Raw genomic sequence first — 55973 nt, forward strand, 5'->3', positions numbered from 1 at the left:
TTGGCGCTGGACTAAACAAAGGCCCCCTTTTAGGGGGCTCACACAAAGCCACCTTCTTTAGAAGGTGGTAATTTACTAGTTATACCATCCATCAGCTAGCACTTCTGCTTGAACCAGAACCAGCTTAATCGCCTCTTCAGCCGCATCAGGTGGATATTTCCAGCGACGCAATAGACGACGTACAAGGTTGCGCACCCGAGCACGCACGCTTTCTCGTTTCTGCCAGTCTACCGTAGCGGATTGACGCAGTTGGTGGGTTAGCTCAATTGCGAGTTGGCGCAAGTTATCATCACCTAAGGTGCGAACTGACGCTTCATTAGCGATCAGAGCGCGGTAAAAAGCAATTTCATCTGGAGAGAGATTGAGTTTAGCCATCATGTCGGCATCGGCTTGCATTTCCTTCGCCCAGCGGATCAACTCTTCAATCACCTGTGCGGTTTCAATACTACGGTTATGGTATTTGCGCAGTGATTCCATGATGCGCTCTGAGTATTTTTTCTCTTGCACCACATCGTTTTTCATTCTTGCTTTCACTTCGTCGCGCAGCAGTTTTTCTAGCAGTTCTACGGCTAAATTCTTCTCTTTCATATTGGCAACATCTTCCAAAAACTCAGGAGAGAGCAAGCCAATATTGGGCTTATCTAAGCCAACGGTTTTGAAGATGTCATCGACTCCATCTGCCACAATTGCATTGTTTAGGATCTGGCGCAGAGCAGAATTACGCAATTCATCACTGCGCTTTTTATCAACTGTCGAGTGTTTTAAGAAGGCCGTCTTGATCGCTCCGTAAAAGGCGATTTCACTCTTATAACCATCAACTTCATCCAAGGTATTACACAATGAGAAGGCTTTCATCAACGCAGCCATGACATCAAGGAAGCGGCGTTTACCATCACGAACTGCTTCGCCTTTGCTGTTGCGGTGTGAGAGACCAGAGATATGGTTCACGGCTCCCGGAAGCAGTTGCAGCGGTTTGGTTTCAAAATCCGGACGATAGTTGAAGATGTCACCATCAACAGGCGTGGCAAACATACCGCGAATTACGTCGATTTTTTCCATAAAGACTGCGAAAGCTACAGCGGTATCAACGGTTGGCTTGCCTTTACCCTGACTGTTGGTATAGGTCTTCAGTGCGTGTTTAAGTTCATTGGCAATACCAATATAGTCAACAACCAAACCTCCGGGCTTATCCTTAAACACGCGGTTCACTCGCGCTATCGCCTGCATCAGGTTATGACCTTTCATTGGCTTGTCGATATACATGGTATGACAACAAGGCGCATCAAAACCTGTTAACCACATATCTCGCACAATCACCAGTTGCAATTCGTCATCGGTATCCTTGTAGCGTTTCTCGAACAGCTTCTTGGTCTTTTTATCATGGATATGAGGCTGCATTTTAGCTTTGTCTGCGGCACTGCCTGTCATGACGATTTTGATCGTGCCTTTGTTTGGATCTTCGTTATGCCATTCGGGTTTGATAGCTACGATGGCATCGTATAAATCCACACAAATCTCGCGACTCATGGCAACGATCATTGCCTTGCCCGGAAAGGTTTCACAACGAGTGGTAAAATGCTCGACCAGATCTTTTGCCACCTGCTGGATGCGTGGCTCGGCACCGACCAGTTTTTCTAGCGCCGACCAGTGTGATTTGATTTTCTCACGGCTGGCGGTTTCTTCGTCTTCACCAATTTCTTCTTCAACCTGATCGTTCAGCGCTTCAATTTCATCTTGATTGATATCGAGCTTGGCTAAGCGAGATTCGTAGTAAATTGGCACTGTCGCGCCATCATCGACCGCGTCTTGAATATCGTAGATAGAAACATAATCACCAAAGACACCGCGAGTGTCTTTATCGTCCATCGATATCGGTGTACCTGTAAAACCAATAAAAGCGGCATTCGGCAGCGCGTCACGCATGTATTTGGAGTAACCATAAACATAACGCTGATCAACCACGTTGCCATCTTCGTCTTTAACATCTACTAGGCGAGCTTTGTTGCCATACTGGCTACGGTGTGCCTCATCGGAAACCACCACGATATTCGAGCGTTCAGAAAGGATAGGATGTGCCATTTCTTCGTCGAGTAAAGCAAACTTCTGTACAGTAGTGAAGATGATGCCACCGGATTGACGATTGAGCAGTAAATCGCGCAATGAGTCACGGTCTTCTGCCTGCAGAGGAATCTGTTTTAGCGTTTCTTGCGCCATCGTAAAGGTGTTAAATAGCTGGCCATCTAGGTCATTACGGTCAGTCACCACTACTAAGGTTGGGTTATTCATTTCTGGTTGTTGCAGCAATTTACTTGCGTAACAGACCATCGAAATGCTTTTTCCACTTCCCTGAGTATGCCAAACCACGCCCGCTTTTTTACTTCCGGGCACCACGGTATTGGCGTAATTTGCCCGTGGCTCAGTAATTTGGTCAGACGTTGTGGCAGCCGTGACGGTTGCCTTAACAGCAGCTCGGACGGCATGGAATTGGTGATAACCTGCGATTTTTTTGATGATCTTGTCGCTATCATTTTCGAACAATACGAAGTAGCGAATGTAATCGAGCAGCAATTCTGGCTTAAAGAAGCCACGCACCATGGTTTCTAATTGGAATTCGAGTAATGGCTTGTCGTCTTCGTCCTCGATGGTTTTCCATGGCAAAAAGCGCTCTTTATTAGCCGTTAACGAGCCGACTCGCGCCGTCCATCCATCTGAAATGACCAGCGCTTCATTGAACACAAAGAGGTCAGCGATTTCTTCTTTATAAGTTTGGATTTGATTGTAAGCATTCCAAATATCGGCGTGATCATCGGCTGGATTTTTCAGCTCAATGACCGCCATTGGCAAGCCATTGATAAAGACAATCACATCTGGTCTACGATTGACTTTGGTGCCTGTGATGGTGAACTGATTAACCACTAAGAACTCGTTATTCTCGCGGTTCTCAAAATCAATTAATCGAACATGAGTATGCTTGGTCACCCATTGTTCTTGCTCCATTACCGAGTATTCAACAGGCACACCTTCGATTAAATATTGGTGAAAGAGTTTGTTGTTTTTAATCAGTACAGGCGTTTGCGGCGTGGCAACAGTTTTCGCCACTTCGATTAAGGTGTCACTGGGCACATTTGGGTTTAAGGTTTCCAAGGCAGAGACTAAACGCGCCTGTAGCGTGACTTGCTGATAGTTTTCACGTTCAGGCGTATCACCATCTGGTGCGATGTCATAGCCATTTTGGTATTGGTAACCTAGCTCTTTAAACCAATCGAGGCATTGTTGTTCTAGTTGGTCTTCAGTAATCATTAAGCCTTTATCCTTATTATTTATTCCATGCGCTCTTAATCAACCGTCCGGTTTGGTTATAAATGCCAACCTGCTCAATATAATGGTGGAAATCCCTATTTTCAGAGACGATTCGGTTCGCAGATTGCCAATCCACGTTGACTCTCTCTTGAGCTGGAATGAGTATTTGGCTATCAAACAAAGATTCAGTATCCAGAATCAGCACGCCAATCCCGTGCAAGCTCGACAACATTTGCAGCTCACCTTCAACGTCGCTATTTAAGCCTGTGGCAACAAGGTAGCCGAAATTGGCCCAACTCGAATTCGATACGGCTTGGAAAAAATATTTTCGTACATTGCCTTTGGTAAGATGCTTCTTCACTTCAAAAGACCAAAGTCGAACTGAGCTGTGATTCCCACTGCGCACACAGCTTCTCACAATTTCATCCCAACCTTGGTCGAGCGGCTCTAGCGCCACCACATCAGGATGTAACCAGTGATTGCCACCGTTGCCATGAGAGTTTTTAGATTTACGCTCGTCAATGCGCTGACAGTAAAGACCCAAATCCTTGCTGAGGTACTCAATCAACATTGGGTAGAGATCGTGCTCGCTTAAGCTTTGCGGCACGAGAGGCGTATCGATGTCTGATTCTTCTGCATCGCTAAGATCATCTTCCTGATGAGCATATGTAGGCTTCTGCTCCCAGTAATAAACCCGAGGTCTTGGTTTGTCACGAGTGGCGACATTAGGACAAACGATTTTCGCTCTTTCAGTGCGTTCCCCACCAATTTCTGCCGCGAGCTGGGCGATAAGCTTTTCTTCGGTGTTGTATCGCGGGTTTGCTTGCTTCTCAGCGATTTCTTCTGGATATCGAAGCACAAATTCTTTGGCTAAATCCCGAGCAGTAAACTTCTTGTCGGGGTTCGCCTTGAGCGTTTCGATAATCATTTCTACTCGGGTTGCCATTATTCGACCTCTGCTAATTCTTGAGCTTGTCCTAACTCGATTTCGCCGGAAAGCGACTTAGCATTCATTAAAATTTAGTTCCGTTAACTTAATAGCTTTCCAGTTGTGGCGAGCTTTAGATTTGTCCCAACTCATGATACGGAGTGCTCTGACTTTTGATTCATTTTTTAAATTACCTATAACAAAGGGAGGAACAAAAGTATCCTCGACAAATCCGAAGCCTTTGGGTGTTATTCGAAGCGTACCCTCTACATACGAAATATCAGCCATATCTACTTGCTTGGACGATGAGGATGCTACTACTTCTTTGTTTCCATCAACACTCGCTACGGATAGCTCAACATAGTCACCAGCCTGAGGTTTCTGCTTACCTTTATGAACCCCCATGCGAACTGATAGTGATGTTGACTTATTTACGAATACTTGAAAGCCTTTACCGGATTTATGGATATTCTCTACGATAGCAACAACCTTCTCCATCGGCCCATGCAAGTAATTTAAAGCGTCGTGAGAAATAGAGTTTAAAAAAGGACTTAGTTGCTTTTCATCGACACCAGAATCATACCAAGGCTGCATAGATAGCTGTTCTAACTCTTGCTTTAGCTTCCAACCATGAGTTTGATAAGCCGCAATAGCCGTTTTTAGGCACATTGAGGCTTCAGCTTGCTGTTGATTTGCAAGTAATAAAGGAATAATTCCCTGTAATAAACGCAAACTAAAAGTAACGTCATGTGCGGATACTATTCCCCTAGCAAAAAACTTCATTGCTAAACGCTGATCTTGTTTTGAATAGGTAGCCGCCAACGCTCCCCAAGCCCAAGACTCTTTTTGCTTCTTTCTTAAAATGGGTAGAATGAGTTCGCGAGCCTGATCGTATTGGCCCGCAACAACAAGGCACTTCGCTTGGTCGTAATCAAGCCACATCATATGTTTAGTGTCAGAGGCTTGCTCGCGTGTTTGGTTAATAAATGCCATCACTTGGTTAAGATCTAGATGCCAATACTCTCGTGCTCTAAGCCATGCACTCGCCACTTGGCGTGCTGTTGAGAGCATCAAACTTGGCACTTCACCTTTTTCAGCTTGAAAAGGTGTTTTAGCCTCATCATCAAATAGTACAGTTTGATGTCGAAGCACAAGGTGAATCAAGGTAGGAAACCATTCCAAACTCTTCTTAAACTGAACCAGCAGCATTTTGTACTCTAGGCCGCCAGTAGCAATATCTAAATTTACTATGGTTTGCAGCAAGTTCTCTATTTGCTCAAATTCAAAATCAGTAGGACGATAGTTGTTTGAAGAACTCGCTCGCTTATTTAGATTTTCAAGCTGGTGCTTAAGAAACTCATAACACACCCAAAATAAAGCACCTTTCAAGTAAGTATCTTGGGGAGCTGCCTGCAACGCTTGAAAACCAAACTCCCAAGCCCCTTGCAGGTCTCCGCTCTTTCTCAAATTATTTACTGTACGATTAGCTGGCTCATTCATAGAAGCACACCTATTTGACATATTATTTCGTCAATGAGCCTTGTGGAATTGCTAAGCTGAGGCATAGGTTGAACTTTAGTAAATTGGCTAGACTTGTTGTACCAAAACTCAATCACCGCCAACTCATTGCCTTTAACAAATGCATATCTTTCACAAAATGAACGAGATTCAATTTTGCTTATATCCGCTCCAACACTGTTGATTTGAACCAGTACATTTAGATAAAACTCTTCTAAGAATGGCTCTGAAAAATGGAACTGAGTATCCTTTGAAGGCTCAGGTACATCAAGAAAAGTACCTTCTAATTGACCAAGCAAAGCCATGAGTTCAACATCGAACCCATCTTGAGTAATGCTCTTTACGCCAGACACTTTCCAGTTCCCCTTGTAATTGAAACTCATCGAAGCCTGCTCATTCCCGCGCTGCAAGATGTAACGATCTTGATAGTTATAATGAAGGACATCCACTACAGCAATCCCTGTACCTTCAATACACGCATCAACAAGTTGGTATAGCTTTTTAAGTTGCGGGATGTCAGTCTGAAAATCAAACTTCGCTGTGGATACTGAGTTCGTTGCTTCGGTACTTGGTCGTACAACCTCAACGTCTTCAGGAACAGAATTGTCGAAGCTTACTGCTTTGGGTTGATACGCTCCTGCTATTTTCATTCCATCTCCTAAGCGCAACTGAGGTGGATTCATTACATACAGGGTATCAGAAGTTCTCGTTATAGCGGTGTATAACCAGCGGAAGTAATCTTTAGTTAAGGCTTTTTGGTGTGTTTGACACTGTAAAAAAACCGTTTTCCATTCGCTACCCTGTGCTTTGTGTCCAGTAATGGCATAACCAAACTTAATTTTAAAAGCATTGAAATAAGGGTCTTGCAATAATGCAATTTTAAGCTTTTGTTCATTACCTTTACGTCTCAGTTCTGGGTGTCGATTTAAAAAGTGAACATAGAGTGCTTTGTGCTCATCTGACGATAAGGTAGGCTGATCATTGTAAAGTAGGTTTTCTACAATTTTTGCTTCAAAGAAGAATGGTTCACCATAGTCGTTGCGAAAGCCTAGAATCACATCCCTAAAACTCAGATTTACTTTTCGCTTAACCATGTCACCAGTGTCACCTTTGACGCTAATGACAACACTAATCAACTCAGAATGAGGAGATAGTACTTCCTTGATCATGCCAAATTCACCGTTGGTAATACAAGCGTCTGCTCGATAGTGATTTGCTACCGAAATGACTTTATCTCCTGCGACCATTTGCTGTTGACCAGTAAAGAAGTACTCTCTAACTAAACGGTTATACTCAGCTACTTGTCGGTTTGAAGAAGCAATAATAATACTTTCTCCTGTACGACTAACTTTTCTATCACATGAGTCTAGATAAGTACTAAGTAGATTCTCCGAGGTCAAATTAAATACATCATGGTCATTGACTTCAAATTTCAATTTATTAAAGATATTTTGCTCTAAACCATCACGCAACATGGCTGCATTGTTCAAAACACCACTATCACCTTTTTGACGAAGAACTTCAGTCAAGTACCCTGAAGCCACAGCGACTTGATAATTTTCTTTAAGGTAACTGGCATCTAGCGCTGGTGACGTATTCATTCCTACAGGCGGCAACTGTGCATTATCACCAATAAAAATAACTTTCTTATTATGTTCGTTGTGGTCAATATTTATGTACTTGAGCAAGTCTTTTAATAGATATCCGCTTCCAAAACGAAAAAACTCACCATCGGAATATCTGTCAGAAACCATTGACGCTTCATCAATTATATAAACAGCTTCCGCGGTATCTACATTGACTTTAAGGTCAGCATAGCAACGATAAGTTTCAGACCCTTCCACACCGTCAACTTTGTACTCTTTCACGTTGTCGTAATTGTATATCACGCGGTGAATAGTGCTGGCAGGTTGCATTGTTTTGTCTGATATCACTTTCGCGGCTTTCCCCGTCGGGGCCATAATAGTGAATTCACGACCAATTTTTTCTAGATACTGAGTAATTCCTTTAGTTATAAATGTCTTACCTGTACCTGCATAACCATTAAGTAAAAATACATTTTGTTTAGTATCGGTGAGAAACTCATTTATTTGCTTAACTATTTGGTTTTGACCTTTAGTTAAACTGATGTCTTCAAAGCAATCAAATATATCAATATTTCGGCGCGTCACTTCCATATCAAGATCAATACTTGAAGCGGATGAAATACTAGCTTGTTTAAACTCTTCACGCGTCCTGTAATCAAAGAAGGCTTGTTGTGAAGCGACTAGATCTTTTTGTTTTTGTTCAAGTTCAATCTGTAATAGTGCTTGCTCTTTTTTTACATTGGAAAGTGTGTCGTTTTTTTTGTCTAGTTGAGCTATTAGTTTATTCGTCTGTTGCTGATATTTATCTTTATTATCAGTAAGTTGGGCCTTTAATTCAGCTTCTCGTTTATCTAGTTCTTGACGTTGACGCTCTAACTCTGCTTCTAAGCGAGATGTCTGATCGATAGGTTTTACCGGATCAACAAACTCTGGCGGAGTGATAGGCTGATTGAGAATGGCTTGAGCATACCAACGGGCGACTAAATAAGCTTCTTTGATTAACCAGAGTGTTTCATTGAGGGAAATGTCGTCTGAACCATTGCTAGAGTGGGCAGCCTTGTTACCTTTATGTCGCAATACATCTAACTTGGCCCAAATTCCCTTGTCACTGACAACATCCTTGAATTCGTAGCTGCGCAGTCGATTATATAAATCATCACGAACAGGTGGGGTTAGAGATAAACGTGAATAAATTTCCCCAACGACTAATTCAGTAAAACACCTAAGTTTCACTAATACCACCTGCTTATCATCATAGCAATACAGCTCTGCACTTTTACCAAATTGAGCTAATTCAGGGTTGATGTCTGTTAGAAAATTAAAATTACTCATAACTCTGAATTCCTCCAGATTAAACTATTGGGTTACTTAACTTCGTCGGAAAGCAATTTAGAGTTGAAGTCATCAACGCGAGCTTCAAAGAACTTGGTTTTGACCATTCCGTCCTTAAAGAATCCCTCTTGCGCGAGAGTCTTCAAATCAGGCTCACAAAAGACCAGTGCACAGAATAGACCCGTTATAGCTTCGATAACATTTCTATAATTGACATGTGATTTCTTTGCTAGACCGAAATCATGTTTGACTTTGTTATATGAAGTCCACCAAACTGGTGCCGTATAACCTGTAGGATAATACTTATCCTTATATTCTGGCCGATTATGCGTAAGCATGCCTTTAAACGAATCAAAAGGTCGGTAGGTTGTATGCCGTCCAGCGTCTCTATTTTGAAAATTGGCTGAGTGATAAAAAACTATATCTTTCTCATGAATATTAAATAGTTCAATGTTAACGCCAACAAATTTAGGGAAGTTACCAATACAGCGATTACCATTTTCATCAACCTTTAAAGCTGATGATTTGTTTTTCTTATCCCAAATTTTGGTCTTGATGTCACACTCCCAAAGTTTGGATTGTTTCGCACTGTACGAACTTGTCGCCACCTTCACCAAATACGACTCTATCACTGGGCAAGTCTGTAGCAATAACAATACCAATTTATGAGAGTAAATATTCTTGTGCTTATCTGAATAATCGACTACCGACAAAAACTTAGTGAGTTCTTCTTCAATACTCAGGAATAGTGAAAAATAGTCTTCATACTTCATTGAATTCAACCTCACCACTTAGTAGCTTAGGGAGAAGAGTGTCACGCAGAGCAGAAAGTTCGATATTCTGACGCACATTCGATTCTATTTTTTGTAAAAGAGGTGCAATCACATCATCAAACCTATTGGCAAGCTCTACACCTCCAAAGGCTAATGAGTATGTATCGAAAGTCTTAGTTGTAATCGTATCGAATACAGCTCCGTGAGTGTTCCGTTGAAGGGTACTTACCGCTTCCTTAAGGTTGAAGTAGTTGTAGTAATCACCAACCTCTTTACCTCGAATTCCGTAACATGATTGGTTCATGCACATGTCAGTACCAACAAGGGCTAACTTACCAACCGTCCCGCGAGCCGTGATAATTGTTGTTCCTTTCGGAAGTAACTTCGTCGATGATTTGTTTAGACCAAGCTCCGTAATCTTCTCGTCGGTATCAACAACAAATACATTGCTTCCTGATGGTACATCTTTAACTGAGAACCAAGGAATATCACCATTCCAATAGGTCTCTTCTGAACGTTTAGGCGTACCCCCACCAGTTAACTTAATCAACTCAGATAGTGAACTTACTTTCCAACCTTCAGGTATCAAACCCAGCTCAGACTCAACTAGCTTTTCAGGGAATAGCGAGGCAGTGGCAGCATCCATCCCCTCTGGCAGCTCGCCATTCATTTTGGCTTTAACTGGATCGAAATCGACAAACCACGATTTGAAGATAGCTTGTGCCATTTGTTCTAGGGTTTGGTTGGTTTGTGTATTTAGCGCCATTTTTGAGGCAATATCAGACAATGACTTCGCAACCATATCCTCATTGCCAATTCGAGGAATATTCAAGGCTTTTAATACAGGAATTCGAACATTACTAACTGTGGAACCTGTTCCTTCATTCCAAGCTATCTGCTGCTGGACGTAAGGAGATTGCAAAGCCCAAAATAGATATTGTCCATTTACATCAGATTTTGGACGTAATAATACCTGCCTCTGTCCTAAGCAGCACTTTAAGCCTTCTGGTATCATGCATACTTCACCCATCGGGGCTTCACGCGTAAATACGATATCACCTGCTTTTGGGGCTGCTCGTTTTATTCGTTTTTGATAATCTTCTTCGTTAGTAAAACTAGGAGCGGAAAGATCTAGAACACCATTTTTGATATTCTGATTTCGTAAGACAATAATCCCTTCATCAGTCCATTTTGGTGTTGAATGAGGACAGTCAACTACAAGTTCGCACAATGAATCTAGAGTCGCGGTTTCAAAGCTCATAACCCAACTCCACTAGGTTCTTCTTGATCTCAGCTTCTAGTGTTGCTGATTCTGCAAACTGTTCACTTAACTTACTGGTTAGAACAGTCATCTTTTCAGCAAATGGAACACCATCATCTAGTTCTTCAGCAGCACCAACGTATCGTCCCGGAGTGAGCACAAAATCGTGTTTCTTAATCTCTTCTAACGTTGCTGATTTACAGAAGCCTGCTTGGTCTTCGTAAGCGACACCATTTACTTCCGCACCCGTTTTCCATGCATGGTAAAGGTCAGCGACTTTCTGGATATCATCTTGGGTAAAATCTCGAAGCACACGGTCTTTCATATAGCCAAGGTTACGTGCATCAATAAACAACACTTCACCTTTACGATCACGTAGTTTTCGGCCTGATTTATCGGTACGGGCTTTCTTGTTTTTGGTTAAAAACCAGATACAAGCAGGGATCTGGGTGTTGGTAAACAGTTGTCCCGGAAGCGCAACCATACATTCAACCAAATCGTTCTCGACTAAGGCCGCACGAATTTCACCTTCGTTGTTGGTGGTTGAACTCATCGAGCCATTGGCAAGTAACAAGGCTTGAGAACCATCAGGAGCTAGGTGGTAAAGCATATGCTGCATCCACGCAAAGTTTGCGTTACCCGACGGTGGTGTGCCGTATACCCAGCGCGGATCATTATCATCGACACCCGTATTCCACTCTTTCATGTTGAAAGGAGGGTTAGCCATGATGAAGTCAGCACGCAAATCAGGATGTTGGTCATTGGTGTAGGTACTGGCAGGTTCCTTACCAAAATCATAATCCAACCCACGGATTGCCATGTTCATCGCAGCAAGCTGCCATGTGGTGTAGTTGTATTCCTGACCGTAAATAGAGATTCTTTGTTTTTGCGTGAGTGGGTCAATCTCTTTTTGGTTAGCGCGGCGCTCAATAAACTTCTCTGATTGCACAAAGAAACCGCCCGAACCCATTGCAGGGTCATACACACGGCCTTCAAACGGCTCAATCATCTCAACAATCAGCGAAACGATTGATGCAGGCGTGTAGAACTGACCGCCTTTCTTACCTTCAGCAAGAGCAAATTGGCCTAGGAAGTATTCGTAAATATGACCAAGAATATCTTTGCTGTTAAGCGACTTATGATTGAATGGGATGGTCGCGATGAGGTTAATCAGCTCATTAAGTTTTGACTGATCAATTTTTAGAGCGGCGTAGTGCTTGTTGAGTACACCTTTTAGCTTCTGGTTGTCGCGCTCAATCCCCTCCAATGCATTATCAATCAGGTGACCAACAGACGTGATTTTCTTCGTTTTACCATCAATAACCAAATCGGCACCACCAATAACCATCGGGCCATTGTCTTGCAGGAACTTCCAACGAGATTCTGTAGGCAACCAAAACACGTTTTTCTCTTTGTAGTAATCGCGCTGTTCCAGCTCAATCGCGATTTCTTGTTCAAGTTCTTCAGCCGTGTAACCTTCAGGATCGAGGAAGTACTCGTGATCAGGATTAGCAAAGTCTTGTTTTAGCTCTTCTTGGCGCAACATGAAGGCGTCAGACACGTATTTAACGAAAATTAAGCCAAGCACCGCATGTTTGTATTGAGAGGCATCGAGTGACGCACGGAGTTTGTCTGCGGCTGTCCAGAGCTTACTTTCCAGCTCTTTGAGGAATAGTTGTTCTTGTTCGTTCATTGCTGATTTCTTGAATTCGAAAAATTTACCTTATGATACCAGTAACTAAGCAAACTTCCTTGAGTTCTGCCTTACTTAACAGTGATTTTTATGAAGTAAGGAGCACATTATGGCTGCTTGGAATAAAGGAAAAAGAGTTGGACAGAAGAAAGCGTTCAAATTGGAAGACATTTGGCGCATTCGAATTCGATTGGAGCTTGAGGAACGGTTATTTGAATTGGCGTTGTTTAACCTTGCCATCGATAGCAAACTCAGAGCATGTGACTTGCGTAACCTAAAGGTACAAGACGTTAGCCGCAGTGGTTGTGTGATGTCACGAGCTATTGTGAAGCAACAGAAAACCCATCAAGAAGTGCACTTCGAGATCACGCCTAAGACCCAACAAACCTTATCTCAATGGATTATTAAGAATTGTCTGACGCCAACCGACTACGTGTTCCCAAGCCCACGTCGTCAAGGTCAACCAATCTCTTACCATTACTACACGACTATGGTTAACAGATGGGTAACGGATATCGGTTTAGATAAATCTCAGTACGGCACACATTCGCTACGTCGCACCAAGGCTTCTTTGATCTACGCCAAAACCAAGAACTTACGTGCTATCCAGTTACTTCTTGGACATGCTAAGTTAGAAAGTACGATTGAATACCTTGGTGTTGAGATTGAAGATGCGCTAAGGATTTCGGAGAGTTGCGAGACGTAAGATTCAATGCCAACGGCTTAAGTTGTAAACATTAATGGCAGTTGTTTGTGTCCCCAACACTATATCTTTCATACAAATATAAGAAGTGTATTTATGACTACTCAGCACATTAAAGTTGGCAGTGTTCCCGATATTATTGAGCTAATGCCAAACCCCAATGAGCAAAGTGATTCTTATCCTTTTACCCTCTCAACGAATAGTACATGGGGAGAACAAGGTTCCGAAGTATCGATAGAGAAATTGCGTCAAAATATCGAGCCTTGGTTAACAGCTCTTTTTCAATCCGAACATTTAAATCTATTGATCGGTGCAGGTTTGAGTACGTCTATTCAAATGTCGGCAACAGGTGCGCCTCCTGCTGGAATGGGGTGGATCAGTGATCTAGCCGTCTGTCAAAGCGAAATAAATGCATTCGCTACAAAAGCTGCCACAGCGGCTGGTCGCGATAAAGGAAATATAGAAGATCAAATAAGAGCTATTAATGAACTTATCAAAGGGCTTGAAATTCTAACAGTGTTAAATAACCCACAACCTGAAAACCCTCCAGCTCCTTTTGTAGCCTATAGAGACCTAAAAGCTGATTTAGATGCAATTAAGGGGGAGTTGTCTCGATGTCTAGGTGAGTTTTCAAAATCTGTCAGTAACGGAGAACACTTAATTAAAAGTGCTGAACCAAAACGAAAAGAGGAAACTTTCAACTATCTTGTGAGCTTCTTAATGAGCTTTGCAAGTAGAACCGCTACACGCGATAGATTGCATATTTTTACAACGAACTACGACCGAATTATCGAGGTTGGTGCTGAACTTGCAGGTTTAAGACTCATAGATCGTTTTGTTGGAAGTATCGCTCCCGTTTTTAGATCCTCAAGATTAGAAGTTGATTATCACTATAACCCTCCGGGAATACGTGGTGAACCAAGATATTTGGAAGGAGTGGCTCGTTTTACCAAGCTTCACGGTTCTCTTGATTGGCACGAACAAGATGGTGCGATTAGGCGCTTTGGTTTACCTTTTGGAGCACGCTCTGTTGAACCGTTTTTAGAAGCAGAAGGTCACGAAAGCAATAGCTATGAACAACTAATGATTTACCCTAATTCAGTCAAAGACAGAGAAACCGCAGAGTACCCCTATGTAGAGCTATTTAGAGACTTAGCAGCAGCGACTAGCCGTCCAAACAGTACATTAGTCACGTATGGCTATAGCTTTGGTGATGAGCATATAAACCGAGTAATTGAAGATATGCTTACCGTTCCATCTACCCATCTCGTCATCATTGCTTTCGGTGACCCGCTCGGAAGAATTATGAACTTCATTAGTAAAAGTGGAAGAAAAGCTCAAATCACTTTACTAATGGGTGACCATTTAGGTGACCTCAAAACTTTGGTTGATAACTATCTACCTAAACCAGCCATAGATAAAGCATCAATAAAGATGGCCGAACTACTAAAGCAGCGAGGCTTTATCCAGTCAGAACACTCAGGTAATGCAACTACCACCGAGGTAACACTATGAGTTACTTGCCTATAGAAAGACTAGAGCAGCTACGAATCGGAACCGTTGGTTTTGTATCGCCTAGTGAAATTAGAGTTTCCTTAGAAATTGATTCTCCAGACTCAGTGTCTCTTCAAGGAGGTTCTCCTCGCAACTTTCCCCGGATAAATAGCTATGTACTGATAAACAGTGATGATGGGTTTCTCGTTGGTCAAGTTGAGTGGATCGCAGTAGAACACTCGCCATATCCAAAGAGAAGAGGCTTGCAAGATTTTGGCTTGATAGATCTACCTTTTCCACTAAAAAAGCTCAGTATCAACCCCGTTGGGACATTGAGAAGCGATAGAAAAAACGATGGCTTCAGATTCACTAGAGGAACAGATGCATTTCCTTCGGTTGGTGATTCAGTACTCCTACCTACTGATAAACAATTAAACTCAATAATCGAATCAGGTGAAAACAGAAGGGTTAAAATAGGAGATAGTCCTCTAGCTAACAATGCAGAAATAAAAATCGATCCCGATAGGCTTTTTGGGCGACATATAGCTGTTTTGGGCAATACGGGTAGTGGTAAGTCTTGTTCTGTGGCGGGGCTAATTCAATGGTCTTTGGACGCAGTTTTACAACAGGGAAAGACCCCAAATGCTCGATTCATAATACTTGATCCTAATGGGGAGTACAGCCGAGCATTTGGCCCAAAGTCAAAATACAAGGGTAAGTTATTACGCGTAGAAGCTAACTCTGATGATGGTGAGCTAGATCTTAAAGTACCATCATGGCTATGGAATAGTTCTGAGTGGGGAGCGTTCACTCAAGCAAGTTCAAAAGTTCAACTCCCATTGCTACGACGAGCTTTGAGGGCGATGAGAAATGATGTGTTGTCAGAAGATGACGTAACAATTCAAGCAAAACATTTTTGCGGAATACTTCTCGTTTCAATAAGGCAACTAGCAAGTCAAGGGCAGATATATGTGAATGCTGGCCCTGCCAAAGGCTTAGTTGAAAGTTTAACGTCATGGGAAAGTAGCCTTTTAACACTAAACGAAAAAATCGACAACCAACCTTTCGATAACCTAATAAGTACGATAAATGCGTATCTATCCTCCAGAAGAGGAATACAGTGGCCTGCTAAGCCTGATGTCGGTGATACAGACAGGTTGATTGCTGACTTAAAACAAGCTCATGTTGCACTTGGCGGCGATGAACAAGAACTTCTCCCGAAAAGTGAAGATACGCCTATTCGTTTTGAAGGTGATGACTTCGTAGCATATCTCGAAGCTTTAGCACAAGAAACAGGAACAGAGCAATTCGTGGAATTTCTTTTGACTCGAATTCGCACAATGTTAGGTGACACCCGAATTAGTGCCGTCACTAAAGATTCGGAGGAACCTATCAGTTTAACTAATTGGTTAGATACTTTTCTTGGGAAGGACACTCATGGTGCTATCACAGTTATCGACCTTTCACTCGTTCCAAATGAAATTATCCATCTTGTAACAGCAGTAATCTCTAGAGTGACTTTTGAAGCTCTTCAACGATACAGGAAAATGAATGGAAAACCATTACCGACAGTAATGGTTGCAGAGGAAGCCCATACATTTATCAAACGATACAAAGAAGAAAGTGAGAGTCAGTCAGTCTCTGATGTGTGCTGCAAAGTCTTTGAAAAGATCGCTCGCGAAGGGCGGAAATTTGGTTTAGGTCTAGTAGTATCATCCCAACGACCTTCTGAGCTATCTCCCACTGTTCTGTCTCAATGTAATACTTTTTTATTGCACAGAATTAGCAATGATAGAGACCAAGAACAAGTCCATAGGCTTGTTCCCGATAACATGAGGGGATTATTAAGAGAGCTACCATCACTACCATCACGACATGCAATTTTACTCGGATGGGCTTCTGAACTCCCCGTTTTAGTTCGAATGAAAGAACTTACTGAAGAACAAAGACCACAATCTGATGATCCAGACTTTTGGAACGTATGGTCTAACTCCACAACTGAGCCACGTGAAGTAAACTGGCAGCCAATCGTTGAAGAGTGGCAAAACCGAGATTAATTTATCTGTTAAAATAGCGCCAAAGATATGCCTTACAACACGAATTAAGGTTAACTAATCTAAGGCGCTTTTGTCCCCGAGCGGACGGTAACCCGGTGTCATAACTAAAATCTGGACAGGACAGAAATGTTTTAGCAGTTTTACTCTTCAAACAGAATAACTAAGTAAACTTCGTTGAGTTACATATGCATCAATGATAATTTTATAGCATAAATAAAAAACAACTAGTTGATTATGCCATGAGTTACATTATCGCAATTTTTATGATCCTAGCAGGACTTGGGATGTGGGGAGTTATTATTTCCCTTTTACTCTCTTGGTGGGCGTTGTGCTTTGGTACAGTAATAATTGGTTTAGTAATGCTCTTTTTGGCACCGCACCTATTATTGCTTCCGTTGCTACTTTCACCTATTGCGAATGGTTTCCTTATGGGTGGTTTTCTCTATTGGAACAACACAAAAGAAAAGATTGAGAAAGAAAAAAATCTTGAATATTTGGAGCCAACTATTTTTGATGAGCCAGAAATTATTGATTGTATTAGCACCGTAAACCAACAAGAACTGGAATCTCAACTATTACTATCTATACATAGTGAAGACTACAACAATACTCATAAGCTAATAGCTAACGGATTTACAATTCGGACTCAAGAGTTTGCAGATAAATGCAAATACCTTATGAAAAAATGTCAAAACCAAGACCTTATCAAATTGATTTCATTTCTTCTAAGAAGAGACAACTACTAGATCTTAAAGAGTACTGATCCGCACCAGCAACTTTAGACACCAAGTTAAGTGAGCCTAAGGCGCTTCTGTCCCAAATCGTAGCTTAAACATCACTTATAGAAAACAAAGGACGCACCATCTAGCAACGTGCCTCCAATTCTTAGCAAGTGGGTCTCGCCATGCCTCTCAAGGGCTATGAGGTTCTGCTCCAAAAATAGCTTGTCCAAAGAGGTTCGTTTCAATAGTTCCATAATATCGAGGGAAATAGATAACGTTTTTTCTGCCTGTTTTCCAATAATGGTGATTTGGCTCGAATTGTCAGCTCGCTCTATTTTTTTAACTTCTACATAGCCCAGATGCTTGATGATTAGCGATGAGGCACTGACTTCTTCTCTGCCATGTGGTTTGAAGGATTGTGACTTTTGATAGTTTATTGATGTGTTGACAATGGTTATGTAGTAATTTTTTGAACTTTTAGCAATTCTATACCAAGCAGAGGTAGTATCCTGTTCAGCCTTGCATAATTTATTAACAAGCTTGGCACTATCTTCGATGAGTTTATATTCTTGACCATCAATATTCATGGTGAATATCCATCGGCTTTCTTCTTTTTGGGTGGAAAAACTTATATTCTTGTTTTTTTGGCTTATTAGACGTTGTATTGGCTCTTTTACATCTAACTCTCGAGGTGCTGGCTTAATGTATTGCTGGCGAGTATCCCGCTTCACTCTACCGAACATTATCCAGTCAAATAGACCACATGTAATTGCTATTTCTGCTTTGCTCTCCCCTACAGGGCGGCCATACAACAATAAAGATTCTATACTTTTGCGTTTAAACTGTTTTTGCCTCATCAACGCTGGCTTAATATCAATTTCAAATGTATCACGGCTATCATCAGCTTCAGCCAGTACTGTATATCCTTCTTGAACATCAGAGCTTACTATGTTTTTGATGAGAAGAGGTTTCCAGCCGCCATTCTCTAATATCGGTTTTGTATTTTTCTTTGACTGTAGAGATGTCATCGAAACCGTGCATGGATGTTTCGGCCAAGGTGGCCCTAGAGAGTCAAAAAACACTCGTGCACCATTTGGGTGTTCGTAGTAGTAGACGCTAGCACCGCACTTTGGACAATTCGCGTTAGGTATAGTAAATGCTTTAGATGCACCGTAATAAGCATTAGTAGAAACAAAGCCTTTAGGCCGTTTGGGTTTAACTACGTTGGCTTTGTTAACATCAATTTGCTTTCCATTCTTAATCGGCACTATACGACCATCAATTGTTCTGAATACAGTGGACATTGTTATCTTAAGCCTATGACATTCTAGTAAAAACAGAGTAACTAAGATTCCGCTAGCAATTTTTATCTTAAATCACAGTTAATAAAAAAATCTTTGAAGGGGCACTTGCTACCTTTCCGACAGTCTGAACTAGTGATTTAAAACTTTAAGACTAACTCGCTTCTGTCCCTGAGGAACGATAGAAATCCCTATAGGCCACTTCTAAGTCTTGATTATGGACTGTTGACATCCCCCATTCGAAGAGTACTCTTGTAATAGGGCGTCCGCCTTACTTGCGTATGAGTAAAAACAGACATTTCAATAAATGATTATCTATTAATGAATTAATTTAATGACCTTTGGCTGATTAATATCGACTCAAAAGGTTTAAACGTGCGCCCGGAGTCGATCTAAAAGTCGGAGCATTAATCATGTTAGATAAGCAACTCGTACATGCCTTTCATCAATCATTAAAAAATTACTTACCGGATCTTAAATTAGGTCAATCCAGAGAAGTGGTTGCATCTTTTTATGGATTTAAATCTGCGGCTAGCTTGATTAAGGTTGGTTTCGTGCTATCTGAGTATGACCTTGATAGCCGACAAGCAGATTTTTATGACGATGAATTTAACCAACACAATGAAACACCATTATTATTAACCAACGAAAAAAACGTTCGACATCGCCTTAGAAGGCTATCTAAAGCTGTACTAGCAGATGCAAGATTAGAAGAGCAAGTCCTTCTACATATACGTAATAACCTGTTTCTAAAGAACTGTAAGTTCTACAGTTGGAATGAGATCGAACCATGGATGGTAGATAGTTTAGGTGAGGAACTAGTTGAAAAATTGAGCCATGAAGGTAATGCAGCCGCTGCGTATTCATATGCTGTTCATCACTTCGATGGGATTGAAATAGACGATAATGCAGGCCCGCACGAGGACTACTGGTATAAGAAGTACATTTCTGGCGAAGTCTTGGAAGGGGGCGCTCTCCGCTTTGCAAAAGAATACGAAGAAAAACTATCTGTTCAATCCGAGTATCTATCACTACTAAAAAGAGCGGCTGAACTAGGAAGTAAAGAAGCAATGATGCAACTCGCTGAAAACACTGATGACGTAGAGGTAATTCGAGAGTTGGCTAAACAAGGTTACTACCCAGCAATTGAGTTTGCTTATGAAGTCTATAGTGACACTCAATATGAGGAATTGCTTGCATTTAGCGGAAATACAGCAGCTATTCTTAATCTCATGGAAAAATACGAACATTCCTCAAAAGAAAGTGAACAATATAAACTCATTTTTTTGAACGAGCTAGCCAACCTTTATGGTTATTACCCGACCCAATCGATTGCTGATAATGATGAAGATTATGGGCCAGTATTCATCCTTTATGAAGGTATATCTCTGCCTAAAGTAAGCAAAGAATTGGAGCTGAAAGCGAAGGCAGAAGCTCAAAAGGTTTTCAACCAACATAACTACTAATTAATAGCAAAAGCAGCTTTCGAACTTTGCACGGGGCTGCTTTATCGTCTAAGGTTGCACATTCGAAATATAAACATTTAGGTTACAGACTCTAAGGCGCTTCTGTCCCAGAGTAATGACAAAGTACAAGTGGTTATTCCTCCGAGCAGGGCTGGTCAGGGTGTAATACAAAGGCACGTTGTACTAGCTTGGGTTAGTGCTGACATTTCTATTTTTAAATTAGACTAGAAATGGTTGATATTTTGTTCACTATATTGTTCGCCCCACTTAACAACTTTGCCTTCCCGTAAGGTAATTTGATATGTACGTGGCCAAGATGAAATTGCATGCTTCATTTTTTTGTAAATGAGATACTCCTCTCTTAAGTCGCCATCTGCACTAACAGATACAGGTGGCCCTAAACGCTCGATAACTTGAGATTTAGTTAACCCTAACTCTAGATTATTTAGCTCAGAAGCTGTCCCGTAGACAGCAGCTTGGCAACCAGTAAGTATAAGTGTCACTACGAGAAGAATTCTTTTTAACATAAGTTACCTATTTGTATTATTTCCAACCAGAATTTAGGGCGCTTGCTAGATCAGGAAACACGTCTCCAGATAAAACTGAGCATGAATCAGTTCAAACTAACACCTTAATATCTTTAAAGCTTAGATGTGCTTGTGCATTGGTCGTTATTTATACCATAACCTGAACAACCCCAGAACTCACCAAACTTTCCTTGACGTTTCTTCATCGGACGTCCGCATTTACTACAGATTTTTAACCTATTATTACAAGCTGGATTATTACAAATACTCGCATCCCTTGTGTCGATAGATGGTGCTCTACATTTACTGCATACTCGGGCTTTACCAACGTTACAACCAAGGCCAGAGCTACACGAGTAAAACTCGCCATATTGTCCTTGAACTAACCTTAAGTATCCATCTTCACAATTTGGACATTTGAAAATCCTTCTGTACTGCTCTTGAAAAGCTGAAGAGGCAATGTTTAGTTCATATTTTGGGGCTAGCAGCTCTGTTATAAAATCTGATGGGGCTGATGGATTAGCAATGATATAGCATTTTTTCTTAGCACGGGTAATGCCTACATAGAGTAACCTGCGTTCCTCTGAATGGGGGTAGGAATCTAAAGATGGTAGCAGGGCTTCAATTATTGCATCATCTCTATTTTCGTTGGGAAATCCGCTCTTGCCCTGAAAGAAGCCAATCAGAATACAATAATCAGCTTCAAGCCCTTTAGATTTGTGGAAACTCCAAAAATTGATATTGTCAGTTAACCTTTCTTTTGAAAGGACTGACCTTGTATCGGTAAGAAGGTAGTTATATCGTGCGATTACGGCGATGCTACCATCAGCATCATAGACTCTAATTTTATCTACTACCTCTTTTACTCGTTCATAGACACCATCCTGCATTCCTACCTTGTCATCGAGCAAGAAGACTTGCGATTCATCAACAGTCGTATGCGTTTCAATATGTTTTTCATATTGTTCAGGGTTCGCCATGATGAATTGACCTGCGGTATTAGCGATGCTGTTGTTGTATCGGAATGTCTTTTGGAGTTTTGTGAGTGAGTAGAGGCCAATCATCTCACCAAAACGAGTCGTCAGCTCTAGCTTACCTCCTGAAAAGCGATAAATAGATTGCCAATCATCTCCGACAACTGTGAGTGAGGGTTTTGGGCCTTTAGAGATAATTGACTTAATAAACTCCATTCGAGCCGCTGAGATGTCCTGAAACTCGTCGACAAGTACATATTTCCACTTAGGCTGATATTCACCATCGTTTACCACTTGAATAGCGCGAATGATCATATCATCAAAATCTATAGCATTTTGATGTTGCAACTCCTTGACGTATCCTTGGTGTAGAGCGTCTAATAAAGCCGAATATTTCTTAGGTTGTTGAATTTTAGACTTCTTAAACCTAGCAAGAATCTCTGCCTGTTCAAGTCTCTCAACCCTGATTGCACCGAGCGCTTTTGTCATGAGGTCGCTCCAAGATGAGAGTGCTTTTTGGTCGTTTAACTTCTTGAAAATGTCATTTGGGTGCATTGGATTGCATACAATACCTAGCTCAGTTAATTTTTCCTTCAAGCCTGATAATAGTGTGCCCTCACACCATTCATAATGAAATGTCTCTATTAATGTTGTTCCGCATTCAATATGAAGCTCTCGTTTTTTCTCTATCCCGTTGTTATAAGCGATTTTATCAATGTCAACACGAGTGTTCCCATTTCTATCAATTCCGAAGTGCTCTAGATAAATATCAGCTTCGGAGAGGTAGAAGTCTGGCTTGTAGTCAAAGCCTATATCAATCCGTCTTTTACTAACGTATGGAGCTTCATATTTGTAAGGGATCTGGTTTACATACAAAAAGTTGGCGATTAATAGTTCTTGGTAACCCCTGACCTTCTCATTGTTGAGGGTTCTGAAATCGTTATCCCTTACATACCTTTCATATTCTGCTTTCGACTTGAAATCGAATGGGTTAATGGGTGGGTTGGATAACTCAATAAGGTCAAAAATACGGCTAGGATCTTCGCTGATATATGAATGTATCCAGCTTGTGACCCATTGCTTTAATGCAAAATCATCTTCTGTGAAGATGCTCATGTTTGTAGGTATACCAGCCTCACGGAGTAGATGTCGTCCAAGGGCGTGGAATGTTGAAATATGAGGAGATGAGTCTAAAGAGATATTACCTTTACTTGCTTTGTCTGAGAGTCGATCTTTAAGCTCATCTGCCGCAGCTCGGTTATATGCTAAGACAAGTATTTCAGATGGTCTTGCTAAGCCTCTATCAATAAGGTCTAGAGCTTTTGCAACCATTACCGATGTTTTGCCTGTGCCAGCCGCTGCCAACACCATGTTGCGATCGTTTGAGCGCAGAACACCAAGACGTTGCTCTTTTGTTAATGGATTAGACTCAACAACATCGAAAAACTCTTCACGTTGAGATAGCTGATAGGTCTCATGATATTTTCTGATTTTACTCGCATCAACTGGATGAAAACTAGTTATCTCTTCGACTCTTTCCATATGTTCTCTGGATAGGTATCGCTTCCATTCATTAGGCTGTGCCTGATAGCTATCATTCAAGTTTTGACATAATTCAGCAATTTGCTCCATCCAAGAGTCTCTAGGATAATGTTTAATAACATTAGTACTGAACTCCGAGAACATAGGTGTAATATAATCAGTAACTTGATCGGAAATAATGTTGTTTATCTGGTCGAGAAACTCTTCAGACCCTTTTTTTGCTAGGTATTTGATTCTAATTGGGCGTCCATCAACTTTCAGATTTATCCTTGATCCAAAGAATGAACTTTCAAGCAAGGCAAAAGAGTTGGTGTTGCTCAATGAGTACTCAGAGCGGCCATTTTTCCCATTTCTGTAGATTGTGTTGTTCTCGATTGAAAACGACTCGACACCTAGTAACCTTCCTATAAAATTAGTCTTTAATATCATGTAATTATGAGAATGTTTTAGCTTTAGCATAACTTCATTGCATCAGTTAGATTTGACATCCACTAACCCGTTGTTCACTTTTTGTAATTATCAACCTTATAGCTAGTATATTGCATTAATAGCTACTGGTGACGTCTGCCGTTACTTTATCCTATGTACTAGGATATCATTTAGCCAAACCTCTTTTCCCATTTCTCAGTATTAGAAATGCTTGTTCGAATGAATGCTAGGACTAGTGAGTTCTTCGAAAGTGCTGACGCAGTTTGGAGTACAAACATTTTAGGGTAATTAAACTAAGGCGCTTTTGTCCCAAACAAAGGTAAGGTTTCTCTATGTTCGAACGCCGCATTAGTTCAAATTTCAACTAAACCACAGATAAACAGTGCGAATGAAACAGATAAAAGATATCGTTATTAGTGTGGGAAGTTCCATTGTTAATGGTGAGCCAGCGGGGGTGGCTCTTTAGCAAGGCCTAAACCTAACGTTATAGGACGTAGTCCTCGAGGAACACTAGTAGTAGCAATAGATAAATCTCCCCACTTGCTACGAGTGCGATCTTACACTAAATGTGGTTAGATTTCATTAGCGAATGGTACGTTTCGAGCTTAATTACAGAGCTGTTCTCTCTTTCTTCCTGCTCGAGTAGTGCCAGTGAGGTAGGCTCTAGAATCTGCGCAGCCGTAAATCGAGCGTAATCGCTATACCCATTCTTCTGAACCAGCTTTTTACTGTAAGTGAGTAGATTAGAAAAATGTGAATATACCTTCGTGACGTGCGAGAAGGTGCTACTTTTGTAGTGCATGACCATTGGTTTAGTTAAAAGAAAAGGCTTGGTATTACCTCTGTGGTTTAATCCAGAATTACTAAATTTTACGACCTTGCCTTTGTCGAACAGGAAATATCGGCCAACATCAAACCAGTAGCCACTATCGGCAATGGCTTCTACTTTCAATTTACCTAATTCACCACCAACTAGGTGCTGAGTTTTCTCCCAAAAATCTTTCTCTGAATCTTTTGGAAACGAAACATGTACACAATCAGTATTTATGTAGCACAACTCTATCTTGTCTATTCTTAATAATTCTTCTAATAGAGTAAGCATTTTAAGTCTAACCTTAGCCATAACTTGTGATGACAAACTATAGGCGGAAACTTTGGAATAAATGTCCACATAGCGAAGTGTGAAACCTTTAGAGTTTCGATTAAGGGAGAAATGACTACGTTTGAAAAAATTCTTTACGGATGCTTCTTTCGAGAAATCTAAGTCTATACCAAACTCTTTTCTTAGGAAGGTAGAAACCTCATTTAGGTTTCTAAACTCACGGCTTTTAAAGCTTTTGGAATTAGTGATACTGTGAAGCATAGCGAGTTCGAGTTTATACTTTTTTTCTAATGTTTTTTTGCCTAGATTTTTGGAGCGTAATCGTTTTTTATACAGGTCGGTACTTTTCTTGTATAGTGGATGCCCGATGGTGGTTTTTGAGATATAACCACTATCAATCCAAATAGTTGAAAAATGTTTGTGATAATACTCTATTTCTTCTTTGTGAAGTGTAGCTTCAATCTCGTTGATGCCGGAAAGAGAAAAAGCATATTTTTTAAAATCTTTTGTAAGCCTAAAAAGATGATAACTTCTAATGAAAGATGATTTAGGGTTCCTTAAAGCTACTTTATAGATTCCTTCGGAGAGTTCATTTCCATCATAAGCAGCTTTAATTGATACAAACTCTAAATGTTTAGGATCAATAAAATCCCCCTTTAAGCAAGAAGCAAACATCGAGTTGAAGTCTAAAGCGACGATAGTCCTGTTTTTTCTAGCTTCAAGGAACCTGAAAACCTCTTGGTAAGGTTCACTGTAAGCAAAATAGAACTTGCTATCAAACTCATTCTTCATGTAGAGCTTGTTTACCAGAGTATTCCTAAAACCTTGAGTTACTACTTTTGAGAACGAATGGTTTTGTAACCCCAAAGATTTAGCATAATGAAGAGAATTGATTAGGTTATCTAAGTTTATTTCTAAGTCGTTACTGTACTTGATATAACTAAAGAACGGATAATAGGATTCGATGCTGCAAACCCTAACATTATATCTAACAGCAAACTCCTTAATGTTTAGCAGCTCACGGTCAGTAAGCACCATATGCAAGCACTCACTGTCTTTGTTGTTGTACATGAACTCTTCACTAGGAATGCAATATTGACCATTGTAAATAACATGGCCATTACTGGATATTGCAATAATCTTCCTATCAATACGTTTATTCTTTTTCTTCCTTAAAAAAATGAAAGATGGCTCTTCGCGAGGGGCGTCAAACACATCAGGTGAGGTTACTAAACTTACTTTTCTCATTTATATTTCTTAAAAATAACTCTCTGTACTGCCACCTTGTCGAATGGCTGCTTTAGATTGATCAGCTCTTTCAAAGTCCATCTTTCAGCTTCAGGACAGAAATGAAGCAAGCTTCTAAGGTGCCTTTTCTTCCAATGTTGAATATATTTTCTATTCAACATCTTTACATAAGGAACTGATGAATTATGTTTTGAATCGAGATTATTTTGGATTAACTCGCCCTTAATCAGATCTATGTTCTTTTTCCTGACATCTGATATTGCAATATGCAACCTACACAGTGAAAGCAACTTTCTCATCACTTCTCTGTCTAAGTGATCGATTTGCTTACCTTCATCTAGAGAGCATTGATGTATAAAACGCTGTAATGTACCTACACGATTATAGACACTATTACGATTTTTATTGTTGTAGGCGTCTAGAACAATCTCATCAAGCTTTTTAATGTGGTTAAGAGTGAGATTTATACCTAAATCAGTAGCATGCACAAAGATAATATCCTTAAGGACATCCTTCTGCATAGCTACTTCCGCATAGTCTTTAGATAAACTTTCGTATTGACAATATCTATTTGCAATGTATGACATATTAGAAATCAATACGTTAAAAAAATGATACGACCTATATGCTTCACTGGAACTAAAACTTTTCGAAAAGGCTTCTTCAGCCATTTGTATTTCATATTTAGAAGCGAGGTCATCTGCCTTTGAGAGTTCTACATCTTCCCTTGAGATTTCGACATCTTGCAATTCATCATCTTGCACCCGATCCCAATTCCAATAGATCCCATCTCCAAGGTAATAATACATTGGGTTCATCGTACCAGATAAGCTCATAAGTATTCCTAATCGAAATTTGGTATTAATGTGGGCAGGTTATCAAAGATTTAGGTAGTGTGCTACGACGCACACGCTTGTACGGTGGTGTGAGATTGAAATCAACCAATCGCTAGATAACTCTGGTTCTGACGATTTGATAGATAGAGTTAGCTCACACTCTTTTTCACCAAGGCTGGCATTTACTACATGAAACAAGTTCATTCTGTCTTCAGAGTTTAGCTTATCAATATACCGAACAAATTCCTCCACTTTAGGCTCCTTCTTAGAATTCAGTAACGATGGATTAAAACAGAGATTTCTTTAAATCCAAACTGATTTGTTTCCAAACTACCTTTAGAAGGTAGGCTTTGGTGTGTGTAATGGTGTGTGTAATGGTGCGTATGATGGTGGCTTTGATGTGATGGTCGCACCTCCCTTCTAACATTGCTGTACCACACTACAGGTACAGCCATTAACGGGCAATGAGCGAATTTTAGAGCGGGTGTTCTATGGCGCTTTTGTCCCGTAGCGAAAGACCGCGGACGAACCAACACTATTTCAACGAAAAAAGAAAACCACTGCTAGTTCTTCAACATCAGGTGTGAATGAAATTGAGTAATTCACCTCTAAAATGATCGCTTACAGGGCAAAAAACTTTGCCCTTACATTGAAAACTATGACTGTATGGGCATAGCATAGGCAAGTTCATGAACTAATTGTCTAAACAACGATTCTTTGCCCTCTGGGATAATTAACTGGTCTTTTCCTACGCGTTGGCACAATTTCTGTAATTTAGGTGCTGACGCTATGTTCTTTGCTATCGACTCGGTATCGCATTTCAAAAGTAAAAAACGCCCCTCTAATCGTACTGCATTCTTATTGCTCTCTAACGTTTTGAAGAGGTGCTCAATTTGAGTCGGGAAATATGGTTGTTCATCTCTTTCAGATAGGAAAGATTGTATTTCTTCTAAGTCACCACCATTTTCGAGGTGTGAGAGTATCTTGCTTGTGCATAGCTGCCAGACTTGGTCGGTAGCTTCATCCGCATAATTAGTAAGAAATACTCGCTCACTTGTAGTGGGTGGCTGCATAAACTGAACACGATACTTCGGCAATAATGCGATCGATGTTTTCGTTGATTCGGATACATCGATGTAGGTATCAACCACTCCAAGCACATAGGCTCCGAGCTTTGTAAGCCTGATATATTTTAAACCATCATAAATGGACAAATAATCTAGGTCATATTGCCCCCAACGGTCATAGTAATTATCTTGAGCGCCCTCCGGCGTTACGTAAGCTATGTCGACGATCCCTAGAGTCGCGAAATACTCCATAATTAAACAGCGAGAGTAAGCATTAGTAAGAAAGGTACCGTCATGAATGCGGCCATACGTGGAATCACCAATATACAAGCTATAGGGTTCAAACGTAATATTAAAGAATTGCCCCTCAACCGCCATTAATCTCAGATAGTCATCAAAAGAGACCCATTCTTCAGGTGGGCAAGATCGCAATGTTTCTATACAAGCATCCCTGCGGCTCAGAACATTGGTAAAATATTTCTGACCTTTTCCTTTTTGCCCTTTAATCTGATTGATACGTGAGAACTCGTCAAATTTGCTTCGATCTTTCCAGTCCAAGAAAAGCTGTTTAATGACGTCACAATGTCGTTGTTGAAGAGCGGCTTTTTTTAGGTTGATTTGCAATTCGCCCTTTGTCTCTTTGAACCATAGAGCAGCTCTTAGAATTTGAATCCAACCAAAAGCCTTTATACTTTTCGCTGATTCGTCATCAAGTGATGTTACCTTTTGATACGGTTCATTGAGTTGGTTGCACAGTTGGTTGAGCAATGTTTTAGAAGGCAGCCCAGTTTTCGGACTGACTTTTAACTTCTTAACCTTAATAGTGTTAAGAAGAACGTTAAGCTCCGCTTCCGTGTATTGTGGGGTTTCTGACGTTTCAATCTCGTCACCATCGACAATTGCCGTTGGCACAGAGAAATGTGGTGGCAATGGAACATGAGGTTTCAAAAAAGCTAATAGGTCATTAGGTATTCTGCGTGAAGATCCGTAACGGCGGTCAGGATAAAAGAACGGAGATAAAGCTTTGTCACCGTTATCTTTATCTCGACTTCGATACAACGACCAGTCTTCTGTACTAGGTGGTTCTTTTTGATATTTTGACCAGAATACGAAACCGTCCATATAACCTGCTTGATTGTGAACGGCCTCTTGCAAAGCAAGCTTCTGAACCTCTGAGAGGTGGTTCCAAATTAGCTGTAGGTTGTCTGGGTTCATCAATGCATTAAAGAGTACACTTGCAACTTCTGCTTTGCGACTGGGGATAGCACAAGAAAAGGGTAATGACTTGATACGAAACTTCAGGTCATCGACGGTGCTGTAATCAATAAGGTTTTGAAAATTATCCATGCTGTTATTAGCTCTCTTGATATCTTCAGGAGATTTTATACTACCCCCCTTAGCTCTTCTTCCTTATTTTCGAAAAAGCGTACTTTGCATGGCTTAAATAAATGCAAATTCAATGGAAAGTGTGATTTTGCTAAGGCACTTTTGTCCCATAGCTGGGTTGTTAGATGCTAATCCTGAGTTGGAAGGGACTAGCTAATGCTAATTCCGATCTGGGATGATGACCTAAATGCTAATTCTGATCTTAGGTTCTTGAGTTGTTGGCTACTTATTGGTTTCTGCCCCAAAGATAGGAGTCGTGTAGATCAGTGTCTAAAAATAAATATTTTGCGCGATTAAGCTCAATGTAGTGGCGTAGTGAATTTGGCCACCCTATTTGAGTTTAAGAGTACGGCCACCTTTAGCCACTTTATCCAAACATTCTTAACAAAAAAATAACAGCTTTTGACCTGAACACCGTTTCTCATCATTTGATGAATTGTCTTCTTGAACATTTAGATTATTGTGCTCTAGACTAAAGCAGTGTGATACATCAGTGGCCTCATGTGCGTGATAACAAGCATGAGGCTGTTGATTTTGTTTTCCCAATGCTCTAATTGCATTAACCTTCTTGAGCTTCTGCTACTAGCTTCAGTAACTTAGCAGCCAGATACGCAGAGTTGTCCTGCTTGTATACCGTAATGCTGTCGCAATACTGGACTACAACATTGCCATTTTTTCCCATAACCACAGAGGCTAGCGCCTTCTCCTGTAGGATTGTTTGCATAAATCTGATGGAGCCTTCTTCAAATTCTTCTTGTTGTTTATCATCATTCATAACTTTACCTGTTCGATAGCTCGGATTTGACGCAATAGTTGTGGTGTTACCCCCTTATTCGATGGGCTTTTTAAATGCAGGTGTTGCAGATGATTCAGTTCCCAGTAATACAAATCCCCACAACTGCGCCACTCACTGACACGAGCTATCTCAACGTGTTTTCGTATGCGTGCAATATGGTTATCACTCCCCATTCTTAATTTTCCAGTCCAGTCGATATCAGGAGCAAGGGATGAGCGCCTAAAAATGTTTCTATCACTAATTAATTTCCATGCACCTTTAGGTTCTACTGGATAAATTAACATTCCTGCTAATTTGGCAGCCTGCTCTAGAAGCCTTGCAGACAGGGGATCGTGTGGTATTGACTCCATCACCTCTGAGCTTTTTTTATAATGACCTGATCGGTATGCATCGCGTATAGACTCAATACTGTTGATAAAGCGTCCTGAGTATAGGAGCGAGAACGCGTTGATATATAGAACCCTCATAAATTACCTCCTATTCGATAATATAGTCCTACTGCGTAAATAAATTTACTTCGTTTTTTTTATTCATAATCGTATGCACTAATATAAATAAAAGTATTATTTTTACCCTATAAAACAATATGTTGTCATTTTTATCTGATTCTGTATACTCATATTTGCCACTCATGGCAATGGTGCGTCTGCTGTAAAAATGAGGGTACCTATTTGGTAATAATGAATCCATGGCTGGGGTATGCCGTATCAACAAAATCAGACGCGTTCGGTAAATTAGCCAGCTATAAGGTGAGTTATGTTAACCAATGCATTTGCTTCTTTCTCTGAGGTATCGACCAAGATTCTATCTGATATTTTTAAGACGGAATTTCGTACTATCCCACTAGAAAATAGGCGATGTTCTCTAAATCAAGGATTTCAGCAACTTGCTAGAAACGCTGGATTCAATTGTTATCAGTCCATGCAAAAACAAGAGTCGGCACTGATCAGGACTGAAGAGCTAATTGAGGCGCTCAAATTTGCAGGACTAAGTGATGAGTTAGCAAGCAACGCGCGTTATTCTAGACTCCTAAAATGTGATGTATTCTGTGGCTCTGACCAGCAGTTAAGTGCTGCCGTTGATCCTGATGGCATAGTATTAAATACTCCATTCCTATCAAAATCATCACCATATATTCCAGATTTTGAGTTTTATGCTCTTAATGTTCATGGTACAGGTGGCATATGGATGACCTTGGATGAATGGGATAATTTTGTTGAAGATCTGGAAGATAATTTAGATTTTAATGGTGACCTCGAATATCAGATTGAGGAAATCTGGAACAAAAACACTCCTGACAGTTGTGGAGAGTTGTTTCTGAGTTCCAATCCAGATTGGGATGAGTTAGCCGATTGCACAGAAGGGATACTGCGCGCGAGAGTGTTAGAACATGCGGGACATACGCCACTTGATTTATTGTATGACTATTTCAGTTCCGAACGTCGTGCATAGCTGATGTGATGTTTAAGGAGAGTGACTTACCTGACTCACTCTCTGTCACAGAATGCGTTTATTATAATAGTGACCTATTCCAACCTGACTGGGCACTTCATCAAGCGACATGTTGCTTGATGAAGTGAACTGGGCTTAAATAACTAAGCGCACTGAGCCTACTCGTAAGAATAAAATCAACCTCAATGAACTCGAAGACCGTTTGGCGCATCTCATCTTTGGTCATGATCGGCTCGTATTGGATCTCTTTAACTTTCACACAATGGAAAAAGCTCTCAATACAGCCAGTCTCCCAGCAGTTTCCTTTTCTAACCACGTGCTACTTTAAATTGTAATTCGTTATTCAGCCTCGATAGTCTTTTGAGTTATATGGGTTATTTCGAGCACTATGAACAAGCCGACTCAGGGGAGCCTCGACGGAACTGGGCCATAGATAGTACATCACAGGCTAGCGTAGCCATCATCCACGTACCCATAGACCAACCGATCACTTGTCGTGAGTAAAGATCAAAGATGATAGTCAAGTACAGCTAACCTTCGCTTGTGGCAAAATATCTGATATCACCCACCCATTTTTGATCCGGAGCCGTGCGGTAACGACCAGAGACAACTGGTGCTAAGCGACGGACATTTTATGTTTGCTGCAATAGTTTTGCATTAAGGCTATTACCATTATCTGCCAATTCTTTACGGATGCACCTTTAACTATCTCGGCCTTTGCTGTTGTTGAAAGCTTTTCCGTCCTTTGTATCCGTTTCCTCGCACTGGAAGGCTATTCTGATGAATAGCACTTTTAGAGTTTATCTTGGTTTTTATGACACTATCGACATGAATATGTATAGTACTCAATGATACAATTTGTGATCTTTCCCGAAGAAAGTTGATTGTTTTTAGTTTGATAAAAAGGGCTGGCCAAGCGGCGAGCTAGGGGATTTGCTCAAGCTATGTTTAGCGCTCAAAATTGAAGGCTTAGATAGTGTCGTGAAGCCTTTGAAGCGTATGTAACTAGCCACAGAAACTCCCACTCTTAATGAAAAGACTTATTATGAATTTTGATATCGATGCACTGAAACATCACCAATTGGTCGAAGATGGTAAACTAGAGGGATGTTACATTCATCAGCCAGCTCAAGGTAGCCAACACAATGACAAAGCTGTTTTGGCAGAGCGCCAAGCGTTGGAAAAGTTGGGATATAAGGTAATACAGGTTAAAGCTAAAGGCGGGACAACAACGTTTGCCGAGGCGATGCAAAAGCTTGCGAAGGAAATTGGTCACCTGCCTAAGGAGTAAGTGAGTGTAATCTGCCACAGCCTCCCTAGTTATTCCACGATACCATGTGTTTTCATTCAAAAGAGCCAGACCGTTAGGCTAACTCTTTATTGCCCAAAAAAGAACTGGAATAAATACTCTACAAAATTTGGTTCGTACGTTTTACCCTACGAAAAGTTATCCGATTGAATGTAACTCAACACTATTGAGCCTTCATTGTGCTTGTTTGATTAGTCAAACTGCCTATTTAATTGGTTAAATCATCATGCAATCTTGTTGGGGATGATAAATCACTGAAAATATTGTTATTATCCTTTTTATTTATCAGTAAAACCGACTCCCATGAGATATGAATCCTCTCCTGTAGCCCCAGAAGAAAGACAAGAAACCACTAGAGAACGAGCAGCACGTCAACGCTGAGAACGTCAGGAAGAGCTGAGATCTACCGCGAGCGATGAGAAACGATGGGCTGAAAATAGAGAGCGCGTTCTTGCTGAACGCAAAGCGGTCCAACAAGCTTACGACCTAACAGAAAAAGAATGGAACGATGATTTACAAAAGCAAGCTAAAGAATATCAGTGGGACACCTCTCAACAAGAGAACGTGAGTATTGCGGTACTGACTGTTGAAGAAGGTAACGAGTATTTAGACTTGCTCATCAAAGACTCGCATGGACAACTTTCGAACGGCAAGGACTACACTGGCGTAGGCATGGGGCTTAAAGGCGCTTATGAGGTCGCTAAAGAGCTTGGCGGTTGGGGGCAACCGCTAAAGCTGTCAATATCAATGGTGTAATGAATATTGTGGTTGAGAACTACAAGCCTAAATATTTAGACCTAGGTATCCGTTGGCAAGAAGCAACACCACAAATGCTTAAAATTGGTCATGCTCTAAATACTGTTCAAGGCAATGTCAGTTTCTTGAAAGGCAACATCTATGTTGAACTTGTGTTTAGTGGTGCGGTTAATGCGGTTGACTACATTCTACATGATGAAAAAACGCTAGGTGAAGTGGTCGGCCAATTTACAGCGGATATATCTAAGGGCATTGCCGCAGGAGTTATCGCTCAAGGAATAACTATTCTGGGAGTCGCAACATTAAGTACGGTACTTGTTGTGCCAACCGCTCTAACACTTGGTATTTTCGCTGTTACTGCGTTTATTGTAGGAAAGGAAATATCTAAACTAGATGACCAATTTAAATTCACGGAACCGATGAAGAATCAAGTAGAGAAAACTATTAATGATTTCTAATGAAAAATTTAACCGAAGACTAAAGATAAAGCGTTGGCTTAAAGTGATGGCTAGTTGGCCTCTTATGGTTTTTATGGTGTGGTTGAGCTACAGCTCAATTAATGAGTTAATTAGCATTAACAACTCAATCGGTATCATTCCTAAAGTAAAACTAGCAGGTTTAGTGAACAATGTTGCTTCTTTTGTAGGCCTTCTAATATTTGGTTTTATAGCGATCATTCCCATAGCTATGCTACACAGGTCAACAGAACTATTACTAAAAGTACCATTTTCGACAAAAACAGGGCTATATTCTGTAGCGATAATAGTATTAAGTTCTATTGCCTCTGCCATATGGTTAGATAACAACACGAGAGAAAAAATAAAGCAATATGACTATATTGAATGTACTTCTGAACAAGAACTTACATTAAAATCCTCAAGTCGGACGTATGTTTTAGACCCTAGTTCGTGCGATTAAATTATCTTTCAAGCTCTTGGCACAAGCACCCTGCTAGCGTATGTACATGTCATTCGCTAGCTCTCAATACTTGAAGTTATCCATTAGTTGCTAATATTCTATTTGTCGTAACGCATTTTTCGCCAATTATAAGCTATAGGGTTTTCTCAAGCTGTATTTTGCTTTACAGGAGTCAGAATGCCTGGCTCCTTTTCCCTTTGCTTGTCGCGAACGCTACCATCTTGGTCGTAGAGTATTGGTTATCGAAACCATTAACTCATGTTAGTGAAAGGAAGTTCCTGAACCCTATAGTGCTTCTTTCACCAATCTTCTGTTTGGGCCATTATCTCTAACATCCAGACGCGAAATAGCATAAGATACACGGCCTTTACTAGCACTGAGCCACTCATTGTAATGACAGATAAAACACAGCAAGCGACATTTGCCGATCTTGGCCTGATTCCAACATTAGTCGAGCGACTAGAAGCGTTGGAATACAGCCAACCGACGCCCATTCAATCCCGTTCTATTCCTGATATCCTTGAAGGGAAAGATATTATTGGTGGTGCCAATACGGGGTCTGGTAAAACCGCTGCTTTTTCGCTGCCAATCTTGCAAAAAATTGTTCAGCAAGACGAATCAAACAATCGCCGTGGCAACTTCGTTTCCCACCTGATTTTAGTACCAACTCGTGAGTTGGCATCACAGGTGGCATATAACGTCAAATCTTACTCATACCATCTCAGAGATAAGATCAAAACGGTTGCCGTATTTGGTGGTGTATCGGTGAACCCACAAATGCTGGCGCTTCGTGGTGGCTGTGACATCATTGTTGCAACGCCGGGTCGATTACTTGATCTGGTATCCAGTAACGCGATTAAGTTGGACCAAGTAAAAACGCTTGTTCTTGACGAAGCCGACCGTATGTTGAGCCTCGGATTTACCGAAGAACTGAATAAGATTCTTGCGTTACTCCCAGAGAAGAAACAGACGCTGTTATTTTCTGCAACTTTCCCTGATAAAGTGACGACGTTGGCTCAGCAGTTGCTCCGCGACCCTGTTGAAGTTCAGTTGCAGAGCGCAGAAGCCAGCACTTTGGTGCAGCGCGTGTTTAGTGTAAATAAAGGTGAGAAGACGGCGGTACTCGCGCACTTAATCAAACAGCATCAGTGGCGACAGACTTTGATTTTTGTGAACGCTAAGAATGCCTGTAACCATTTAGCTCAAAAGTTGTCAAAACGCGGTATTACCGCTGAAGTTTTCCATGGTGATAAAGGGCAGGGCGCTCGTACTCGTGTCCTTGACGGTTTTAAGTCTGGCGAGATTCAAGTTCTTATTGCCACTGATATCGCAGCACGCGGCCTTGATATTGAAAAACTTCCAGTGGTGATTAACTTCGATCTTCCGCGTAGCCCTGCTGATTATATGCATCGAATCGGTCGTAGTGGTCGTGCTGGTGAAGTAGGTTTAGGATTATCTCTTATCGATTACGACGACTACCACCATTTCAAAGTGATAGAAAAGAAAAATAAGTTCCAACTTGAACGCGAGCAGGTAGTCGGTTTTGAAGTGGAAGACGATCAGAGTGAAGCCTACTTTTTACCAATGAAGCCGCGAGCGAAGCCGGCAGGTACGGGTAAAAAGAAGAAAAAGCGTAATCAATAGAAAACGTAAACTACATGTGAGTTTACTTACGGGAGTTGTTAGAGAAAAGGAATGCTCACTAGCTTGAGTCTTCGCTTCTAGCCATTCCTTTAAAGAACAATAGAGCCCTGCTGGAGCTACCAGTAGGGCTCTATTGCTTTTCAAGATAGTGTTATTGGCGACGAGCAGGGCGTCCGCGAGGTGAACGCTTTTTAAATGCAGACGCTGCTTTGGCTTGTGACTTAAGAATAGAGTCAACGGTTAGCGGCATTGGCTCTTTAGGTTCAAGGCCATGAGGGAAGGTACGAGCTCTTGGTGGTAAGTTGTATTCTTCTTCGCTCGCGCGTGGCATGCGCTTAAAGCGATAAAGGTAAAAGTTTTCTAATTTTTCTCTCGCCCATTCGGTTTTCTTTAAATACTTCACGCTACTTGCAATCGAAGGCTTAGTGTTAAAGCAATTAAAACGCATTGCTGTATCTAGAATGTCCCAGCCGTAAAAATCCACTAACTCTTGCAACATAGTCTCTAGCTTTAATCCGTGCAGTGGATTGTTCTGTTGCAGCTCGATTCTCTCTTCGTCAGTCATCATTTTTAAGGGCCTTACTCATTAAAGGGCGGAGTTTAACAAAGTATACAATGTAGAGATACCTATAGTTACTTTGCGATGGATGCGAGCACAGTGCTCTCTACCTTGAAAGTATAAATCGGAATTGGCCGCTCTACTTGGCTCTCTGCTCAAAAATGACTCTTAAAAGTTCAAGCGTCCCAGTTCGATGTTAAATTATTGTGTAATAAGTGAGATTTTTGTTGTTCTTTTACTAATGTCTAATATTCCTACCCATAGCAACACATGCTTAATAAGCTCAAAATCAAAATTGGTTCATGCCGCTTTCTTAGTATGGCCTAGAAGTTTGATGTGGGTGTTGTCTCGTATTGGTCGAAGGCCTGTCTACCAAGCGAAACTCTAGTTGACGTAGTTCAACGTTGAAACATAAAAGGATGACTCAATGTCTGACAAAAGTAAGACTTTTTACAGGGATGTGCGCAAAAAACCGCATGAATTTGAAAGCCGAGAAGACTTTCTAAATCATGATTTAACCGTCATGAGTTTCCGTCGCTGGGGAATTCATTTGCCTTCACGTGATTACAGTATTGAAATCGAAGACTGGGTACCGGCATTAGCAGCAACCATTGGTAAAGTGGTTATGGTCACTGCCATGGTTTCCGCTTTTGCTGCTCAGTTTGGTTTATCTCCGGAATTCATTGCAGAAAACGTGCGTTACGAATTACTTATCGCTGGAGCCCTGTTCGTCATACTGTTTTCTGCCATCCTAAACCCGAATGCAAACTTAGCGGGAACCCATGGCCCAATGATACCGCTGATTCCTATGATTGCAGCTGCAGGAGGGCACCCTCTCGCGCTAGGTTTGATGGTGTGTGTTTTTGGGTTAATTCTCGCCTTAACCAAAGGTGGCTCTAAACTCATGACTCTTACTGGTATCGGGGTTCGAGGAGGGTTGTTGATCTACCTTGGTGCCGTTGGGTTGCTCGGGCAAATTAATAAGACGGAAGCGTGGGCTGCAAGTACGGACCAAGGTTACATTTCGTTTGTGGTCATAGGCCTAACCGTTATGGTTTACGCTTACTTAGCCAAGATCAATAAACGTTGGCTCGCTATCCCATTGTGCTCTGCACTCGCGGGTATTGTTGCTTATTTGATGGGCGCTGAGTTTGCTTTTACCACAGAACCGGGCCTACCTAATTTCAGTCCATTCTACTGGTGGGGTGAAGATACAGGCTGGCAGCTAGGCTGGCCAACCCTAGAGCACTTTATTGCCGTGACTCCATTTGCTCTACTGGCAGTCGCTATGTGGTCCCCTGATTATCTCGGCCATCGTGTGTTTCAAGAACTTAACTACCCAAAAGAAGCGAAAGGTGTACTCATGGATGTCGACGACACGATGGTCGGAGCATCTGTTCGTCAGGGGGTTGGTTCACTCTTAGGGGGCGGAAACCTAGCTTCTTCTTGGGGAACGTACATGATTCCTGCCGCAATTGCCAAGCGTCCTATTCCAGGTGGCGCTCTGTTGACGGGTTTCATGTGTATTGCGGCGGCGGTAATTGGCTACCCAATGGATCTAGCAATGTGGGAACCTGTTCTGCGCGTTGCTTTGATTGTGGGTGTATTCTTACCACTCCTTGAAGCGGGTATGCAGATGATCCATAAGCATAAAGATTCACTCAGTGCAGGTATCTGTATTTTTGCCTGTGCATTCGTTAATCCAGTCTTCGGTTGGGCAATCACGATGCTGTTGGATAACCTCGGGCTTATCGGCGACCATGAGCGTGCTAACGAACTATCGCGCAAAGATAAATATCTGATTCCTGGCACTGCGTTTATCGTATGTGCAGGCTCCCTTGCTATTGTTGGTCAGCTTCCAGGCATTCCAGCTCTTATCGGTTAATCGAATTATGCTCTAAAGGTATAGTGAGAGCAGTGAGTAAAGGGACTTGCTTCTTAAAATAGTAGACAAAAACAAAAAGCTACCTAGTACCAGGTAGCTTTTTGCATGTAGGGTTAGGCTACGGAGTTAGGCTATATGAGTGATTCAATGCCGTATTTTGCGCCGTAGTGTTCAACGACAAAATCAATGTCTTTGTCACCACGGCCTGATAAGTTGATCAAAATCGAGCCGGTTTCTCCTTGCTGTGCGAGTTTAATTGCGTAAGCGACAGCGTGTGAGGATTCAATAGCAGGGATTATTCCCTCTTCACGAGACAGCTCAAAGAAGGCATCAATCGCTTCGTCATCACTGATTGAGCCGTAATTGACACGGCCAATGTCTTTTAAGTAACTATGCTGAGGCCCAACCGATGGGTAATCCAAGCCACTTGCTACAGAGTACACTTCCTGAGGTTCGCCTTGCGCATCTTTAAGCATGTAAGACTTAAATCCGTGCATGATACCTGGCTCACCGAGTGTGAGTGTTGCAGCATGCTCGCCAACCTTTTGCAAAGAGCGGCCCGCAGGTTCAACGCCGTGAATGGCGACTTGTTCATCCTCTAAGAAAGCAGTAAATAGCCCCATCGCGTTAGAACCACCTCCAACGCATGCGACGAGATTATTGGGTAACTTGCCGGTCATTTCTTTGAATTGAACTCGTGCTTCGTTACCGATAATTGATTGGAAATCTCTCACCATTTTAGGGAATGGGTGAGGGCCAACGACAGAGCCTATCGCATAAAGTTGTGTATCAGGATCTTTCAGATAAGCTTCGAATGCAGAATCTACCGCTTCTTTGAGGGTTTTGCGCCCATGAGTGGCAGGAATGACATTAGCACCAAGGATTCTCATGCGGACGACATTCGGATGCTCTTTGGCGATATCAACTTCACCCATGTAAATGTCGCATTTCAAGCCAACCAATGCCGCGGCTGTAGCAAGCGCAACACCGTGTTGCCCTGCGCCAGTTTCTGCAATTAGTTTCTTCTTACCCATCTTTTTAGCGAGAATGGCTTCCCCTAAGCAGTGGTTAATTTTATGTGCGCCTGTATGGTTTAAGTCTTCGCGCTTTAGGTAGATGTCTGCTCCGTATTTTTTAGACAAGTTTTCCGCATGGAAGATTGGGCTAGGTCGTCCAACAAAGTGCTTATACAGGCGAGCGAGTTCCGCTTTAAATTCAGGATCTTTGCTGCATTCCTCATAAGCTGCGTTGATGTCATGCATGATTTGTTCAAGCTCAGGTGGAACAAAGCTACCACCGTATTCACCAAAGTATCCTTCTTCGTTGGGCATAGTGAGATCAAACGAGTTTTTCATTATTTACATCCTAGTTAACGAAAGTATTGATACTTTTATACCCAAAATTTAGAAGTGGTTGTGTGATCAGTTGCTTAAATCAGAGTTCGCGATCTAGTGCACTAGTTAAAAAGTACAACTTGTGTAGGGGATAATAGTTGTGATGTAGAATCAGGTGGTTTGAATAGATGCAAAAAAGCCTCGAGAGATCCTAGGCTGTCATAAGAACCTCTCGAGGCAAACAGAATGCTGGAAATACACTCTGCGATGGTGTCTGGAAACAAAAATTAGATTCGTTTCCTTTGTCAGATATTAGGGTTTTAGAATGAGTCGATGTCAGCGAAATGTCACAAGTTAATTGCGGTATTAAAAGCTTATTTTTTATTTTTGATTAATGGATTAGAAAGTAACCTAAAACAGGCTAACCTACCGCGTGTTCCGCGTCTTTTAAGTTGGACATGATCTTTCTTTGTCTCGAATCGGCGTCTTTAACCAACACGTGCACTTTAGCTCCTAAAGTAAACGTGGCGCTCTGGCTGGAAATTTTTTGTTTGACTGCATCAAATTCGAACTCACCATTTTGGAAACTTGATAAAGGAATGAGACCTTCGGTTCGGTTCCTCTAACTCAACAAATACCCCGAAGTGTGTGACTCCACACGCTGTCCCTATGAAGTGTTGTCCGATAAATGGCTTCATGTAATGACATTTCAGTGCTGACTCAACCTCTCAGCTAGGGATTATGTGCTCGTAGTTATTAGAATTTATTGATTGAGCAGATATATTTAATTTCATTTTTTCTCTTATATTCGCCAATCGCTTTTATTTTATAAACTTTATTTTTATGAGCAAAGCATGAGGCGAAGTGATTCAGATATGAATGAGATTAATTTAATTCCAAACTGGAATTGCAAGGTAGGTTGTGTGATTACCTAAAGATGTATACCAAAGTGACTTTATTGAAAGTGATTAATGATGGTGTGGGAGAGGTAAGTGATTTGGGTATATAAACTTAGATAGAGAATAGTAAGGGCAGTAATAAGTGGAAGGGGATTGTGGCACCAACAACATTGATGCCACACAAAGAATTACAGAGCAGTTACTTCAGCTGCTTGTAAACCTTTGTTACCTTGTTCAACAACGAACGATACTTTTTGGCCTTCAGTAAGAGTTTTGAAGCCTTCAGAAACAATAGAACGGAAGTGAACGAATACGTCATCACCGCCATTGTCTTGAGAAATAAAACCAAAACCTTTAGTTTCGTTGAACCATTTTACTGAACCAGTTAATTTATTAGACATAGATACCTCTATATTTGATTGTTTTAAATATTGAATTTTTAGCTAATATCAAGTGCTACTATATGATTTTAGAGATAACTATTTTGTCGCAGGAACGTAAACGAGGAATTCGATGTGGAACTGAGAGAAACTTTGATCTTTAATTACATTAATAGCTCTTTCCGTAAGAGCTGATGTGCAGTATACCGACAAAATTAATAAAGGCTAGCCTTTTCTTTTTTATTTTTTGAGTACACCAAGCGCATTGCTTTCAAAGCATACGCTTGGTGTATAAGACGGCGTGATGTTATAGGTGGCGTCGAGCGCTTAGTGTTTTCTGGTTGGGCCGTTACGAACGATGTCTTTACCATTGTCATATACGTGCTGCGAAACCCAGCGACCGAGGAGCAATTGGTGCTTTTCTCCTAATACGGCAACAAATGGACGACCATCGGTATTAGAGGTGGCTAGCGCAACGCCAGTGACACCTTCAAGGCCAAGAGCGCCGCTTTCTACTAAATGCAGAAATGCCTCTAACTCTTCAATCGTTTCGATTACATGGTTATCAATATTCATTGTATTCAATCTCTTCGAATTGCATTGCGGTCGCGTACTCTACCTAAGTTAAGCGTGGAAACCAAGCTTCTACGTGCGTCATGTAATGAGAGAACCTTGCCCTGCCACTAATCATCAATAAGTTAGTCTCGATAGTCCGGAACTTGCCTAGATTCAATGAGTCAGAAAACACTCTCTGGTTAGACATGAGTCACATAATGTTGTCTGGTTTATCTCATCAATACTTTTGCTATTGGATGGGGTAAAGGGGAGTGCAATAATTTGTAAAACTCTTTTCCTAAAGGCTGTTATGAAGAAAGTCCTGATTACCGGTTTTGAACCTTTTGGTGGTGACGCCATTAACCCCGCCTTAGAAGCGGTCAAGCAATTAGAGGCTGCGGCCATAAAAGGCGGTGTGATAGTTACTTGCCCAGTCCCCGTAGTTCGATATGACTCGGTGAAAGTCGTTATTGAAGCAATAGAAGCGCACCAGCCAGACTGTGTGATTACTGTAGGGCAAGCGGCCGGGCGTAGCGCGATAACCCCAGAGCGTGTCGCAATTAATGTCGATGATTTTCGTATTCCAGATAACGCTGGTCATCAGCCGATTGATGAACCCGTGGTGGCCGATGGTCCTGATGCTTACTTCTCGACGCTGCCGATAAAGCGTGTTGTTCAAACGCTGCAAAAGCAGGGGATACCTAGCCAGATTTCCAACAGTGCCGGAACATTTGTATGTAACCACCTTTTTTATGGCATCCAACATTATCTAAAAGACAAACCTATTCGTCATGGGTTTGTTCATATCCCATTATTGCCAGAACAAGCAGTAGATGGCAGTCAGCCTTCTATGTCTTTGGACATGATAGTCGAAGGGCTAAGGCTGGTGGCGCAAGTTTGTATTGCCAATGATAGCGATATCCTGGTAAGCGGTGGAACGATTTGCTAGTAAGTGTTTTAAAATCCAGTAAGTGTCTGAAAGATAATAATAAGCTCGTCGTTTGATGTTGTAGTAAATGTTAGCTTTGTCAAATTTCACAAGTAGCGAAAGGAGTAGCATTGAATAGTCAGGTTGGATGTTGTTCCAAACTGGCATTCCTCTAGTACAGGAGGTGTTAGGGGCTAACTTTACGAAAGGCGAGTTATTATGAAAAGCAACAAAAGTAAGTCAATCGCACTTATCTCTGTCGTTGTTTTCGCGTTGGCTATTGCTGCGCTTAAATTCGAAAACACGCTCGGAGTTCTTCCCATCGTAGTCGCTGTTATCGCGTTTTTTACTTGCGTTATTTATACCAGTAGATACCTGTCTGATATGAAGCGTTCAGAGTTGATAAGTCAACCCAAACAAGCTCGAAAAATGTGTGCCAACGCATCACGCAATGAGCTTGATGAGTGCGATAAAAAGCGTTGAAGCGAGTCACATTCTCCGTATACTTTGCTGGAGCATTAATGCACTAACGTGTCGGAGATAAGCATGTCAAATCGAGTACCAACCAACATACTGACCGGATTTTTGGGTGTCGGTAAAACGACCACGATTTTAAATCTACTGAAGAACAAACCGGAAAAAGAAAACTGGGCGGTTTTGGTCAATGAATTTGGTGAGATTGGCATCGACGGTGCATTGATGACCGACCAAGGCGCGCTGATTAAAGAAGTGCCGGGTGGTTGTATGTGCTGCACTGCGGGTGTGCCGATGTCGGTAGGTATCACAGCATTATTGCGTCAAAAACCGGACCGTTTATTGATTGAGCCGACAGGCCTTGGTCATCCAAAACAGGTTATCGCGACGCTTACCTCACAGCAGTATGAACCTTACGTTGATCTTAAAGCGACGATTGCCTTGGTTGATCCGCGTAACTTAAGTGATGAAAAGTATCTTTCTAACCAAAACTTCGTGGACCAGTTAGACAGTGCAGATGTGGTTATTGGTAGTAAGGTTGACCTATGTTCCAGCCACGACCTTGATGTGTTTAATGACTGGGTGACGGACCAATCCCCTTCAAAAGTATTCAGTAAGCTTATTCATGACGGTGAGTTGCCGATAGAAGTCTTGGATATTGAGCGGGTTTACGGCAGCGCTTCTTCCCATATCGAGTCACATCATCATGACCACGCTCATCAAGAGCCTCAATTCCAATTGGCGCCTGGTGAAGCCTTTGTGCGCAAAGAGAACAAAGGGCAGGGTTATTTTAGTTGTGGGTGGTTGTTTGGGGCAGAGTATAAGTTTGATTTTGAAAAGCTTTTCTCTATGCTTTCGGACTTGACCGCAGAGCGTGTTAAAGCAGTGGTCAATACGGATCAAGGTTGTTACGCGTTTAATGTTGCCAACCGAGTCGTGTCGGTGAATGAAATCAGCTTAGAAGGCTTTGAATCACGATTAGAAGTGATAGATTCTCAGCTGTTGCCATGGGATGAGCTTGAGCGAATTCTCCTTCAGTTATCTGGCATCAAACATTAAATCGCGCAAAGGTTAAACGAAAACGGTGAACCACTAATATATCTGTGCTCACCGGTTTTTCTTTTGTAGGATTTCAATGAGAAAAGTGAGATAAATCACTCAAATTCGGGTATAGTGCACGGCTAAATTTTTAAAGCTATTTTTAGTGGTTTGTTTAAGGAATACGCTCAATGTCATTTTCATCTCAAGGTTTTGCGCCAGAAGTGGTTAAAGCACTGGCAGAATGCGGTTATGAAAAGTTAACGCCAATTCAACAGAAGGCGATTCCAATGGCTCGCAAAGGCCATGATATTTTCGCTACAGCACAAACAGGTACTGGTAAAACGGCTGCGTTTTCTCTGCCTATGATTCAGCAGTTGCTAGACAGTAACCGTAGCGCTTCTCGTAAGACTGCTCGCGCACTTATCTTGGCTCCAACTCGTGAGCTTGCTGAACAAATTGCTGACAACATCAAAGCTTACACGAAGTACACGAACCTGTCGGTGGCTGCGATTTTCGGTGGCCGTAAAATGTCTTCTCAAGTAACGGCATTAGAAAACGGTGTAGATATCCTAGTGGCTACACCAGGTCGATTGGAAGAGCACATTGAACAAGGTAATGTCTCGGTCGCACACTTAGAGTTTTTAGTGTTTGATGAAGCAGACCGTATCTTGGACATGGGCTTTATTCACGCAGTACGTAAGATCATGCTAGATGTGGATACTGATCCGCAAATTATGATGTTTTCAGCAACGACTTCGAGCCAACTAAATCTGTTAGCAAAAGATATCCTGCGTAAGCCTAAGCGTATTGAAGTTGAGCGAGCGAATACGACAGCACAGACAGTTGCTCACGTGTTATATCCAGTTGATCAAGAGCGAAAAACGGAACTGCTTTCGGAGCTGATTGGTCGTAAAAACTGGAAACAAGTGTTGGTATTTGTGAACTACAAAGAGACCGCAAACGAAGTAGTAAAAGAGCTGAAACTTGATGGTATCAAAGCGGTGGTTTGTCATGGTGACCGTGCTCAAAGTGCTCGTCGTCGTGCGTTAGAAGAGTTCAAGTCCGGTAAAGCACGTGTCATGGTGGCTACCGATGTCGCTGCTCGAGGTCTAGATATTGAAGATTTACCTCACGTTGTGAACTATGACATGCCTTTCCTAGCGGAAGATTACGTTCACCGAATTGGTCGTACAGGCCGTGCAGGTAAACAAGGTCATGCCGTTTCATTTGTAAATCGAGATGAAGAACTCACGGTTGTTCAGGTTGAAAATTTAATCCAGCAGCGAATTCGGCGTATTGAGCTTGCTGGCTATGAACCAAAACAGCGTGAATCTTACATTGAAAAGCTGCACTCAAAACCAGCATTCAAGAATCGTCAAGGTCGTCGTAATAATCCGAACCAGTCGGCAACAGACCAAGGGTCGGCAGAGCGTCGTCTTGCTATGGTGAAGCGCCTGAAAGCGCGTCGTGGCGCAAAGTAAATTACATCAGTTTGTGATGAAAAGAGCCCCTCAATTGAGGGGCTCTTTTTGTTTGCCGTTTCGCGTTAATTTAGGCCAAGCATATTGGGTTCACCACGATAAATAATGCGATCGTTTCCTCGGTGAATACCAAACGTAACTGTAACAGGTGGATTTTCCTCTTCACTTGTCGTGTTATCCCAATCGTATTTCAGCCAAGGGATGCGATTACCTGAGCCGTCTAAATCCAGGTGGAATTGTATTTGCTCGCGTGCTGAGTCAATTTGGCTTGCAACGATATCGGTCATCCTGCCAACATGCATTGTCCCAACTCCAGAAAGCATGGCGTTGTTTGCAGGCGCATTCGACCAAATTGGCGTGCTGAAGTAATATTCACCATTCGCCGTCGTTGAACTGTCATCGAAGTTAGTCGTAAATCGACCGTTTTGCCAAGTTTCTACAGCAAGTGGCACTTTGAACACCATGCCTTGGTTGCCACCTACATCTTGAAAGTTCAAACGACCGAATCGAATGTCCGGTTGTTGAGTGAGCATTTCGCTGTTATCAAAGAAATTTACCTCATCAACGGCTTTAGTCGTGACTATACCTATTTTGCTGCTGTCACTGTTAGTCCCTTTATTAAATGGGCCATCAGGATATTGCTTATCTGTCGTGTTCTTTTTCCAGCATGGGCTATTGTTACAAGTCGCATTGGTCGAGGGCTTCTCTATAACAAACGTTCCAACACTCGCGCTACCCAGTAGTTTCCAGTCTACCTTCTTAGGCTTAGGCGGCAAAAACCGATCGGAGTATGAGCTTAGCTCGCCTAAATCGAAATGTTGTTGAAGGTTAGACGAAAAGTGGACGTAATTCTTCACGTTTTCCTTATTCGCATTGAGTGCGACAACATCGTAAGTGACTTTCTCAAAAGGTTGATTCATGTAAGCAAAAGTTTGGCCATGTGGGTAGTGCCATTCTTGGTCTTGCACTTGAAAATATTTTGGGTAAAAACGACCAACGTAACGATAGCCTTCGTTCACAGTCATACCTAGATATTTACTTTCTAGGTTTGCTTTTACTCTCAAGCTCCCGACTTCTTCCCAATATAATCCATTAAAGACGAATTGATCATTCTTGGCTGAATTATGCGCCTGAGCTAGCGAGTCACTACTTTTTAGCAATTTTGAGGTTTGGTTCGCTGTCTCTGATGGCGTATGTTGCTCACTCGACAAGACAACGGATGCTGCTGGAGCGTCATCAAGCATAAAATTACGGGTGATAGAAGCATCACAATAACGTGCTGATTCAACAGAACCACTTACAGAGCCGTCAGGTTGCCAAATGATTGGTTTCACTGTTAGAGAGAAAAGTTCTCCAGCAGCGATAAACCCATCACCTTGTTCAGAGGTGCCAGAAGGCAAAGCACGTTGGTTGTCACAAATAGCGAGTGTCCATGGTCGCGAGTGCACATTAAATGTCCCTTTCACTTCCACTTTGCCTTCTTCTGGACACTCTTCAAATCCCTCACATTCAAAATGATCGGACAATGTCACTTCAAATATGCCGGACTCGTTCGTGATAAGACCATGTTCAGACAAGCCGTCTTTAAATTCCGCTGAATAGCTAAAGTTTCCTTCACTTCCTCCTAATGGTTGAACCAATGGATGAAAAACCTTAGGCGTACCATTGTAGTTGCTTGCCACTACAGGTTCGCCGGTGGAGGCACAAGTAAGCAATCGCGTATGCACGTTTTCTGGTTTACCTGCAATAACGCGTATTTCATTTAAAGTTGCGCTTTTCGTCTTTGAGTAGGCCTCAAACATAAATGGCGTAAACATAAAGCGAACAGTTTGATGCTTGCTCGTGTCTTTCGCCATAGTGAAAGTTAGTGTGTAGTTGGTATCTAACGAGATCGTATCAATATTATTCGGAACCACTCGAACAACAAGTTCACCATTCTCGTCAGATATAAATTGGTTGGCTCCTAATGTCTGCTGACCTTTAACCACCTCTAAAGTGAACAAGTCAGGGTGTGATAGGACAGCACTGACTTCTGAGCTTACAACTTCTCCATTATTGGTTGTTGTTGCTGTAAATTGCGGAAGATCGTCGCCGCACATCAGTGCCATGTCGTCCGATGGTGTGACGCTGAGGTTTAAGTCGTTCTCTGATGGAGGCGTAATTTTACATTCAGGGATATAAGAAGGAATAGGGCAAGTTGTTGGTGTTTGATTTGCGTAACTACAATTGGGTTCATCAATGCCACAATAGTGGTTGAAATTTGAACTTGATTCTAGGGTGGCTGTCACACTACCACAAATAGAAGTATTGGAGTTATTAATTGAAAAATGCATTGCCGAAATAGCTTGCTTATTCGCATATATTTTGGTCGTGCCAAAACCTGTATCTACAGTATGTCCCTGAGATGTCAAAGAACCAAAAACTGTCGTATTATTAAGATTTATCCCCGATAGAGCATTAATGTTGCCCACAACTATTGGTGTATTAGAAAGCGACGATTCCAGTTGATTAATTTCTACTTTTGTTCCTTTTGATTTGATATCACCGCAGAACATACCAGATTCGATGTACACGTCACTTTGAGCAATGATGTTGCCATTAAGGACGTTGTGCTCTCCGTAAAACTCGACAGAACGGCCATTTCCACCAACACCATTGGTTTCTATATCTCCTTCGATTTCACTATCAGTTATTTTTATAGAACCTAAAGCAGAGACATTACCTAGTACGTAGCTATTACCATTAATTTTTAACCAAGTTCCTTTAGCTTTGATGTTTATAGGGCTTTCCTTTGAGCCTATGACATTCTGCCCACGGAGTGTTATGGAACCATGAGCGGTTAAAGACGATGAGCTTTGACTACTATTTATAATTTGATCGCCTTTCGGGAGAACAATATTTGTAGTGCAATCGTAAGTAGAACCCGTTACATGAATGGTTCCGTTTTTACAAAAGGCAACATTAGTGTTTGACTTGATATCTGCTAAGTCATAAGTGGTGGCGTGTGAGGTTAGCGGTAAAAAAAGAACCGCAGTGAAAATACTGCAAAGACGCATCATCAAATGTCCTAATGAATGGAACAAGATGGCATCAAGCGAGCGTGAGCAAATGCTCACTGAAATTGGAATAGCTGCGGTACTTTTTTGTTTTGAAGCCGCTTAGTTATTGAACTTTGGTTATTTTTTATTTCGTATGTCATACCAAAGTTTAGCAGCCTTATTACAACGTAAGTGTCAGGTTAGTTCAAGAGGTAAGTGTGATATGTGTCGCTTTATATGTGTAACTATTTGTTAGTTAAGGATAATAAGTAAGCATGTTGATTCAGAATCAGGAAGGACGCGATCCTGATTCTGAATGTTTATAACGCTAGGCAGCGTGAACGATGAGTGGAGCCATCTGATATAACTCTTCTAGTATGGCTTTCGTTTGTCTCGAATACACCAGGCAATCTCGATCGCCAACGAGCTGAATTGCTCTCACTTTACCTGCAACCAAACATTGCCTAATCGTGCGTAGAACCATTTGGATATCAATTTCTGACGCGCCATCAAGGCTGTTTTTGGTTTTTAGAGATCCAAGGTCGATACTAATGATTATTTGGTCGCAGTGGTCGAGGTAATTGCCGATCTGTTGCTTGACGTTATTGCGATGACGAAAAGAAAACTCTTTCTCGGTCACCCAATCACAACCTTGATCTTCCGCGTATTCCCACGTTTCCTGCTTCGTCTCTTGCTCACTGACGCCAGCAAAAAACAATCGTACGTTTTGATAGCGAGAAAGAGCAAAATGGAATGCAGAGCCTAAGCGTGGCTCAAGTGTCGGCTTCAAGTTCATGTTATGCCCGATATTTACGACACCCACTTCGTCTCGATAGGATACGACCACAGGTAACATGGACAAGATTGCCTCGGTACAGTTAGTGACTAAAACAGGAATTGAGTGGCGAGAAAGCGAAAGGCTTAACGCTTCCTGAAACTCGCCATTCTCCAGTTTGTCGTGGTTGAAGTGCCCATAGTTCTCAGCGGTTTCATGATCATGTTGTTGGTAAAGCCAATCACTAGCATTTTCCAAACTTAGATCAGCTAATTCAAACGCGCCCTTAGACATGGGTGGCAAATACTCACACACTGTCATAAAAGAAAAAGGGTAATGCTGCGGCTGTTTCACGGTGTGGTGGAGTTTATAGCGTTTGAAAAAGCTTAACATGATGAATTACCTTTCTGGTGGTAGTGCCCTTGCCGCTTGCAGTACATGTAAAATAATGCGCTGCTTGTCCTTTTCGACTCGGTGGGCCGGAGCCATCACCGAGACTGCGCCAATCAGTTTGCTTCCTTTCATTACCGGTGCGCTAATACCTGACACACCAGGGTCAATTTCAGAAGTACTGACGGCATATCCTTGTTTACGGATGGTTGTGAGCTCTTTTTCCCACTCGTCGCGTCGGTGATCTTGATTAAAATATCTCAAGATTTTCTCGCATCGACTTTGAGGCATAAAAGCGAGCATCACTTTAGATGAGGCACCGCGCAGCAGAGGTTGACTTTGACCCTGGACGAAGCTGCAACGCAGCGCCTGCATACTTTCTTTCTGTCTGACACAAAGCGCACGATAACCCGCTGGTACCATATAAGCGGCCATTTCCCCGGTTTGTTGTACCAACCTAGCCAGTATGGTTTCGACCATGTCGAGCCCATGTTGCGCGGTCTCATAGCTGTGCATGAGTAATAATGCCGCCGGACCAACGACAAATGTCTTGTCGTGAACGCTTTCTTCGATCAAGTTCCACTCTTTAAGCAGTTTTAAGTGTCGGTAAAGGCTGCTTAAAGGAACGTTCAATTGCTCGCTTAGCGTTTTCGCAGAAACTGGGAACGGACTAACTGCAACTTGCATTAACAACTGCAGTGATTTTTCGTTTACCTGGTTAGCATTAGCTTTGTTTGTCGTCATGAGAGTGTTGTAACGTGTTGTAGGAGTTACGACAAATATAATTCTTAATCACTGAGAAAAGAAAAATAATTTTAATGGGTAATTCTTACACGATGAGAAACAGACAGGTAAAGACTTTCGCAAGTACCGATAGACATAACATGGTGTCGAATTAAAGTCTCAGGTTTGAGGCGCTTGATACTAAATTGGAACAGGAGTGAATAAGACATTGTTTAGTTTGCGGTATTACTCAGCGTTTCGCATACTGAGTTAATCCAAACAAATAATGTTAAAAAACGTGAGTTGCTAGCGGGTATCGGAATCGAGGTACCATCTCAGTAAATCGGTTTTATAAAAGGTTACTTTTATATGCTGAATAAGGCGATTTTTAAAAAAGCCATCATTTTTCTTCTGCCTATTCCCTTGGTTATTGGAGAGGTTTTGTATTTAGCTCGTGAAAGCGTGCAAAACAATCTCAATCATTTATTAGAAAAAAATGTGCAAATTGCAGATGAAATTTTATTCCAAATAGAGACAGAAAACCGCACGGCGTTGCTACACCCTGAACGATGTGAAGAGCTCCAGCAAAGCTTAATGTTTGAACGAGATATTGAAGAAATGCTCATTGTGAAAGAGGGAGTCATTACTTGTTCTTCGAAATTGGGAAGTATCTCTAAACCGTTAGCTGAGCACATCACCTTTCCTAAGGGACAAACGTTAGCGTTTGGTAGTGTTGATAGCTTGTACGATCAGTTCTTGCTTGTGGTAACGGAGGGAGAGCGGGGTTATCAAGCCGTAACGATTATCGATCATGACTACTTTAATGCGACAATAGGGTTTAACAACGATTTACGCCTAAAACGCTCTGCGCTGTTTATCCATGATCAAGTTTCACCTGAAGGAGCATTAAGAGCGGGAAGTAATCCTATCGGTATCAAATCGTCGCAAATGTTTGAGTATGAAGCTTTGAGCGAAGCCAGCGATCTTTTCGTCAAACAGAGAACACTTTCCTATTTTTTGTACTCAATTCCAATTATTTTTGTTATCTACCTTTGCTTGTATGCGTTGAATAAGTTTATTGATCCCCATCGCAATTTGATACTGGATCTTAAAAGAGCGATAAAAAGAGGAGAGTTGACCCTGTATTACCAACCGCAAGTTAACGTTGATACCGGCCAGTTATTCGGGTTTGAAGCGCTTGTGCGATGGGAGCATCAAAGTAAGGGGTTCATTTCTCCGGATGAGTTTGTCCCTGCGGCAGAGCAAAGTGGATTGGTTTTTTTACTTACTGATTTCGTTCTGGATAAAGCGGCAGAGGACTTCAGTAAATTAGGCTTTGATCAGCCTGTCCACCTTGGTATTAACGTGCCGCCTGGTTATTTAGTCGGACCAAACGCGATCAGAAAAATTCAATTGCTCGACAGACAGTTGAGCCGAAACAAAGTCTCATTAGGGGTTGAGATAACAGAGCGTCAGCTCATTGATTCAGAGGCGAGAAAATGCATTGCAGCGCTGCGAGTGCATGGTATTGATGTGCTGATCGATGATTTTGGAACTGGCCAAACCTCGTTAGCATTTCTACAGCACATGCGCATAGATTACTTAAAAATCGATAAGTGCTTTGTCGAAACTATTGGTATTCCTAGCCTTAGTGCTTCTGTCTTAAAAGCGATGGTTCACTTCGCGGAAGAATTACAAGTACAATTGATCGCTGAAGGCGTGGAAACCATAGCGCAAGCTGAACACTTAAAGCAGATGGGAGTGAGATATCATCAGGGGTACCTGTACTCCAAACCATTACCTTATGAGCAGCTTGCGCAGCGAAGTCATTATGATTGGTAGACGTTAGCTCTATAACACTGAGCATTTTCATCAAACACAAACTCTAACTCATTTTTGATGCTATCTAAGCGGTCTTCTTGGTAGTGAGACACATACAATAGTTGGCTTAAATTCTCTCTAGCGATGAGTTCAAGTGTGTTCTTAACTAACCGTCTACCCAAAAAATCTAACCCTTGATACGGCTCGTCCAAAATCAATAATGTGGGTTGTTTCACGATGGCTCTTGCAATCAGTAACAGTCGCTGCTGACCGTACTCTAATTGCTTAAATGAGGTTTTTTTGTACTGGCTCATATGTAAGATATCGAGCCACTCGTTTGCAATATCCATTTCTTTGCGAGTTGGCTGGTTATACAACCCAATCGAATCGTAAAATCCTGACAAAATGACTTCTAATGCGCTGCAATTGACTCGATATTGGAGGTGTAGCGCTGAAGACACCATACCGATATGCTGCTTAATTTCCCAGATTGTCTCGCCAGTACCACGCTTTTTACCAAAAATATCAATGTCATTGCTGTAGCATTGCGGATGATCGCCAAAGATCAATCCAAGTAAGGTACTCTTTCCACAACCATTTGGGCCTTTGACCTGCCAATGTTGGCCCTTGTCTATGCGCCAGTTCAAGTCAGTAAAAATCTTCTTATCGGTGTATTCAACAGTCCCATTCTTTAGTTCAAATATTGGGTTGTTGAATGGTGTCGAGTGCTGATGCTGACGTATCAAGCTCATCATTTCTTCACTCTGTTGCTTTGACTGAGATTTAATTTGTCCAATGATTGGATGATTATCCCAACTGGACTTATCCATTGTACTATCAAGCTTTCCTGCACTGAAAAGCGCGATGCTATTGATCCACTCAGGCATGTCAGATTCGCGAGAGAAGGTTATGAGTAGTTGCACATTTTGAGAAAGCGAGTGTAAATAGCGAGCGAGAGCAGCTCGGTGCGCAATATCTAAGCCAGTAAATGGATTATCGAGTAATACTAAGTCAGGTTGTGTGGCTAAAGCTCGGGCGAGCATTACTCTTCTGGTTTCTCCGGTAGAGAGAACACGGAAGCCACTATCTCTAAGATGACTTAGGTCGAGATCATTAACTAGCTGTTCAGTTAAGTTAGTGTCTTGGCTTTGTTCTAGGATTAATGAATAAACAGTGCTTCCTTGGTCGATACGATCAAGAAAATCCGTATCATCTTTTTCTAATTCTCTTTCCAGTAATCGCTGTTGCTCTGATAACGACACTTGCGCAACGGACAGCCCATTTAGCTCAATTTCCCCACTATTTGGTGATATTTCATCACAAATAAGGTCTCCAAGCAGAGAGCCAATATCTCCATCCGCGCTGAATATCCCCCAAGACTGCTGAGTGTTAATTTTCCAATCGTCAATAAACAAGTGTGTCGTATTTCTCTTAGCTGCAAGCTGACGAAAGTGAATAGTCATTGTGTTTGTCTTCCTTGTTTTCGTTTTAGTGGATTACTTATAACAATTTACGAACTCAGTACGGAAGCGCTTTTGTGTATTAATTTTGAACAGTACTCAGTCTTGTGCATATTAACGAAGCCTTGTATTAGAGGATAAAAATGCGACTAGAGTCATTAAGTAATAAGTAAACTTGTCAATAATTTTGTTTTATTTTTGAATCAACCTATCATTATGCATGTGAATGTTATGCCGATAAGTTCATATTTGCCGTTTGTTAATTAATCAATGTAAGGACACATGTTTATGAGTGAAACGGAATACGATTACCCCTCGAGTTACAGCCTAGTTTCCATTACCGATACCTCCAGTTACATCAAATATGCCAGTGAAAACTTTAATGAAGTAGCGGGGTTTGATGAAGGGGAGCTTATTGGTAAACCCCACAATGTTGTGCGTCATCCTGATATGCCAAAACAGGCTTTTAAAGATTTATGGACTCACCTGAAAACTGGCAAACACTGGATGGGAATGGTCAAAAATCGACGTAAAAACGGCGGCTATTATTGGGTTGACGCGTTTGCTTCTCCTATAAAATCTAATGGTGAAGTTGTGGAATACCAATCAGTGAGATTTAAACCTGAGCGTATACACATCCAGCGAGCGGAAAAAGCGTATTCGAAGCTTCGAAATAATCGTAAGCCGTGGAAAATGTATCTTCCTCGTACACGTTGTGGATGAGATCGGCCTTCTTCCTTTTAATTTCAAACCTTCTTGGCTTACTCATTCTACAAATGAATCAATCACCAGTGATAGCGTTTGGCGTTGTTGCGTTACTTTCCGTTTTCTCTATTTATGTATTAACCAGACCAGTTGAGAAGCTCGCTAAACAGGCTAGGCAAGACTTCAATAATCCACTCATGGAATATATTTATTGCGGAAGAATCAACGATCTGGCTGAGATTGAGCTGGGTATGAAGATGCGTAAGCAATTTGCAAATGCGCTATTGGGGCGCGTTGGCGTGTCTGTAAAAGACTCTTGCGAAGAAACGCGCGCAAGTGCTAACAGTGCTGCGACAAATAGCCAGCAAGTGACGGAGAACTTAAGCGCACAGAAAGTGGAGATTGACTCGGTCGCAACAGCGGTCAACGAGATGCAAGCCTCTTCATCTGAGATATCAAATAATGCTCAAGCGACCGCCGAGGCTACGTTAGAAGCACAAAATACGATGATAGACAGCCGTAGCGTTATCGATAATGTTAACCAATCGGTTTTAGAGTTGGTGGGTGAGCTCGGCGAAATATCTAAAGTGGTCATACGTTTGAACCAACAAACCGAGCAAATTGGAACTGTTGTTGAAGTCATCAATGGTATTGCCGAACAAACTAATTTATTAGCGTTGAACGCTGCTATTGAAGCCGCGAGGGCAGGCGAACAAGGCAGAGGGTTTGCCGTTGTAGCAGATGAAGTGAGAACCTTAGCTAAAAGAACTCAGGAATCGACAACAGAGATTAAATCGGCCATTGAAGGGATTCAAAATGGGAGCAAATCAGCGGTTTCTGCGTTAGAGAAAGGTAACGAAATGTCGACCGGAACGGTAACATTGTTAGGTACTGCTTTGGATAGCATTCAACAATTGGAATCCCTTGTTCAGGACGTCGTCGAACGAAACCAACAAATTGCGGTCGCGATAGAAGAGCAGGTTTATGTAACGGATGAAATAAATGAAAACATCCAGTCGCTTAATTTAAAGTACAGTGAATCGTATGAACTGATGACTGAAACGAATCATATGAACACCAAAGTGCAAAATTGCACCAATGACCTGTCTGAAATGATTAAGAAGTTTGCTTAAACTTTAGAAAATCGAAGTTAAAAGCCCGCTAAACATTAGCGGGCTTTTAACTGGAATATAGTGAAGTGCCGGATTCGTTTACGAGCGAGGATTTCTAAATCTCGTTTTTTAAGAGCTAAAATGACGAAAGCTCGCAATAAATGCGAGCTCTCTAAATAAGTGGCGGGCAGATAAGGATGAATACGGGCACTGGACTGGCTTTGTTGCGTAATTCGATGGAACTAAATCAAGAAGCTACGATCTGAGCGGTTACGCCCATCAATCGTCGTAGC

Annotated in this window: 39 protein-coding genes and 5 pseudogenes; 18 read left to right on the forward strand and 26 right to left on the reverse strand. The window is 41.7% G+C overall.

What is annotated here, in order from left to right:
• Positions 1–75: 75 nt before the first annotated feature.
• From R7E78_RS18860 to R7E78_RS18890, 7 genes are read right to left on the reverse strand one after another with little or no spacing between them, the layout of a single operon-like run.
• The gene (locus R7E78_RS18860) at positions 76–3300 is read right to left on the reverse strand and encodes a type I restriction endonuclease subunit R (protein WP_318058137.1); all 3225 of its coding nucleotides are present in this window, start codon (positions 3298–3300) and stop codon (positions 76–78) included.
• 16 nt (positions 3301–3316) lie between these two features.
• A complete protein-coding gene (locus R7E78_RS18865; protein ID WP_029795723.1) occupies positions 3317–4246 on the reverse strand; it encodes a COG2958 family protein in 930 nt (309 codons plus the stop codon).
• A 57-nt stretch (positions 4247–4303) separates the two neighbouring features.
• Positions 4304–5728, reverse strand: a complete 1425-nt coding sequence (locus tag R7E78_RS18870; RefSeq protein ID WP_140202708.1) for a tetratricopeptide repeat protein — start codon at positions 5726–5728, stop codon at positions 4304–4306.
• Positions 5725–8664 (reverse strand): AAA family ATPase, encoded by a 2940-nt coding sequence (locus R7E78_RS18875; protein ID WP_318058138.1) that lies wholly within the window; start codon positions 8662–8664, stop codon positions 5725–5727. The genes R7E78_RS18870 and R7E78_RS18875 overlap by 4 nt, the downstream gene beginning before the upstream one ends.
• A gap of 32 nt (positions 8665–8696) precedes the next feature.
• On the reverse strand, positions 8697–9437 hold the full coding sequence (locus R7E78_RS18880) for a hypothetical protein (protein WP_140202706.1): 741 nt from the start codon (positions 9435–9437) through the stop codon (positions 8697–8699).
• Positions 9427–10698 (reverse strand): restriction endonuclease subunit S, encoded by a 1272-nt coding sequence (locus R7E78_RS18885; protein WP_180758343.1) that lies wholly within the window; start codon positions 10696–10698, stop codon positions 9427–9429. The genes R7E78_RS18880 and R7E78_RS18885 overlap by 11 nt, the downstream gene beginning before the upstream one ends.
• Positions 10688–12391 carry a type I restriction-modification system subunit M gene (locus R7E78_RS18890; protein ID WP_041154775.1) on the reverse strand — a complete coding sequence of 568 codons (1704 nt, stop codon included), beginning with the start codon at positions 12389–12391 and terminating at the stop codon, positions 10688–10690. The genes R7E78_RS18885 and R7E78_RS18890 overlap by 11 nt, the downstream gene beginning before the upstream one ends.
• Before the next feature lie 109 nt (positions 12392–12500).
• Between R7E78_RS18890 and R7E78_RS18895 the strand changes: the two genes are divergently transcribed.
• The 4 genes from R7E78_RS18895 (at position 12501) to R7E78_RS18910 (ending at position 17391) form a co-directional block, all read left to right on the forward strand.
• Positions 12501–13097 (forward strand): tyrosine-type recombinase/integrase, encoded by a 597-nt coding sequence (locus tag R7E78_RS18895; RefSeq protein WP_041154776.1) that lies wholly within the window; start codon positions 12501–12503, stop codon positions 13095–13097.
• A 93-nt stretch (positions 13098–13190) separates the two neighbouring features.
• Positions 13191–14609, forward strand: a complete 1419-nt coding sequence (locus R7E78_RS18900) for an SIR2 family protein (RefSeq protein WP_014232712.1) — start codon at positions 13191–13193, stop codon at positions 14607–14609.
• Positions 14606–16645: an ATP-binding protein gene (locus R7E78_RS18905; protein WP_014232713.1), complete on the forward strand. Its 2040-nt coding sequence runs from the start codon at positions 14606–14608 to the stop codon at positions 16643–16645. The genes R7E78_RS18900 and R7E78_RS18905 overlap by 4 nt, the downstream gene beginning before the upstream one ends.
• A gap of 239 nt (positions 16646–16884) precedes the next feature.
• A complete protein-coding gene (locus R7E78_RS18910; protein WP_181387653.1) occupies positions 16885–17391 on the forward strand; it encodes a hypothetical protein in 507 nt (168 codons plus the stop codon).
• A gap of 89 nt (positions 17392–17480) precedes the next feature.
• Here R7E78_RS18910 and R7E78_RS18915 read toward each other — a convergent pair whose 3' ends face one another.
• Positions 17481–18671, reverse strand: a complete 1191-nt coding sequence (locus R7E78_RS18915; protein WP_169608780.1) for a hypothetical protein — start codon at positions 18669–18671, stop codon at positions 17481–17483.
• A 410-nt stretch (positions 18672–19081) separates the two neighbouring features.
• On the opposite strand from R7E78_RS18915, the gene R7E78_RS18920 reads away from it, so the two are divergent.
• Positions 19082–20134, forward strand: a complete 1053-nt coding sequence (locus R7E78_RS18920) for a hypothetical protein (RefSeq protein WP_140316749.1) — start codon at positions 19082–19084, stop codon at positions 20132–20134.
• A 224-nt stretch (positions 20135–20358) separates the two neighbouring features.
• On the opposite strand, the gene bamE is transcribed toward R7E78_RS18920, so the two are convergent.
• From bamE to R7E78_RS18960, 8 genes are all read right to left on the reverse strand, one after another.
• A complete protein-coding gene (bamE, locus tag R7E78_RS18925) occupies positions 20359–20661 on the reverse strand; it encodes an outer membrane protein assembly factor BamE (RefSeq protein ID WP_181387655.1) in 303 nt (100 codons plus the stop codon).
• A 113-nt stretch (positions 20662–20774) separates the two neighbouring features.
• Entirely contained in the window at positions 20775–23498 is a 2724-nt protein-coding gene (locus R7E78_RS18930) for a UvrD-helicase domain-containing protein (RefSeq protein ID WP_262652296.1), read from the reverse strand.
• 670 nt (positions 23499–24168) lie between these two features.
• Positions 24169–25956 (reverse strand): hypothetical protein, encoded by a 1788-nt coding sequence (locus tag R7E78_RS18935; RefSeq protein WP_130545515.1) that lies wholly within the window; start codon positions 25954–25956, stop codon positions 24169–24171.
• Positions 25953–26792, reverse strand: a complete 840-nt coding sequence (locus tag R7E78_RS18940) for a hypothetical protein (RefSeq protein ID WP_282156861.1) — start codon at positions 26790–26792, stop codon at positions 25953–25955. Before R7E78_RS18940 ends, R7E78_RS18935 begins: the two co-directional genes overlap by 4 nt.
• Before the next feature lie 42 nt (positions 26793–26834).
• Positions 26835–27044, reverse strand: a complete 210-nt coding sequence (locus R7E78_RS18945) for a hypothetical protein (RefSeq protein ID WP_025795560.1) — start codon at positions 27042–27044, stop codon at positions 26835–26837.
• A gap of 404 nt (positions 27045–27448) precedes the next feature.
• On the reverse strand, positions 27449–29206 hold the full coding sequence (locus R7E78_RS18950) for a hypothetical protein (protein WP_048613855.1): 1758 nt from the start codon (positions 29204–29206) through the stop codon (positions 27449–27451).
• Between the two features lie 598 nt (positions 29207–29804).
• On the reverse strand, positions 29805–30020 hold the full coding sequence (locus tag R7E78_RS18955; protein ID WP_025794853.1) for a hypothetical protein: 216 nt from the start codon (positions 30018–30020) through the stop codon (positions 29805–29807).
• Entirely contained in the window at positions 30017–30508 is a 492-nt protein-coding gene (locus R7E78_RS18960) for a hypothetical protein (protein WP_318058139.1), read from the reverse strand. The genes R7E78_RS18955 and R7E78_RS18960 overlap by 4 nt, the downstream gene beginning before the upstream one ends.
• Before the next feature lie 289 nt (positions 30509–30797).
• On the opposite strand from R7E78_RS18960, the gene R7E78_RS18965 reads away from it, so the two are divergent.
• On the forward strand, positions 30798–31493 hold the full coding sequence (locus R7E78_RS18965) for a hypothetical protein (RefSeq protein ID WP_140280359.1): 696 nt from the start codon (positions 30798–30800) through the stop codon (positions 31491–31493).
• A 100-nt stretch (positions 31494–31593) separates the two neighbouring features.
• Here the strand turns inward: R7E78_RS18965 and R7E78_RS31195 are convergent.
• Positions 31594–32254: pseudogene (locus R7E78_RS31195) on the reverse strand (DDE-type integrase/transposase/recombinase); the annotation flags it as partial.
• A gap of 133 nt (positions 32255–32387) precedes the next feature.
• Between R7E78_RS31195 and R7E78_RS18975 the strand changes: the two are divergent.
• The 5 genes and pseudogenes from R7E78_RS18975 to R7E78_RS19000 all read left to right on the forward strand — a co-directional run.
• Positions 32388–32498, forward strand: a pseudogene (locus R7E78_RS18975) (putative quorum-sensing-regulated virulence factor); the annotation flags it as partial.
• A gap of 40 nt (positions 32499–32538) precedes the next feature.
• Entirely contained in the window at positions 32539–32784 is a 246-nt protein-coding gene (locus R7E78_RS18980; protein ID WP_318058140.1) for a hypothetical protein, read from the forward strand.
• A 321-nt stretch (positions 32785–33105) separates the two neighbouring features.
• Positions 33106–34016 (forward strand): annotated as a pseudogene (locus R7E78_RS31200) (hypothetical protein).
• A complete protein-coding gene (locus tag R7E78_RS18995; RefSeq protein ID WP_086047304.1) occupies positions 34006–34476 on the forward strand; it encodes a hypothetical protein in 471 nt (156 codons plus the stop codon). The pseudogene R7E78_RS31200 and the gene R7E78_RS18995 overlap by 11 nt, the downstream one beginning before the upstream one ends.
• A 393-nt stretch (positions 34477–34869) precedes the next feature.
• Positions 34870–36120, forward strand: a complete 1251-nt coding sequence (locus R7E78_RS19000; RefSeq protein ID WP_005375545.1) for a DEAD/DEAH box helicase — start codon at positions 34870–34872, stop codon at positions 36118–36120.
• 151 nt (positions 36121–36271) lie between these two features.
• Here the strand turns inward: R7E78_RS19000 and R7E78_RS19005 are convergent, their stop codons facing one another.
• A complete protein-coding gene (locus R7E78_RS19005; RefSeq protein ID WP_005375544.1) occupies positions 36272–36688 on the reverse strand; it encodes a VF530 family DNA-binding protein in 417 nt (138 codons plus the stop codon).
• A gap of 418 nt (positions 36689–37106) precedes the next feature.
• Between R7E78_RS19005 and R7E78_RS19010 the strand changes: the two genes are divergently transcribed.
• Positions 37107–38564: a DUF3360 domain-containing protein gene (locus tag R7E78_RS19010; protein ID WP_053303744.1), complete on the forward strand. Its 1458-nt coding sequence runs from the start codon at positions 37107–37109 to the stop codon at positions 38562–38564.
• Positions 38565–38695: 131 nt separating this feature from the next.
• Here the strand turns inward: R7E78_RS19010 and trpB are convergent, their stop codons facing one another.
• From trpB to R7E78_RS19030, 4 genes and pseudogenes are all read right to left on the reverse strand, one after another.
• Positions 38696–39919, reverse strand: a complete 1224-nt coding sequence (gene trpB, locus R7E78_RS19015) for a tryptophan synthase subunit beta (RefSeq protein ID WP_005375643.1) — start codon at positions 39917–39919, stop codon at positions 38696–38698.
• 400 nt (positions 39920–40319) lie between these two features.
• Positions 40320–40626, reverse strand: a pseudogene (locus R7E78_RS19020) (S1 RNA-binding domain-containing protein); the annotation flags it as partial.
• A gap of 359 nt (positions 40627–40985) precedes the next feature.
• Positions 40986–41198, reverse strand: a complete 213-nt coding sequence (locus R7E78_RS19025; RefSeq protein ID WP_005375644.1) for a cold-shock protein — start codon at positions 41196–41198, stop codon at positions 40986–40988.
• A gap of 306 nt (positions 41199–41504) precedes the next feature.
• Complete coding sequence (locus tag R7E78_RS19030) at positions 41505–41753, reverse strand: hypothetical protein (RefSeq protein WP_005375646.1); 249 nt, start codon at positions 41751–41753, stop codon at positions 41505–41507.
• Positions 41754–42042: 289 nt separating this feature from the next.
• On the opposite strand from R7E78_RS19030, the gene pcp reads away from it, so the two are divergent.
• The 4 genes from pcp to R7E78_RS19050 all read left to right on the forward strand — a co-directional run bounded on the left by pcp (position 42043) and on the right by R7E78_RS19050 (position 45656).
• A complete protein-coding gene (pcp, locus tag R7E78_RS19035; RefSeq protein WP_064354607.1) occupies positions 42043–42681 on the forward strand; it encodes a pyroglutamyl-peptidase I in 639 nt (212 codons plus the stop codon).
• A 198-nt stretch (positions 42682–42879) separates the two neighbouring features.
• On the forward strand, positions 42880–43143 hold the full coding sequence (locus tag R7E78_RS19040) for a hypothetical protein (RefSeq protein WP_115386714.1): 264 nt from the start codon (positions 42880–42882) through the stop codon (positions 43141–43143).
• A 63-nt stretch (positions 43144–43206) separates the two neighbouring features.
• Positions 43207–44193 (forward strand): CobW family GTP-binding protein, encoded by a 987-nt coding sequence (locus R7E78_RS19045; RefSeq protein ID WP_017821090.1) that lies wholly within the window; start codon positions 43207–43209, stop codon positions 44191–44193.
• Positions 44194–44363: 170 nt separating this feature from the next.
• A complete protein-coding gene (locus tag R7E78_RS19050; protein ID WP_005375652.1) occupies positions 44364–45656 on the forward strand; it encodes a DEAD/DEAH box helicase in 1293 nt (430 codons plus the stop codon).
• A 65-nt stretch (positions 45657–45721) separates the two neighbouring features.
• On the opposite strand, the gene R7E78_RS19055 is transcribed toward R7E78_RS19050, so the two are convergent.
• The 3 genes from R7E78_RS19055 to R7E78_RS19065 all read right to left on the reverse strand — a co-directional run bounded on the left by R7E78_RS19055 (position 45722) and on the right by R7E78_RS19065 (position 50603).
• Positions 45722–48712, reverse strand: a complete 2991-nt coding sequence (locus R7E78_RS19055; RefSeq protein WP_411913760.1) for a DUF6701 domain-containing protein — start codon at positions 48710–48712, stop codon at positions 45722–45724.
• Between the two features lie 310 nt (positions 48713–49022).
• On the reverse strand, positions 49023–49862 hold the full coding sequence (locus R7E78_RS19060; protein WP_258629414.1) for an arginase: 840 nt from the start codon (positions 49860–49862) through the stop codon (positions 49023–49025).
• Between the two features lie 6 nt (positions 49863–49868).
• Entirely contained in the window at positions 49869–50603 is a 735-nt protein-coding gene (locus R7E78_RS19065) for an IclR family transcriptional regulator (RefSeq protein ID WP_318058142.1), read from the reverse strand.
• Between the two features lie 348 nt (positions 50604–50951).
• Between R7E78_RS19065 and R7E78_RS19070 the strand changes: the two genes are divergently transcribed.
• The gene (locus tag R7E78_RS19070) at positions 50952–52424 is read left to right on the forward strand and encodes an EAL domain-containing protein (RefSeq protein ID WP_054574374.1); all 1473 of its coding nucleotides are present in this window, start codon (positions 50952–50954) and stop codon (positions 52422–52424) included.
• On the opposite strand, the gene modF is transcribed toward R7E78_RS19070, so the two are convergent.
• Positions 52412–53866 carry a molybdate ABC transporter ATP-binding protein ModF gene (gene modF / locus R7E78_RS19075; protein ID WP_104976535.1) on the reverse strand — a complete coding sequence of 485 codons (1455 nt, stop codon included), beginning with the start codon at positions 53864–53866 and terminating at the stop codon, positions 52412–52414. The two genes, R7E78_RS19070 and modF, sit on opposite strands and share 13 nt — an antisense overlap.
• A 285-nt stretch (positions 53867–54151) precedes the next feature.
• Between modF and R7E78_RS19080 the strand changes: the two are divergent.
• Positions 54152–55701, forward strand: a pseudogene (locus R7E78_RS19080) (PAS domain-containing methyl-accepting chemotaxis protein).
• Positions 55702–55973: the final 272 nt, after the last annotated feature.

It is taken from the genome of Vibrio sp. YT-19(2023), from assembly GCF_033337395.1.

Coding starts and splice junctions, on each gene's coding strand:
- R7E78_RS18860 (WP_318058137.1), bottom strand. CDS start 3,300: ATGATTACTGAAGACCAACTAGAACAACAATGCCTCGATTGGTTTAAA.
- R7E78_RS18865 (WP_029795723.1), bottom strand. CDS start 4,246: ATGGCAACCCGAGTAGAAATGATTATCGAAACGCTCAAGGCGAACCCC.
- R7E78_RS18870 (WP_140202708.1), bottom strand. CDS start 5,728: ATGAATGAGCCAGCTAATCGTACAGTAAATAATTTGAGAAAGAGCGGA.
- R7E78_RS18875 (WP_318058138.1), bottom strand. CDS start 8,664: ATGAGTAATTTTAATTTTCTAACAGACATCAACCCTGAATTAGCTCAA.
- R7E78_RS18880 (WP_140202706.1), bottom strand. CDS start 9,437: ATGAAGTATGAAGACTATTTTTCACTATTCCTGAGTATTGAAGAAGAA.
- R7E78_RS18885 (WP_180758343.1), bottom strand. CDS start 10,698: ATGAGCTTTGAAACCGCGACTCTAGATTCATTGTGCGAACTTGTAGTT.
- R7E78_RS18890 (WP_041154775.1), bottom strand. CDS start 12,391: ATGAACGAACAAGAACAACTATTCCTCAAAGAGCTGGAAAGTAAGCTC.
- R7E78_RS18895 (WP_041154776.1), top strand. CDS start 12,501: ATGGCTGCTTGGAATAAAGGAAAAAGAGTTGGACAGAAGAAAGCGTTC.
- R7E78_RS18900 (WP_014232712.1), top strand. CDS start 13,191: ATGACTACTCAGCACATTAAAGTTGGCAGTGTTCCCGATATTATTGAG.
- R7E78_RS18905 (WP_014232713.1), top strand. CDS start 14,606: ATGAGTTACTTGCCTATAGAAAGACTAGAGCAGCTACGAATCGGAACC.
- R7E78_RS18910 (WP_181387653.1), top strand. CDS start 16,885: ATGAGTTACATTATCGCAATTTTTATGATCCTAGCAGGACTTGGGATG.
- R7E78_RS18915 (WP_169608780.1), bottom strand. CDS start 18,671: ATGTCCACTGTATTCAGAACAATTGATGGTCGTATAGTGCCGATTAAG.
- R7E78_RS18920 (WP_140316749.1), top strand. CDS start 19,082: ATGTTAGATAAGCAACTCGTACATGCCTTTCATCAATCATTAAAAAAT.
- bamE (WP_181387655.1), bottom strand. CDS start 20,661: ATGTTAAAAAGAATTCTTCTCGTAGTGACACTTATACTTACTGGTTGC.
- R7E78_RS18935 (WP_130545515.1), bottom strand. CDS start 25,956: ATGAGAAAAGTAAGTTTAGTAACCTCACCTGATGTGTTTGACGCCCCT.
- R7E78_RS18940 (WP_282156861.1), bottom strand. CDS start 26,792: ATGAGCTTATCTGGTACGATGAACCCAATGTATTATTACCTTGGAGAT.
- R7E78_RS18950 (WP_048613855.1), bottom strand. CDS start 29,206: ATGGATAATTTTCAAAACCTTATTGATTACAGCACCGTCGATGACCTG.
- R7E78_RS18955 (WP_025794853.1), bottom strand. CDS start 30,020: ATGAATGATGATAAACAACAAGAAGAATTTGAAGAAGGCTCCATCAGA.
- R7E78_RS18960 (WP_318058139.1), bottom strand. CDS start 30,508: ATGAGGGTTCTATATATCAACGCGTTCTCGCTCCTATACTCAGGACGC.
- R7E78_RS18965 (WP_140280359.1), top strand. CDS start 30,798: ATGTTAACCAATGCATTTGCTTCTTTCTCTGAGGTATCGACCAAGATT.
- R7E78_RS18980 (WP_318058140.1), top strand. CDS start 32,539: ATGAATTTTGATATCGATGCACTGAAACATCACCAATTGGTCGAAGAT.
- R7E78_RS18995 (WP_086047304.1), top strand. CDS start 34,006: ATGATTTCTAATGAAAAATTTAACCGAAGACTAAAGATAAAGCGTTGG.
- R7E78_RS19000 (WP_005375545.1), top strand. CDS start 34,870: ATGACAGATAAAACACAGCAAGCGACATTTGCCGATCTTGGCCTGATT.
- R7E78_RS19005 (WP_005375544.1), bottom strand. CDS start 36,688: ATGATGACTGACGAAGAGAGAATCGAGCTGCAACAGAACAATCCACTG.
- R7E78_RS19010 (WP_053303744.1), top strand. CDS start 37,107: ATGTCTGACAAAAGTAAGACTTTTTACAGGGATGTGCGCAAAAAACCG.
- trpB (WP_005375643.1), bottom strand. CDS start 39,919: ATGAAAAACTCGTTTGATCTCACTATGCCCAACGAAGAAGGATACTTT.
- R7E78_RS19025 (WP_005375644.1), bottom strand. CDS start 41,198: ATGTCTAATAAATTAACTGGTTCAGTAAAATGGTTCAACGAAACTAAA.
- R7E78_RS19030 (WP_005375646.1), bottom strand. CDS start 41,753: ATGAATATTGATAACCATGTAATCGAAACGATTGAAGAGTTAGAGGCA.
- pcp (WP_064354607.1), top strand. CDS start 42,043: ATGAAGAAAGTCCTGATTACCGGTTTTGAACCTTTTGGTGGTGACGCC.
- R7E78_RS19040 (WP_115386714.1), top strand. CDS start 42,880: ATGAAAAGCAACAAAAGTAAGTCAATCGCACTTATCTCTGTCGTTGTT.
- R7E78_RS19045 (WP_017821090.1), top strand. CDS start 43,207: ATGTCAAATCGAGTACCAACCAACATACTGACCGGATTTTTGGGTGTC.
- R7E78_RS19050 (WP_005375652.1), top strand. CDS start 44,364: ATGTCATTTTCATCTCAAGGTTTTGCGCCAGAAGTGGTTAAAGCACTG.
- R7E78_RS19055 (WP_411913760.1), bottom strand. CDS start 48,712: ATGCGTCTTTGCAGTATTTTCACTGCGGTTCTTTTTTTACCGCTAACC.
- R7E78_RS19060 (WP_258629414.1), bottom strand. CDS start 49,862: ATGTTAAGCTTTTTCAAACGCTATAAACTCCACCACACCGTGAAACAG.
- R7E78_RS19065 (WP_318058142.1), bottom strand. CDS start 50,603: ATGACGACAAACAAAGCTAATGCTAACCAGGTAAACGAAAAATCACTG.
- R7E78_RS19070 (WP_054574374.1), top strand. CDS start 50,952: ATGCTGAATAAGGCGATTTTTAAAAAAGCCATCATTTTTCTTCTGCCT.
- modF (WP_104976535.1), bottom strand. CDS start 53,866: ATGACTATTCACTTTCGTCAGCTTGCAGCTAAGAGAAATACGACACAC.